Below are 56,036 nucleotides of genomic sequence, written 5' to 3'. Positions count from 1 at the left end.
ACACGCAGTAGCCACTCCCCGCGCCGCGTCTGCAAATCCCCCATAAATCCTCCTGCTTGATAAAAACCTCAGCATGACGAAAAAAGGAAAGGGCGTTTAGATGGGAGGGCTAGGCGCTTACAAAATATTGAGGTTTTGTTTTAACAATAAAGCTTAAATCAGGTTGGGTTTATCAAGCACCCCTGAGCTGCCAGGCACAAGCTCCCCTCTTTGATCGCGACTTGTGCCTGTGGACGGCTTACATAATGGGGGCACATTTTGCTATTTAAGTAGCAACTAGACCTCTTTGGTATTTTTTCAAAATACCCATAAATCTACAATTTCAATCACGGCCCATTTATCTAAGTAGCATCATTGAATGTTTATCTCTCTTTGCCAATCAATTTCAATTCAAAAGCAAGAATCAGAGTTAATAGGAACTCATTGCTGATTAAAGTCTCCCTGCAATTGTTTAAAAGCTGGAGTAAACACCTCCGATCACTCGCTGGTTTGTTTAGTTAGCAGCCGCTCTCCAGTTAACGACTATGGGAAAATAAAATGAAGCAATTAAGTGGGAAAATCGCGCTGATTACTGGGGCGACTTCAGGTATTGGCTATGCAACTGCCAAAGTTTTTGCGCAAGAAGGTGCCAGACTGGTACTAAGCGGAAGACGGCAATTTGAGCTTGAGCAACTGATATCTGACATCAACAATGCAGGCGGGGATGCTATTGGACTAGCTGGCGATATTAAGGATGAGCAACTGGCCGCTGAGTTGGTCGAAATCGCCATGAGCAATTTTGGTGGTCTGGACATTGCATTCAATAATGCAGGCATAACAGGTGAATCAATTCCTCTGCCCGATATATCCATTGATCAATGGCACGAGGTACTGAATACCAATTTAAGCAGCGGATTTTTGGGGGCTAAATATCAGCTACCTGCCATGATCAAGCGCGGGGGTGGCTCGATCATTTTTACCTCTACATTTGTCGGGCACACTGTGGGTTTCCCAGGGATGGCTGCCTATGCTGCCAGCAAAGCAGGCTTGATCGGGATGGCGCAGGTTATCGCGGCAGAGTTCGGCCAGCATCGCATTCGAGCCAATGCATTGCTACCAGGCGGAACAGATACCCCGATGGGGCGAGCTGCCACTCATACCCCAAAGGCAAGAGCATTTGTCGAAAGCTTGTATGCACTTAAACGATTAGCGAGGCCGGAGGAAATCGCCCAAGCAGCACTATTCTTAGCATCCGATGCTTCATCGTTTGTTACAGGAACCGCCATGCTTACTGATGGAGGTGTTTCTATTAACCGAACCTAAACCAGGATTAGGTTGATCACCCCACGCCGAACTACCCACAAATAGAAACGAAGCCCAACAATACGCTTAAGAATGTTGGGCTTCGCATGCTCAGCAGCAAGCTACAAGATTCATCTATGTTCAAATTATTATGCTGCACGACATATATTAATAATTAAGTTTTAATAATTAAGTTGGTTTAAATAATTATAACTTTGCTGAATGCTATCAAATGGCGATATGGCTGCGTCGTGCTCAACAAAATAATGCTGCACCCCTGCTTGGGAGGATAAAGCGAGCTGCTGCCTCCAATCAATCAGCCCTGGCCCTACTTCGCTCAGCAGTGGAAACACCTGTTCAAAAGGCACTGGCGCGGCAAAACTCTGTGGCGGCCAGCTTTTTAACTGCTTTAGGTGCACCAGGGGAAAACGCCCTTGATGACGCTGAAAATAATCTTGAGGGCTCTGCCCAGCAAGTGTGATCCAGCATAAATCCAGCTCCATCTTAGCTAAATCTGCATCGCACTCTTGCAGTAAGATGTCGTAAGGAAGCACCCCATTTTGCGCGACAAACTCAAAATGGTGATTGTGGTAGCAAAACTGAATTCCAGCCCGCTGGCACGCCTCCCCCGCCCGATTAAACACATCAGCAATTCGCCTCCAGCCATCAGGCTGCCCACCTACTGCGGCATCAATCCAAAGATTAACAAGATACTGGTGCCCCAGCAGCTGCGCGTCTTCAATCACCCCAGAAAGTGATGGCCCCAAATCTTGATAAGCAATATGCGCGGCTGGGGCAGTTAAACCCAGCCCTTCTAAAATAGAGCGAATTTCGCTGGGCTTATGCCCAAAATAACCCGCGAATTCCAACTCTTTAAAACCAATCGCTGCCACCTTCTCCAGCGTAGACCACAAGTCTTTTTGCATTTCTGCACGCAAGGTGTAGAGCTGCACACCAATCCGCTCTAATTTATGGGCCATTGATACACCTTTAAAAAACAAGTAGATGACTCACCAAACAATTACACACGATATATAGACGCTTAGGTTTTAATTAATCCAAGGCAATAAAAAACAAACGACTTAGGACGGCCAATCCTATCAACTTAAGGGAAATTTGTTGATCGTTAAATCTTAAGCGATCAACTTTGATCGATCTATTGCAAGTATTGAAACATTGTAGGGCGGCTGAAACCCGCGTTTTTTTCAGCATTACTCGCGGGTTGCACCCGCCCTACGAATGGCAGATTGCTTAAGTTGATAGGATTGGGGTGCAAGCTGCTCCCCCTAAAACTCAACCGTTTCACAACCATTAAACATCGCAAATTGCTGCAACTTGGCCCTAAATGGCGTGGCAAAGGCGTCCGGCAGCTCACCCTCCAGATGAAAGTTGATCACTTCTAAGCGTTTTTCTGCTCTGTGGGCTTTGCAATCGATGCGGCCAACAAAGCGCTCGCCAAACAAAACCGGTAGGCAAAAATAGCCGTATTGGCGCTTGGCGGCGGGCACATAGCATTCCAGTTTGTAATCAAAGCCAAATAATTGTTGCAGACGTTTGCGGTGGATCACGGCGTTATCAAATGGTGATAGCAGATGCACGGCGGGGCTAGTGCTTGGAGCTTGAGCCAGTGCGGCCGTTGCTGCGTAGGCATTGGGGATGCCACAGCCAGCCAGCGGGCTAATTTCGCCGCTAACAATTTGCGCGGCCAGTAACTCGCGTAGGGTGCTTTTAAGGGCTTTATCACCCTGCAAATGGCTAACTTGCTCTAAGGTGACTAGGCCGTGCGCGCGCAGATTGCTGCGCAGCAAATAGGTGGCGTAATCGGCTAAATCTGGCGCTTGGGTGTTTAAATCTGGCGGCAGGATGCGCTCTTTCAGGTCGTAAACTTTTTCCATGCCGATACGCTGGCTGACCATGAGATCGCCCTGAAAAAATAGCTTTTCTAGTGCGCGTTTGCCTGGCCCCCAGTTCCACCACGTGCCGCCCTTGGTTTTGTTGCCTTCTAAATCACGTACCCGCAGCGGGCCTTCATCCCACACTTTTAGCAAAATATCCTGCATCAGCACTGGGCTAATTTCGCTATGCCAAGATCGCGTACTATCTCTGGCCTCCGCCATGCGGCGCTGTGCAAAGCGATAATCACGCATAGGCAGATAGGATGCGGCATGAAACCAGTATTCAAAAATTTGCCGCTCGGCCAGCAGCTGGTTTAAATACGGCGGTTGATAACTGGGCACTCTGGACCACAGCACATGATGGTGCGCGCGCTCTATTCTAGACATAGTATCAATCTGCACATAGCCAAGATGCTCAATTGCCGCCAGCGTACCTTGAATACCCTCCCCAAAACAGGCTGCGCCAAGTAAGCCTTGCTGTGCTAAAGCTAGGCGTTGTAATTGGAGATTTGTGGGAGTACGCATGGCTAGCCCAAAATAGAACGATCGTTCAATAATAGCGCAGAGCAAGGGAGAGTAAAAGAACTACAAACGTTGATGAGAAGATGCGTTTAGCCATCACAACACCACTCGTACCGCTCAGTTAACGCCATAACTGAGCGGTTTACGATTATCAATGTGCTATTAGCCAGCGGTGTATTGTTGAATAAATTTCTGCACGGGGGCTGGCCGCAAAAGGGCGTCTCCCTTACTGCTAAATATTTGCGCTACTTTGTTACGAATAAGCCCCGCTTCCAGCGTGCGATTTTTGCTATCTATCATCAGCCATGCCGTGCCACTTTTTGTATCTGCGGGGGCTTTGCCCAGCACGTATAAAACGCCATCAGATTGTAGAACGCTCGCCGAGCTCATCAGGGATAAAAACACGGGATGCTCACTATTAAGTATGTTTTTAAGCTCTGCACTAATGGGGCTTACCGCAGTAAACAGCCCAATATCCTGAGGAAGTTGGCCTTGATACTGCTCTAGCTGCTGCCAACTACTATCGCTATTCAGTGCTTTTTGCGCCAACAACACCCCTTTTGCTTTAACGGAGCTGGCGATCTGATTAGCATCTATGCCCAAAGGCTGCAGCACGTCATTTGCTTGGCCTGCAATCTGCTCAATCGCCCCATCGCTTTGTTTTTTGATTTCTGCACTCACCATGCCCGCAGCCGAAGAAGCGGCCTGTTGAGCGATTTGGCTGGCTTGATCACAGCCGCTCAGTGCAAGCAGCAGACTGGCAAGGAGTGGTGTGATTATTTTTTGCTTGATTTGAACGGGCATCACTTCGATCATCCACGGAATTAATCAGAGTAAGAGTAGCGCTTGAAACGTAAGTTTCTGTTTTGAATAAATATTTATGACATTGCCACTCTTTATTATATTTTTAAGCGGCCACAAATATTGGCGGCAAGAACATGCAAGTAAAAAACGCCTACTTCTTACTAAAAAACATACACAAAACCACTTAGTTCAGGTAATTAGCTCATACCTTGCTATGTGAAAATTATTTCAATCAACGTAAGATGCGTTGACATTCACCCTAGCTCATTACAAAGGCTTCCCCTTGCAAATCAAATCTCTCCTGATCTGCTTCACGCTGATCGCCCTCGCCGCCTGCGGCAAAAAAGAAGAAAGTGTGAATGCGGCAGAATCTGCAGACAGTGCCCAAGTTAGCTCCGTAGCAAACACTAAACAAAAAACGGAAGAAAGCGCAGCGCAACTCGGCTCATTGGCAAATAGCCAGACCGATAGCGAACGCAAATTTATTCGCCATGCAGATGCTAAATTCCAAGTAAAAGATGTATATCAATCAGCACTAGCCATTGAAGATATTACCGCTCAGATGGGTGGTTTTGTTGAGCGCAACAGCATTCAGTCGCGAAAGGAGCGGATAGAACATGAGAAAATTGGTGATGATAAGCTCCTGCAGCTTACGCAATACGTACTTGATGGTGAGCTGGTTTTGCGAGTTCCCAGCGCCAAAACGCAGGAATTTCTGCGCCTAATTGCAGCACAGATTACTTTTCTGGACGAGCGTACCTTTACCGCAAAAGATGCACAGTTCGATTTGCTCAGGCAAAAAATGGGGATACATTTAAATCAGCAAACCCAGCAAAAGCTTGGCGAAGCGGCAGAGCAAAGCAAAAACCAGCGTACAAAAGCAGAAATCATTGTGGCGCAAAACGACAGCAAAATGGCCCGTGATGAGGCCATTGTGCGTGAAAAAGAATTCAACGATCAGGTGGCTTTCAGCAGTATCAGCTTGCATCTTTATCAGTTGCCACAGCTTAGTAAAACCGAGCTTCCGGATATCGAATCAGCTTTCGCGCAAAGCCGTCCTAGCTTTTTTACTCGGCTGTGGGCAAGCATTCAGACGGGCTGGCAAGGGGGGCTAAATAGTATTGTTTTCCTGAGCCAAGCTTGGCCGTTGTGGCTGCTGCTACTGGCATTACTTATCGGGCTTAAACGCTATCGCGCCATTCGCCGGGCCCGCGCAGCCAAAGAGCCTATTTCTTCTTAAGCCATTTAAATAAACAGCAGGGAAATCAATTAAATAAGAATTTCCCTGCAAAAATAGCTTTAATAATAATTGAATAAACATTAAACGTATTTGATCGCCATATCCCCCTGTTTACTCTCTGCAATTCCAATCCTATCAACTTAAGGTAAATTTGTTGATCGTTAAATCTTAAGCGATCAACTTAGAGTTGATCTATTGCAAGGAAACATCGTAGGGCGGGTGCAACTCGCGTTTTTTAGCATGGCTGCGGACTACACCCGCCCTACGAATCGCAGATTGCTTAAGTTGATAGAATTATCTGCAATTCTCTACCTTAATAGCCCATTCATTTACTTACACCAATACTCAAAAAAAAATATGGTTATTCCAAAAAATACTTACTAATTCACCACTCTATATTAGTTAATAGTTTGACACACGGGCAAAGCCAAACTAGCTTGAGTTATGCTTTTTCACTTACTTAAGTAACAATCAATAAAGAGAAGCCAATGCAAGCGGCCTGGTTTGATGATCTCACTCGCTTAGTCCTAAGCCGCACCGGCATTGTTGTGCGTGAGCAGGACAACCTATGCAAAGAGATTGAATCCATCAGCCGCAAGCAGCTAGGACTTAGCCCCGTGGAGTTGCTGGCTGAACTGCAACACAGCAAAACAGCATCCAGCCGTGCTTGGCGTGAAGTACTGGCCTTCCTTACAGTGGGTGAATCGTATTTTTTCCGCGATGAGGGGCAGTTTAAGCTACTGAGTGAGCACATTCTGCCCGAGCTACTGGCACAAAATGGCAATAGGCTACGAATCTGGAGTGCGGCCTGCTCCTCTGGCGAAGAGGCTTATTCCATTGCTATTCTCATCAGCCAATTACTGCCTACCTTGGCCATAGGCCAGCGGCCGGATATTCAGATAATCGCCAGCGATGTAAACCAGTTGGTGCTAGAGAAAGCCAAGCAGGGCATTTATAGCGAATGGTCTTTCCGTAGAGTGGATCCAGCCATAAGAAGCATGTATTTTACAAAACAGATAGATGGCTGGAAGATTAATCAAAACATACAGCAGATGGTGCAGTTTTATTATGGCAACTTACAAGAAGACTTATTTCCGGCACCAAGCACCCCATTTCATGATTTTGATTTAATTATTTGCCGCAATGTATTTATTTATTTTCAAGCTGAAACCGTTAGCCAAATCAGCAGTAAATTTGTTGCCTGCTTAAAGGCCCCTGGCTACTTAATAACAGGCCATGGTGAGCTGGGCCTACAGGGTGCTAAAGGGCTAGATATAATAAGTATTGATAATTTGCTGGTTTATAAAAAAAATATATTAATGCCACCCACTCCTGTGCTGCAGCAAATCAATCTAAAACCTCAGGCTCTACCCCCCGCGCTACCGCAAAAAAAACAAGCGCAGCTAAAACCTAATGCACCCGTGCCCGTTTTTAATGATTTATTACAGCAAGCTAAAAAACATGCAAACAACGGCCAATATGAGCTGGCAACAAAAAATAGCCATGAAGCCATCAAGCTGAATCCCGACTCCCCGCAGCCGCATTTTGTACTGGCGCAAATTGCCGAAGTGCTCGGCAATCGGGCAGAAAGTAAAACCATACTCAAAAAAGCTTTATATCTAGACCACACGTTTCTCCCTGCTTATGTTGAATTATTTAATATTTATATGCATGAAGATAATAAAAAAATGGCAGAAAAAATGCTCGCCAGTGCATTAGATATTGTGCGTTTATTACCAGGCCATACACCGGTGACCCTGTATGACGAAACCAGTGCCAGCGAATTACTGCTGATATTAGAACAATTTCAAACCAGTTTATAAATGGCGGCGGCAATGAAAGAATCAGCGAATTTATATTTTGTATTCAGCCTCAAAGATTCGCTGTACGCCATTGACGCGCTGGCGGTGAATATGACTTTCAGTTTGCCCGCCATTCGCCATATGGAAAACGCACCTGCCTATATTGCTGGGGTTATTAATTTACGCGGCAGTATTATTCCGGTCATCGATTTAAATATATTGCTAGGCAGAACACCCCAAGCAAGAAACTTATCTGATGCCGTGCTGGTAATGCAAAACGAGCAAACCCTGCTTGGTATGATTGTGAATGAAGTACTGGATGTCATCAGTATTTCCAGCGAGCAGATTGATCTTCCACCGCAGCACGAGGAGCAACAATCGGCCTCTTTTGTGTTGGGAATGGCGCGGGTGGATGAGCAAATTATCAGTATTTTGGACCACCGCCGCCTGATTGCCCGTGAGCTCAACCTTCAAGAATGCAGCGACCCTACACCGGATACCACAAGCGCTAGCGATAGAGTTATTTTACAAAAACGCGCAGCTGAGCTGATCCGCAAAATAGAGGCCGGTAGCGAAGCAGATAGCCTACAGCTGGCCGTGGTTATATTAGGGCAAGAATACTTTGGTATGGATATTCGGAATGTAAATGAATTCACTAAAATTAAAAATATTATCCCACTACCCAATTGCCCGCAGCATGTATTGGGCAATATGAATTTACGGGGCAGTATTCTTACTATTATTGATATCCGCAATACACTAGGAATGCATTCTGAAAACTTTACTCATCAGGCAAAAATAGTGGTGAGTTCTGCAGACGACATTCTGGCGGGGATTGCCGTGGATGATATCGACGATATTGTTCAAATTAGCCAATCCGAAGTAGTGCCTCTGCCCGCATCAGCCCATCCCGATGTTTTACGTTATGTCATGGGAACCGTTCATTACAACCAAAAAGCCATGACAATTTTGAACTTGCCCGAAATTCTAAAAAACAAAGATTTAGTGGTAAACGAACGCTAGGAGAACATCATGTTTGAAGGGATTAAGCTGAAGTACAGCATTTTGCTGGGCTATATTATGCCGCTGCTACTGCTGATTGTAGTGGGCATTGTGGTTTACAAAAATATCAAGGTGGCGGAGGAGCAATCCACTTTGGCGGAAACGGCCACCGAGATTGTCGCCAAAGCCAATACCCTAGAGTTTCATATCTTAGGCATGCAGGCAGCAGCACGTGGCATGCTGCTGCTTAAAAACGAGAAAGACCATGCTAAGTATCAAGAGCACGCCGCTGATTACACCCAAACCCTCGATTACTTAGAAACTGCAGTACACGACCCTAAGCAGCGCGAACTCTTAGCCAAAATAAAAGAATTTGGCCGAGCACTTAAAGATATCACTGGCAGTGAAGTCAGCCAGATACAGGAAGGTGCACCAGAAGCTGCGATGGCAATGTTTCGCTCAGGCAAGGCCGCAGGAGTGGGGCATGACTTACAAGCGACACTGGATGAATTTCAAAAAAAGGAATTTGAAATAAAAGACGAGCGACAAAAATTAGCGGCAGATGCTTTCTCCTCGCTGATTTCTGCCCTGATTTACGGCATTATTCTCGCCATTATCAGTGCCGTGTTGCTTGGCCTCTTTGTGGCTTCACGCATCACTCGCACCATCAACATGGCCGTCAGCGCCGCCGCCAGCACCTCTAGTGAAATTGCCGCCACCATCGCCCAACACGAGCGCACGGCCAACCAACAAGCAGCGATGACCAATGAAATGACCTCCACGCTAGAAGAGCTATCCGTGTCATCGCGTCAGTCTTCAGATCAATCGACCAATGCCGCCGATATGGCAAAAAATGCCAGCAATATGACCGAAGACGGCAGCGAGGCGATACGCCAAGTGGTTGAAGCCATGAATGGCCTAAAAGTAAAAATTGGCGCAATTGCCGAGCAAATACTGTCCCTTTCTGAGCAAACGGGGCAAATTGGCACCATTACTGAGCTGGTCAAGGATCTTTCTAATCAGATCAATATGCTGGCTTTAAATGCCGCTGTAGAGGCAGCAAGGGCGGGCGAGCATGGCAAGGGGTTTTCTGTCGTTGCCGCTGAAGTGCGCAAACTATCGGTAGAAAGTAAGAAATCTGCAGAGCAGGCCAAAGGCATTGTGTCAGGCATCCAAAAAGCATCTGACACCACCATTATGCGCACCGAGGAAGGCACACGGAATATTGAAAGCGTGATGAGCATCGTTGCCAAGGTGAATGATCTGTTTGAATCAATTTCCAGCTTATCCAACCAAGTTTACCAAAGCAGCCAGCAAGGGGCGCTGAACGCAAAACAACAAACCGCCGCAATTGCCGAAGTGGTTGGAGCCGCCAACACCATGAACGCCGGCGCCAAAGAAACCGCCGCCGGCATCACCCAGACCAAGATCGGAATACAAAACCTGAACGAGGCCAATAACAAGCTAAAAGCGATTGTTTGATGGAGTGCCATTCCAAACCCAAACCTTGAACCACGGCGTTGAGGAGAACACGGAGTTACACGGAGAAATGCAAATTTGGATTTTCTCCGTGATCCTCCGTGTTCTCTGTGGTTCAAGATTTGGGTTTTAACAAGGGCACGCTAAGCCTTGTACGTGGTAAAGATCGGAGGCCCTATGATTGAAGATAGCGAGATGCGTGATTTATTTCGCATTGAGAGCAGTGAACACCTGCAGGCGATTGAAGATGGCTTACTAAAAATTGAGAAAAACCCTGACAACCTAGCCTTATTAGAAGAGCTATTTCGCGAGGCGCATAGCCTGAAAGGTGCTTCGCGCATGCTGGAGCTGTACGATATAGAGCGGATTTTCCATCGTTTTGAAGATATCTTAGGTAAAGCTCGAACCGGCACATTGCGCATAGCGGTTGAAACCATAGATGGCATGTGCAAATCACTGGATGCCATCCGTAAATTAGTCGATGAAGCGGTTAATGGCGGCATTGCCGATGTGGATGTCACCGAAGTACTGGCTTCACTGCAAATACCCGACGACACAGCGCCCCCTTCTTCGCAGCCCATTACACCCGCACCCATCAAAGCCTGCGAACCTATTCCACCAGAGCTCATCACCGCCGTGGACAATCAGCTTACTGCTGCTCCAGCAGACGAGACCGCATCGCCAGCCGAAGTGCTCCCCATACAGCAAGTAGATGAGCTATTTGATGTCAGCAAAGCCATTCTCAGCAGTAAAGCCAATACCGAGCAGTTTGTAATTGAAACCATCCGTGTGGAAACCCGTAAGCTAGATATGCTGATGACCCATGCCGGTGAGCTGACAGTGGCCAAAATCCGCATCGCTAGGCGGCATACAGAGCTAGAAGAGCTGCAGGAAAAATGGGAGCAAATCTACTTAAGCATGAAGAGCTCCGAACCAAAAAAACCGCATTTACTCACAATGCTGGATCAGTACTCGGGCCATTTAGAAAACCTAGTCAGTGCCGCTTGCGAAGACAGCGCAAGGCTAAATTTTGTAAGCGGCGAGTTAGAAGAAGGCATACGCACCATACGGCTACTGCCGCTTTCCACCATTTTTAATTTATTCGGGCTCATGGTCAGAAAGCTCGCCCGTGAGCGGGACAAAGAAGTAGAGCTGCATATTGAAGGCGGCGATATCACCGCAGATAAACGTATTTTGGAGGAAATGAAAGACCCACTGATGCATATTCTCAGAAACGCAATTGATCATGGCTTAGAGCTACCTGCTGAGCGCATCGCCAAAGGCAAACCCGCTGCAGGCCACATTCGGCTGAAAGCTTATCAATCATCTGCCAATATTGTGATCGAGATCGAAGACGATGGCCGCGGCTTAGATTTGCAAGCCATCAGAAACTCGGCCGCCAAAACGCATTTATGGCGCAACGAAGAGCTGGCCGCCATGAATGATGAGCAGGTTATGGGGCTGATTTTTATGCCGGGTTTCTCTACCAGCAGCTTTGTTTCCGATGTGTCTGGGCGGGGCGTTGGCATGGATGTGGTGCGTGCCAATGTAGAAAAACTCAAAGGCTTGGTTAGCGTCTCCTCTGTGCCTGGCCGCTCGTGCACGATTAATATCAGGCTGCCATTAACACTATCCACTTCACGTGTGCTAATCGTGCTGGCTAATGCCATAAAATATGCCGTGCCGGTTGAATATGTTTTGAAATCCTATCCCTTAGCTAAAAAAGAGCTGTTCACCGTTGAAGGACATCTGGCCACCATGTTTGAAGGTAAAGCGGTGGCCGTAGCCAAATTGCTGGACTTACTCCGTTTCAAACGCAATGATTTTGTGCCGCTAGCGCCTGAAGGGCAAAAAGCCGAAGAGTCATCCCCCTGCATTATTATGGAAGCGGGTGGTGAGCGCTTTGGCCTGATCGTCGATGAATTACTTGATGAACAAGAAATCGTTTTGAAATCACAAAGCGCCCTGCTAAAACATATCAGCGATTTATCCGGCGTCACCATTTTAGGCACGGGTGAAGTATGCATGGTGCTCAACCCGCCTGATTTTGTGACTAAATTAAAACATCAAGCCAACCAAACCGTCGCTACCAGCAAGCAAGAAACCGAACATAAAAAACAACTGATATTACTGGTTGAAGACAGCCTAACCACCCGTGCCCAAATGAAGCGGATTTTGGAATCAGGCAATTATGAGGTAGTTATGGCCGTTGATGGTGTAGACGCTTACAGCAAGCTGGATACGCGTCCCTTTGATGCCATTGTGAGCGATATCAATATGCCCAATATGGATGGCTTAACGCTGGTGCAAAAAGTAAGAAGCCATAAAAAGCATACCGAGCTGCCTATTGTGCTAGTGACCATGCTTTCCACTGAAGAAGATAAAAAACGCGGCATGGAAGCCGGTGCCAATGCCTATATATCTAAAGCCGCTTTCGAGCAAAAACTATTGCTCGATACCCTCAAAAGACTGGTGTGAAATGCAGGCAGCCAAAACGCGCGTATTGTTAGTCGATGACTCCCCCATCGCCATCCGTATTCTGATAAAAATACTGGCGCAGGCCGCAGATATTGAAGTCATCGGCAGCGCCAGCGATGGCAAGCAAGCTTTAAAAATGATAGCCAGCCTTAACCCCGCCGTAGTCTGCACCGATTTTCATATGCCAGGAATGGATGGCTTAGAGCTGATACAAAACATCATGACGCATCATCCTCGCCCTATCCTAGTCATCAGCGTATCGGCGCAGCCAGGCTCAGCTAATGTGTTTAAACTACTCGAAGCCGGAGCTTTAGATATTGTCACCAAGCCTAAGCTAGAGCAGGAAGGCATCTATGGTGAAATAGCCCGCGAACTCATCAGCAAAATCCGCATTCTGGCTGGCGTTCATGTTTTTCGGCGCAAAGCGCCAGGCCAGCTCCTGCCCACCGCTAGCACCTCGGCGCAAAACGATAATCGCCTATTAATTATTGGCTCATCCACCGGCGGCCCGCAGGCCTTGCTCACTATTTTGTCGCAACTGCCTGCAGATTTTCCCCTGCCCATCGTTTGCATTCAGCATATCAGCGATGGCTTTTTGCATAACCTGATCTCGTGGCTGGGGGAAAAATGCGCCTTAAACTGCCAGATTGCGCAGGCAGGAACCGCCCCAGTGGCGGGCAATGTTTATTTTCCACAGGAAAGAATGCAGCTAGAGTTTGATGCTTATGGTCATTTTTTAATCCGCAGCAACACCCCTAATAAGGGGCATTGCCCCTCAGTCAGCACTACAATGCAATCAGCAGCTGAGCAGTTTGGTGACAAACAGATCGCAGTTTTACTGACAGGAATGGGCGATGATGGGGCGGATGGTATGTTAGCAATTAGTAAGGCTGGGGGAACCACCATTGCCCAGAGTGAAAGCAGCTGCGTAGTTTTTGGCATGCCTAAACAAGCAATCGCGCTAGGAGCGGCCAAACGGATACTGGCCTTAGATGATATTGCCCCGCACTTAACCGGCCTGTGCTGCCGTGAAGCTAGGAGCACCGCAAAATGAGCGCATTGGATAACGGCCCAGTCACTTCAGTGTTAATTGTTGAAGACAGCGCCATTCAAGCCACCATGCTGAAACGGATTTTGCTGGCGGAAGGCTACCAAGTCTTGCTGGCAAAAAATGGCAGTGAAGGATTAGAAATAACACGCAATCAGCAGCCAGATATTGTAATCAGCGATATCAACATGCCCAATATGAATGGCTTTGAGCTATGCCATCAAATAAAACAAAACCCCATCCTACAAGATATTCCAGTTATTTTGCTTACTTCATTAACTGATGTAAAAGACGTGATTAAAGGGCTAGATTGCCAAGCTGATAATTTCATGACCAAGCCTTATGACACTGGCGATTTACTGCTACGAATTAAATACATGTTGCTTAGTCGGGATATGTATAAAAACTATGAAGAAGCTGAAGGTGTACCGGTATTTTTCTCTGGCGAAAAATACTCAATAAAATCAGATAAGCAACATATTCTAAGCTTATTGCTGTCTATTTATGAAACAGCAGTACAGAACAATAATAAACTTTTAGAAATGCAGGAGCATATCCGCGCAGCAAACGAGATACTGGAGCAAAAAGTCGCGACAAGAACCATTGAATTATCTAAAAAAGTAGCAGAACAACAAGAAGCGGAAAAAAAAATACTCAGGCTTAATATGGAATTAGAGAGCCGAGTAGAAGAGCGTACTGCACAGTTAAAACTAAGCTATGACGATTTAGAAAAAGCCCGTGATGCGGCAGAACAGGCCACCAAGGCTAAAAGTGAATTTCTTGCCTCAATGAGCCATGAAATACGCACCCCAATGAATGCAATTATCGGCCTTTCGCATTTGGCGCAAAAAACAGATTTAACTGAAAAACAAAGAGACTATATTAACAAAGTGCAAGGTGCTGGCAAGCATTTACTAGGCATTATCAATGATATTTTAGATTTTTCTAAAATAGAAGCTGGAAAATTAGACATAGAAAACGTTGATTTCTCATTAGAAAAAGTCATGGATAATGTTGCAAACCTGATTAGTGAAAAAGCCGTTGCCCGAGGTTTAGAATTAGTTTTTGATATTGACCGTGATTTGCCAAAAAACTTAATTGGCGACCCCACCCGCCTTGGCCAGGCGCTCATCAATTATGCCAATAATGCGGTTAAATTTACCGAACAGGGTGTTATCAAAGTTATTATTAAAGTAAAAGAAAAAACAGAGCATGATGTCTTTGTTTACTTTGCGGTAAAAGACACTGGCATTGGGCTAAGCAAGGAGCAAATCGGTAAATTATTTCAGTCTTTTCAACAGGCTGATTCCAGCACCACGCGCAAATATGGCGGCACTGGATTAGGGCTAGTTATTGCCAAAAAATTAGCCGAATTAATGCAAGGTGATGTAGGTGTAGAAAGCGAGCCAGGCAAAGGCAGTACATTCTGGTTTACTGCCCGCTTAGGTATTGCAAAAAACACCACCGCCTTTTTAACCCCAAAGCCTGATTTGCGTGGCCGCAATATCTTGGTGGTTGATGATATAGAAAGCGCCCGTGAGGTCATGCACGATTTATTAGCCAGCATGTCATTTAAAGCCACCGCGGTCGATTCAGGCCAAGCCGCATTAGCCGCCATCCGCCAGCAAAATGCGCAACACACACCCTTTGATGTGGTGCTTGTCGACTGGAAAATGCCAGAAATGGACGGTCTTACAACGGCGCAGCACATTTTTGCCATGAATTTATCCCCACCGCCCAAAGTCGTGATGGTGACGGCTTATGACGGTGGCGATCTGCAACCCCAAGCTCAGGCCATTGGTATTAAAAATATTTTAGTTAAGCCGGTGCAGGCTTCGCAATTATTTGACATGGTGATTCGGGTATTAAGCGATAGCGCAGAAAAAATGGATTGCTATCAGCCTGCAGCAGAAAAACACCCGCAGGATCTGTTTAAAGGGAAACGTATTTTACTAGTAGAAGATAATGAGTTAAATCAGCAGGTTGCCAGTGAAATATTATCTGCTGCCGGCATCGTGGTGGCGATTGCCGATCACGGCGAAATGGCTTTAACTATGGCGCAGGCAGCTATTTACGATGTCATTCTGATGGATATGCAAATGCCCGTTATGGATGGCATCACTGCAACCCGCGAAATCAGAAAAATTGAGCGGCTAAGCCGTATTCCCATTCTGGCCATGACCGCAAATGCCATGCAAAGCGACCGAGATAATTGCACCGCAGCGGGGATGAATGATTTCATCACCAAGCCCATAGACCCTGACACACTTTGGCAGGTATTACAAAAATGGTGCACCCCTGCCACCGCAGGCCCAGCTGCAGCTCCGCCCCCCGTTGCTGCCTTGCCCAAACCTATTCCAACCAAGCTGCCATCCCATATTGAAGGCCTGAATGTTGAAGAAGGTTTACGCCTGTGCATGGGGAAACAAGATCTTTATTTGTCTATTCTGCGCAAATACACCATTGCACAAAAATCAACCGCCGAAGAAATAAGCGAGGCACTTAAACAAGATGACTGGGCCACTGCCGAGCGCTTAGCGCATACCTTAAAAAGCACATCAAGCTATGCAGGTGCTGATTTTGTGCAGGAGCTTGCCGCCATGCTAGAAAACGCCCTCAAAAACCATACCAATAGACAAGATATAGATAATCTAATCAACACGCTGGGCGTTATTTTGGCGATGTTAATTCAAGAGCTAGAAGTACAACTCGAGATTTAAACCGCAGGCTACCTTGCTTGGCTGGATATCCATCATCATTATTTGGCGGCCAGATTCCGCGGGCCGCCATTACCTTACTTCACCAACACCTGCCCCATCATGCCTTGCCCTTCGTGCTCCAAAATATGGCAGTGAAACATGCGCAAACCTTTGTGCTGCTGCGTCACTAAGATACGGGCGCTTTGCTGGGGTAGCAGATTAAAAGTATCTATCAAAGCACGCCACGGCGCGGGGCTGGTTTTGCCTTTGAGCGTACTATCTATCATTTCAAACTGCATGCCGTGCAGATGAAATGGGTGATCCATATGCGAATCGTTAAAGATCTCCCATAACTCGGTATCCCCTAATCGGCTGACAAGATCGACCCGCTGCATATCGTAGCTTTTGCCATTTACCAAAAACTGCATGGCATGCTGGCCGCCTTCCATGCTCATGGTTTCGCTAAAAACCACCCGCTTTTTAGCCACGGGAATGCGCTTGGGTGGCAAGCTGCGTAAGCGCTCTGGCAGTTTGACGCTGCTGCCTTGGGTGAATTGAATGGTGGCCAGCGTAATGTCTTGCTCAGGCGCAACTGCACCCATTTTATGCCGCTCGTAAGCCATGGCCATTAAACTGATTTCACCTTCCACCCCTGCCACAAGCCATTCTGCACGCGACCCTGGTGCTAGCAATAGCTCATCTAGCTGCTGGGCTTTTTCCAACAAACCGCCATCTGAACCCAGTAGAATGATTTTTCTGCTAGGTATAGCTAGGCGCAGATAACGAGCGCTGCAGGCATTCCAAATGCGCCAACGCTGCGCCTCGCCCACTTTAATCAATGGCTGGCGTTGGCCATTGACCAGCACAAACTGCCCTTCTCGGCCATTCATCCAGTCATTCATGCTGTTGTCTGGAATGCTGCCATCGGCAGCGAGTTTTAGATCAGAGATCACCAAATGCTGCTCGGGCAGATGCGCCAGCACATCGTTTTTAGCCCGCACAATAAATAGCCCAGCTAAGCCACGATAAACTTGCTCCGCCGTATCGCCATGCGGGTGCGGGTGATACCAATACGTGCCTGCGCAGCCCTTAGGCAGCGTAAACCGATACAGCCGTTCGCCCCCTACCGGCACCGCATCTTGCGGGTTGCCATCTTGATCAGATGGCACCGGCAAGCCGTGCCAGTGCACCGTGGTGGGCTGAGCTAACTTATTAATAAAGCGAATCTCTACGCTATCGCCCTCAAAAGCCTCAATCAGCGGGCCAGGGATATGCTGGTTATACGCCCATATCGTGGTCTTTTTACCTGGCAGCAGCTCTACTTCATAAGGCTCTGCCGTGAGTGTTGCGGCCACCACACCCTTTTTGGAGCTGAGATTAGGCAAGCGATATAAAGCAGCATGGGGCTGGCCAGCTGGCAGCGCATCGGCGGCCAGCAGCGGTAGATTATCTGCCGCTATTTTCAAAGGCATACTCGGCATTTGGCTATGCGCGCCATGCTGCATGGCAGCCCAAATAGGCTTTGATATCAACGCAAAGCCTGCTGATACAAGGCTTGCGTGTAAAAAATGTCTGCGATCCATATCAACAGCCTCTATTCAATCGAAAAAAGTTTAGGTTCTGCCGACTGGCCCAGCTCATAAATCTTTAAGCTACCTTTGATTTCTGGCCCCATTCCAGGCGAATTTTGCGGCATGCCAGGCGCGCTAATACCGGCAATTTGCGGTTTTTCTTTGAGTAATTTATGAATCGCCGGCACCGGCACATGGCCTTCTACCGTGTATTGGCCGATGCGTGTGGTATGGCAGCTGGCCAACTGTGCCGAGCCATATTGCTTTTTAAGGCTAGACATATCCGTGCTATTAACTGCTTTTACTTTAAAACCATTTTTTTCAAGATACTTCACGTACTCCTCGCAGCAGCCACAATGAGGATCTTTATAAAGGGTGGCATTGATCGCCGCGAAGGCCGGTTGGGAAAGTAGCAACACTAAAAATAATTTTTTCATGATTAAATCTCTTATAAAACAGCAAGCTACAGACGTGCAGCAGCCCGTTTTAAATAAGCACAAGGCGTTGCTTCCAAATCAAACAGCCATTTAGAACGCAACCGTTCAGGCGAGGGTGACCCCAATCCTATCAACTTAAGAGCACTGTTAATCGTTAAACCTTAAACGATCAACGTAGATCTATCTATTGCACGCATTGAAGCATCGTAGGGCGGGTGCAACCCGCGTTTTTTTCAACATCACTCGCGGGTTTCACCCGCCCTACGAATGGCATATCGCTTAAGTTGATAGGATTGAGGGCGACCCGCCCTACAAAACATCTCGTGTATAAGGAAGAAACTAGGACGAAGCAACCGCACCGAAAGTAGGTGGCTTATAAGGAGATTCAAGAGGAGGGTCAGGCAAAAAATAGACGAGCGCAGCGCTGAAAGCTGGCTGGGTAAGCGTAAAAGCAGCCGTAGAAACCGCATTTGGCAAGGCTGGATAATGGCTAATACATGTTTGCAAGCAGTCTGCCATATCCAGCATGGCAGAGTCCATCTGACACGTTTCATGAGACTCAGCCATGTGGCAAGGCGTGCTAGCGGCAGACGCAAGCCAGCCTGCCGTATTCAACGACAGTACTGACACTAGCAATAAGAAAAGCCACACTTTTTTCATCCCTTGATTGTAGCACTGCAAGCAAAAACGGGGCATTTGAAAAATTACACATAACTTAAAAGTGGTTTTACACTCACTTAATCACTGATATTTTGAATGTACAGATAGCCACTATCGCTCCCTCAATCATTTAGGCAATGCTTGTATGCTTCTCTATGGCAGTACCGACTCTGGCCATTCTTATAAAATCCGCTCATTCCTTTTGCTTACGGCCACCCCGCATCGCTATCAATGGATTGATCTCAGCCTAGCTCGGCAGCAACGGCCCGCCGCGTTTATTGCGGCCAGCCCCTTTGGCGAAGTGCCTGTTTTAGTGCATCAAGGTAAGGTGCTCTGCCAATCCAATGCGATTCTAAGTTGCCTTGCCCAGCAAAGTGGCCAGTTCACGGGGGGCAAAGAGCAACAAGCGGCGCTGGAATGGCTAGCTTGGGAGGCCAACCGCATCGGCTTTAGCGTGCCCAACTACCGCTTTGCCCTACACTGGTCACCCCAAGCCCCCGAGGTTATGGCCTATTTACATGCACGGCTACTGGCCGATCTGGCAACGCTAGAAGACCAACTAGCTGGCAGAGATTTTTTACTGGCATCAGAGCCAAGCATTGCAGATATTAGCTGCTCGGCCTATTTATTTTGGCTTGATCAAATCAGTATTGTAGAAACAGACTGGCCCAATATTAAGCGCTGGCTTAGCGCAATACGCCAACTCCCACACTGGCAGAGCCCTAATATTGCAATGCAAGGCATTTAATAATAAACAGCGGTGTGGATAATACATAAAGGCCATCATTTAATTAAATGATGGCCTTTTTAATACCGCTTTGCGGCAATACGCCAAACCGCAAATTATTTAACTAACTTGTGGCGGCGAGTAGCAAGCAAGCCCAATAAACCTAAGCCCATTAAGGCATATGTTTCTGGCTCTGGAACAGGCACAGCTGGCACAATACTAAAAGAGCCAGCACCAATATAACCATTTTTTGTGCTGGTCTTAAATTGTAGAAAATGCGTGCCAGTTAGATTCGCCAAAGTCAGGCTATTTTCATAGTTTTTTTGATTGGTGAATGAATCAAGCTTTACACCGTCTAACCATATACTCACAGATGCAAGCGCTGTTGGCTTATGGGCGGTATTGTATGCGTTTTGCACAACAGACCAAGTCAAATAACCTTGATTTAATACTGGCCCAAAATTAATAGAAAAATCAAAATTATTTGCTTTTGTTACTTTAAAACCATCCGTTGCAACGCCTTCTTCAAAAGTGACATCCGTAGCAGGTGCAGAAAAAGCTGTTGTGCACGCCATAAACATGGCACCTACCATAAGTGTTTTTAATATATTCATTTATTACTACCCCTAGAATTTTTTATAAAGTGACAAACAATATTTCACTTCTGCTTACACAAGCATTTACAACAAAGCACAAGCGAACAATCCATATATTAGTTAATCAAACTCTACAAAACAAACAGGCATCTCTTATTTAGCAAATATTTTTTACTATCGCATTTAAGTAAATCATTATTATTTAAATACTAGATAACTAGATAATTAATTAACTTTTTAATTATCCATTAATAATACCTAATACTACCTTTCCTAAATTACGACTTTCTGTAATGTATTGGTGGGCTTCGGCCACTTTTTCCCAATCAAAAACACAATCAATTGTTATTTTTAAATCGCCAATGGCGATTAAAGGTAGCAATTTCTCACGCAGCGCCGCTGCTAATTCCGCCTTTATGGTCAAAGGCTGTGCCCTAAGGGTGGAGCCGGTAATACGCTGGCGCTTCATCAGCAGTAAGCCAAGATTTGCTTCAGCACTCATGCCGCGTAATAAGCCAATCAACACAATCTGCCCATCCATATTCAAGCAAGCTTGATTTTTAGCGAGATAATCACCACCTACTCCATCCAAAATCAAATCCACACCACCGGCTTCTTTGACGATGACGGCAAAATCATCCCGTTGGTAATCCACCACTAGATCAGCCCCAAGCTGGCGGCAGAATTCACCTTTCAAAGCACCGCCTGCCGTGGTGGCAACCCAAGCGCCCAAATGCTTAGCCAACTGAATGCCTGCCGCCCCTACGCCACTGGCCCCTGCATGAATCAGCACCCGCTGGCCTGCTTTTAGGCCACCAATTTTGACCAAATTAAACCATGCGGTCATCCATGCTTCAGGCAGGCTGGCTGCATCAGTAAAAGACAGCCCTGCAGGTATTTTCATGGCAAGGCTAGTTTCTAAAAGGCAATATTCTGCATAAGCGCCCCCGCCCACTAAGCCAAATACCTGGTCCCCTAGGGCAAAATCATCAACGCCCTCACCCACAGCACTCACCACACCCGCTGCTTCTAAACCCAAGATAGGTGAATCACCTGCTGGGGGCGGGTAACGCCCTGCAGCTTGGGCTAAATCTGCCCGATTAATCCCCGCAGCATAAACTTGAATCAATAACTGCCCAGCCTGCACTTGGGGCTGCTCAGCTTGGCCTAAAGAAAGTAATGATTTGGTCTGGATCACTGCACGCATAGATAGCCACCTAAATGATGTAAACAAAATATTGAATCAGCCCATACTGTCACAATGCATTACACAAGCCAAAGAAAAAAGCCCTATATTTGCTGTCAAAAAACTTACTCCATCAGGTTTTAAGCGCTTTGCTGGCAACAGTTTTCCTGATTATGTCTCTTACTCAAACCAAGCCATCTAAGTACTTGTGCAAAAGTTTTATGGCAAGGCGTCGAAGCCGCAGGCAGTACAGTTAGTACGACAAGGCAAGACAACGATGCAAGAAAACTTTTGCCTATCTACTTATTGCATGTAGGCCAATATGCTGCGCCCTGTTCAGCTAGGGCGCAGCAAGCAGTGCTTGCCCCTACATTTTGTTTGTAGACGCCGCTGTAAAAAGCAAATTGAAGAGCAGAAACATCATCAGCTAGATTGATTTTTCATCCCCAAACGGCACAAAAAAAGCTTCGCCAATATTTACAAGTTGCTTCATTTACATTGCTGCCCAGTGTAAGCACATGCTAAAAACTGTCCTCTTCTAAAAAAATCACTCTGCATACAGCGGTGATCAAGGCCTAAAGCCTTTCGATTTGCACTGACGATATCGCGGCGCTTAGCCACTGATTTTTATCGAAACGGGTCGTAAAACATCATTACGTCCTCAGCCAGTGCAATCTCCATATGCGATTTTTTAATCGTTAGGGCGCGTTAAGTTTTACTGCATACATGCAGCAAAACCAGCCTAAGTAAGGCAACCCTCAATTCTTAAGTTGTCACTCTCATCATTGCGAGCGGTTTTGACCGCTCTACAAGAAGGAGTATGCACATGTCTGTGTACCTAAAACGTGGTGGATTCGTCGTCTTTTTGGCGGCAATTTTCGCCATCATTCAATCGCATCCAGCTTGGCTAAAAACTTATCAGAGCGATCTAATTTACCTAGGGCAGCAGCATCTGCGCTTAGTTGCTTATTCGATGTTTCTTGCTCTGATTGTTGGGCTACCTGCGGGGGTCATCCTCAGCCGCAGCTGGGCCAAGCGCTTTGCCGAGCCAATTCTGCAAATCTTTAACGTCGGCAATACCCTGCCCCCACTTGCCGTACTGGCACTGGCCATGGTGCTGGTTGGCATTGGCGATCAGCCCGCCGTTATCGCCCTTTTCTTAGCCTCGCTGCTGCCCATTGTTCGTAACACGTATACCGGCCTGTGTGGCGTATCACCTGCCTTACTGGAAGCCGCCCGTGGCCTAGGTATGACGCCAAGACAAAGCCTGTATTTTGTTGAGCTACCTAATGCCGCCCCCGTTATTTTGGTTGGAGTACGTATGGCAATGGTGATCAATGTGGGTACTGTGCCACTCACCTTCTTGATTGGAGCCAGTAGTTATGGCGAGCTGATTTTCCCCGGCATTTTCTTAAATAATCAGACCCAGCTTCTGGTTGGCGCAGGGGCAACCGCCATTGTGGCCTTGGCGCTTGATCAAGCCATTGCGGGCCTTGGACGCGTCTTTGCCAAACGAGCTGCAAACTAAAAGGAAACTGCCATGAAACGACTTATCATCAGCATCGGCCTTATTCTAGCGGCTAATTTTGCCAGCGCAGCACCGATTCGCTTAGGTAGCAAAGACTTTACCGAGCAGCATTTACTCTCTGCAATGACGCGCCTCTACCTTACTGAAAAGGGCTTTGAAGTCACCACCACCACCGATCTGCCCAGCATCATTATGCGTGGCGCACTGGTGAATAAGCAGCTGGATATGGTTTGGGATTACACCGGTACCGCGCTGATTGTGTATCACAAGCTTAGCGAAGTGAACCCAGAGCAAAGCTATGCCAAGGTAAAAGAGCTGGACGTTAAAAATGGCTTGATCTGGCTAAAACCAGCCGCTTTAAACAATACCTACGCTTTTGCGATGCAGCGTAAACGTGCAGAAGAGCTAGGCATCACCAATATGTCGGAGATGGTTCAAGCGTTTAATCAGCATAAAGAATGGAAACTGGGGCTAGATATTGAGTTTGCCGGCCGCCCTGATGGCTTAAAGCCAATGCAGGAAAAATACCAACTTAAGTTAGACCGTCCGCAAATGAAGCAAATGAATTCCGGTCTTGTTTACAACGCCATTCGTGATGGCTTTACAGAAGTAGGGCTGGTTTACTCAACAGATGGCCGAGTAAAAGGGTTTGATCTGCTGGTTGTGGCAGACGATCTGCATTTTTTCCCCAGCTACGCCGCCACACCTGTCGTTGAAAAAAGCGTGCTGGACGCCCACCCCGGCCTTGAAGAAGCAATGAATACGCTTTCTGCCCTGCTCAATAACGAAACCATCATCACCTTGAACGCAAAAGTTGATATTGAACACCAGCGTGTTGACGACGTAGCAAGCCAGTTCCTGATGGATCAGGGCCTGATCAAAGGAAAATAATATGGAAATCTTTCATTACGCTTGGGAAAACAGCAGCTTTATTCTAGGGCTTACTCGCGAACACATGATGCTGGTCTCGATCGCCGTTGGCCTTGCCATCGTACTAGGCGTGCCCATTGGTGTGTTGATTGTGCGGCTGCCCGCGCTCGCCCCTTGGGTGCTGGGCCTTGCCACCGTGATTTTAACCACCCCATCGATTGCGCTATTTGGCCTAATGATCCCGCTTTTCTCGCTGATTAATCAAGGGATTGGCTATGTTCCGGCTATTTCGGCGGTGTTTTTATACTCACTACTGCCCATTATCCGCAATACCCATACCGCCTTGCAGCAGATCGATCCAGGCATTCGCGAATCATGCAAAGGCCTAGGCATGAGCTTTTTTCAGCGCCTGTGCTGGGTAGAGCTACCGCTGGCCGTGCCCCTGATTTTTGGCGGAATTCGCACCGCCGTGGTGATGAATATTGGGGTGATGGCGATTGCCAGCACCATCGGCGCAGGCGGCCTTGGCCTGTTGATTTTGCATGGCATTAGTCAGAGTGACATCCGCCAACTTATCGTCGGCGCAGTGATGATCAGCCTACTCGCCATTGTGATGGATCTCATCCTTAACTGCATCCAGCACTACCTCACTCCTAAAGGTATCCGCTCATGATTAAGCTCGAAAACCTCAGCAAGACTTTCACCCAAAAAAATGGCCAGAGCATGCAAGCGGTCAATGATGTGAACCTGCATGTAGAAGAAGGCAAAATTTGCGTGCTGCTCGGGCCGTCAGGCTGCGGCAAAACCACCACGCTAAAAATGGTTAACCGCCTGATTACACCCACTTCTGGCCGCATCCTCATTAATGGGCAAGATACCCAAGAAATGGACGTGGTCGCGCTGCGCCGCCAAATTGGTTATGTGATTCAGCAGATTGGTCTGTTCCCGAACATGACCATCGAAGAAAACATCTGCATCGTGCCGCGTCTTTTAGGCTGGGATAAAAAGAAAAGCCGTGAGCGTGCGCGTGAACTCATGGATATGGTGGCACTCGATCCTAAGCGCTTTTTAAGCCGCTATCCGCGCGAAATGTCTGGCGGACAGCAGCAGCGTATTGGGGTGATTCGTGCCTTAGCCGCCGATGCACCGGTCTTATTAATGGACGAACCTTTTGGCGCGGTCGATCCCATTAACCGTGAATCCATCCAAAACGAATTTCTGCTAATGCAGCGTAAACTCAATAAAACCGTGCTGATGGTTAGCCACGATATCGATGAAGCCATCAAATTGGGTGACAGCATCGCCATCTTTAGGCAGGGTAAAATTGTGCAGCACACCAGCCCAGATCAGCTGCTGGCAGCCCCTAAGGATGAGTTTGTTGGCTCCTTTGTAGGGCAGGATCGCACTTTAAAACGCCTGCTGCTGATTAACGCTGGCCAAGTGTGTGATGGGCAAACCACCATCACAGCCAAACCAAGCACCGAGCTGAAAGAAGCATTTAATTTGATGGATGATAATGATCAGCGTTTTCTGACCATTGTGGACGAGGCTGGTAAGCCATTAGGTTATGTGACGCGTAAAGAGGCGCGTAATGCAGAAGGAGTATGTGCGGATAAGGTGCATGCTTTTGAAGCAACGGCTCAAGCCAGCGATAATTTACGTGTGATCTTATCTAAGCTCTATGAACACAATCTAGTTTGGATGCCGATTGTGGACGACGAAAACAGCTATCAAGGTGAAATCTCGCAAGACGATATCGCCCGCCACCTCAGCAGCCCAGCAATCGCCTAGCCTATAGCGGCCTGCTAGGCTTACGTCACAACAGCCAAAGCCTGATAGGCTGCTAACCACAAAACCCCCAAGCCGTCGCTTAATCCTTACGGCACTGGGGTTTTTTTAAAATAAATACAATTGGTAAGCATTATCATTCATGATAAGGTAGAGGCATTGTGAATGCCTAAAGAAGTTTGCCCTCATGAGCCAAGAAGCCACACCTAAAAAAACCCCACGTAGATTGCAAGTCCTAAACAGTGTGCAACTGACCCCTCATCTGCAACGCCTCACCTTGGGCGGCCCAGAATTAGAACACTTTCCTAGTGGCAGCAATGGGGCACATATCAAGCTGCTGTTACCGCAGCAAGGGCAAGCACTCACGCTACCTACGGCAGGGCCTAAAGGTTTGATCTGGCCAGCGGCGCAAGATAGGCCTTTAGTGCGCACCTATAGTATTCGGCAATTTAATGAAGAACGTAAAGAGCTCACCGTTGATTTTGTGATTCATGATGAATATGGCCCCGCCTCTTTTTGGGCCAAGCACGCACAGATTGGCGATGAAGTAGGCCTTGGTGGCCCTGGTGGCCCTGCACTCTTTAATCCAGATGCCGAGTATTTTTTACTGGCAGGTGATTTATCCGCCCTGCCGCTAATTGCTGCAGTGCTAGAAATGCTGCCAAACAGCGCTATTGGCCATGCCTTTATCGAAATTCCATCTGAACAAGACCAGCAAATGCTGCAGCATCCGGCAGGCATCAAGTTGACTTGGTTAATCAGCCCCACGCCTAGCTTGCGACTTCCCCAAGCCGTTTTAGCTTTGCCTTGGCCAGAGCAAATGGTGTCCGCCACCGTGGCAGGCGAAGCAAATGCCGTGGTATCGATCCGTAATTACCTACGCCTAGAAAAAAAACTAGCCGTCAGTCATTGCTATGCCGTGCCCTACTGGAAAAACCTACACAGCGAAGAGGCCTATCACGAAGAGCGCCATCGCACCATGGATGAAGTGCTTACCCCCGCTTAAGCCCCTCCCTTATTTGCAAGCGCAGCATTGGCCCACTCTTAACAAGCGATGACCTCACTATGAATAAAAAATATCTTTTGGCTGGCACTGGATTAGTACTGGCTATCTTGGCTGCATTCAGCTTCAGCCCAAAACAAGCGGTAGAGAGCCAAGCCGTGGCCCCAGTAGCTATGCACACCGTTACCGATGCAATGGGGCGCAAAGTAAGCCTGCCGCTTAAGCCACAAAGAATTATTGCTTTAGGAGAGTTTGATTTAGACGCGCTGCTCGCCCTTGGCATTGAGCCCGTAGGCACTAGCAATGGTCGAGGCCAACAAACAGCACCCAATTATTTGCAAACCCTTGCTGCCAAGGTACCCAGCGTAGGTGCATTTGCCCAGCCCACCATGGATAAAGTGATTGCGGCCCAGCCAGACCTCATCATCACCAGCACCATTAATGATGAACAAATTTTGAACCAGCTGCAAAAAATCGCCCCAACCGTGGTTTCAATCAAAAATGGCACCGAATGGAAAGCTGCCTTTAGCCAATTTGCCAGCTATTTAAACCGCGATGCGGAAGCCAAGGCCTTTTTAAAGCAATACCAAGAGCGTGCGGATCAACTTCAAGGCAAGCTAGCCGCCCATCAAAATGAAACGGTTAGCATTGTGCGCTGGAATCCTAAAGGCCCTGGCTATATGTTCAAGGACGCTTTTGCGAGCTTAGTGATCCGCGATTTACAACTCGCCCGGCCCAAAAGCCAAATGCAGCCAGGTGTAGCGCACTCTCACCCATTAAGCCTTGAAGCCTTGGATCAGATTGATGCCGATTGGTTATTTTTAGGCACGCTTTCTCCTGAAGGCGAAGCCGCTAATATGCTCAAAACGGTTAAAAATTCCCCTGCGTTTGCTCAGCTCAATGCGGTTAAACAAAACCATGTTGTGGTAATTGACGGCTCCTTATGGACCAGCGCGGGTGGCCCGCTTGCTGCGCTGGCTATTTTGAACGACGTAGAAAAATCTTTGCTTAGCCCCAAAGCATCTCTTGCCAAGCTTTAGCCACTTGAGCAATCCCCTCAAGCCATCAAAGGCCATAGGCATTCGCTAAGGAAACGCTGATTTATTCAGTTTCGCCATTCCCGCACAGACGGTAATCCAGTATTTACGCTGGATTACCGATCAAAACATTCGGGGATGACAATTTAATCAGAGGCTTGCTCAGCCGTGAGTCATAACCCAACATTTGGGTTTAAAGAGAATAAAAACACCAAGAAAACGGCTGAATTTAATACTCACTTTTCTCTGTGAAACTTCGTGCTCTCTGTGTTCTCTGTGTTCTCTGTGGTTCAAGATTTGGGTTTTAGTGTACGTAACATCAGAAGGAAGTTTTTTGTGTTGGTTTCTGCCCCCACTCTTGCGCAGCTACTGCGCTGGATGCTCTTATTAACGGCTTTACTACTTTGCCTTGCTTTTTTATCTTTACTGATTGGTTCAGGCCATTTAGGCATGAAAGAAAGCTTGGCCTATTTAACTGGCGATAGCCAAGCCCGTGCTAATGAACAATTAAGCATGGTAATTCAAAGCTTGCGCGCGCCGCGCACCTTAGCCGCCATTATGGTGGGGGCCTGTTTAGGCAGTGCAGGGGTACTATTGCAAACCGCAACCCGCAATCCACTGGCAGAAAGTGGCTTACTTGGCGTGAATGCTGGGGCCGCACTGGGCGTGGTCATTGGGATTAGCTTTGCCAATGCGCAAGACGGCTACGCCTATTTGCTCTGGGCTTTTGGCGGGGCGCTCTTCGGCAATGGCTTAGTGCTGTTGGTGGCCAGCCGTGCCAGTGCACTAAAGCTGGTACTGGCAGGCGTGGCCATCAGCGCTACCTTTCAAGGCTTAAGCTCGTATTTATTGCTGAGCAATATTTCGTCTTTCGATCAATACCGCTTCTGGATATTAGGTTCACTCTCTGGAGTGAGCCTTAGCATGACTCTGCAATTACTGCCGATCAGTGTCTTTGCGCTGCTGCTGGCTTTAATTATGGCAAGGCCCTTATCCGCACTCTTACTTGGCGATGATAGCGCCCGTGCGCTAGGCCACAATCCCACCTTAACCCGCAGCATTATCGCCCTTACGGTAACACTGATGAGCGGCGTAGCCGTTGCCTTAGCGGGGCCGCTGGTGTTTTTAGGCATTGTTGCCCCCTATGCGGCACGCAATATTGTAGGGCCACGGATTGCTAGCCAAATCTTACTTGCAGCGCTGATTGGTGCTTTGGTCTTACTCAGCGCCGACATCTTGGCACGCTTAGTAATTCGCCCCTTTGACTCCCCTGTTGGGGTGATCTTAGCTTTTATCGGCGCACCATTTTTAATCTTGCTAGTGCGTTCTAACAAAGTCAGCACAATATGATCAATACGCCTCAAACCCATCACGACAGCACGGTGGTTCGCTACCAAGGTTTTTCCTTGCTGCTATCGCACAGCGCCATTTTTAGCACCATCGTCATCAGCTTAATTTTGCTACTCGCCGTGATCGCCTCTTTGGCACTTGGCTCTACTTTTATTCCGCTGAATGCGGCCCTGCCCGCTATTTTTGGCCAAGGCAGTCATAGCACGCTGTTGCTAGTGCAAGAAATCCGCTTACCGCGTATTTTTGCTGGCTTGATTACCGGAGCCGCCCTTGGCACAGCAGGCTGCTTAATCCAAACCATGGCGCGTAATCGCTTAGCTTCCCCTGATTTATTAGGCATTAACAATGGTGCAACGCTGGCGATTATTCTAGGGCTGATTGTTGGCAATATCTTAGGCAGCTGGTGGCTTGCCCTGATAGGAGCGGCAGGCTGTGCGCTGCTGATTTTTATGCTAGCTGGCCGATGGGGCCGCCAAGGTTATCGCGTATTGGTAATTGGCCTTGCCATTGCCGTGATGCTGCGCTCAGTGATTGAGCTGCTTATGTCTACCGTTAGCTTACAACACGCCAGCACGCTATATACATGGAGCCTTGGTAGCCTAGTTGGCAGAGGCTATAGCGCATCGCTGCCAGCAGCTTTGGGCCTAACGCTGCTCTTGCCTACCGCACTCTTGCTCAGCCGCCGCCTTGCCCTATTACGCTTTGAAGAAGGCTTAGCCGCCAGCCTTGGCTTGAATGTGAGCAAAACACAGCTCTTTATTATGCTGCTCACCATTGGCCTAGCGGGTTTGGGTGTCACCATTGGCGGCCCTATTGGCTTTATTGCCTTGGCCGCGCCCATCATCGCCAGCCGCTTTGCCGATCCCGCCCATATTCCTATTTTTAGATCTGCCCTGATCGGCGCAATCGTGATTATCTGTGCCGATACACTAGGACGCATCACCAGTAGCCACGCTGAAGTGCCAGTAGGGGTGATTACCAGCATCTTGGGTGGGCCGTTTTTACTATGGGTTTTGTTGTCAAAACAATAAAAAAGAGAATTTAAGATGCGTCTGATGGTTGAAAATATTCAGGTGAGCTATGAGCAGCACGTAGCCGTAGATGGTGTAAGTTTAAGCGTAGCCGCAGGTCAGCTGGCGGTGATTGTTGGGCCTAATGGCTGCGGAAAATCCACATTACTACGCAGTATTGCCCGCTTACAAAAACCACAAAGCGGCCAAATTTTGGTGGATGGGCAAAATGTTTGGCAACTCTCCCCACGCAAAGCGGCACACGCCATTGCCCTGCTACCACAAAGCCCAATTGCCCCTGAGGGCATCAGCGTGACTGATTTAGTACGCTATGGCCGCCACCCTCATCAAGGCTTATTACGCCAGTGGTCAGCTCGTGATGAAGAAGTAGTTAACGCCGCCCTACTAAGTACCGACATCCATGATCTAGCCCAGCGTCGCCTAGAGCATTTATCTGGTGGACAACGTCAGCGCTGCTGGCTAGCCATGATTTTAGCGCAAGAAGCACCGCTGGTACTGCTGGATGAGCCGATTAGCATGTTGGATTTGGGCCACCAAGTAGAAGTGCTATCACTGGTAAAAGCGCTCACCCAAACAGGGGTAACGGTGGTCATGGTGCTGCATGATTTAATCGCCGCAGCCCGCTACGCTGATGTGTTAGTTGCGATGAAAAACGGCAAAATTATTGCCAATGGCCCACCGCGCGAGATCGTCAGCACCGAGCTGGTGCACACACTTTACGGTGTACACGCTGATATTTTGCAAGCGCCCAGCGATGGCAGTCCCGTCATTGTGCCAACGGCACGTGCCAGCCCACCAGCCAATGCAAGCAAAAAGAAAGTTTCAGAACAGAGTGCGCACTAAAAAAACAAGCTAAGGCGGGAGATTCAGCCGCTTTAGCAATCAATCCAAAGTAACTAAAATGTAACAAATTCTTTAAAAACAGCAAACTAGAGCATAAACCAGCCTAAAAAATGACAAATTTGCACGTTTTTAACAAAAAACCAAACAAAGTGTTGACAGCCTTAGAAAATACAGCAACAATCCATTCACTAATTTGATTGAGCATAACCTTGTAAAGCGAATATTTTTGATTCGCAATGTGTTTGTAGCAGTACTATCCAGCAAGCCTACTCAGCTTTTCTGCAAGTTCTCCCCGAACCAGGTGCTCTTCTTTTGGTGCTTAGCCATTCAACTTTGAATGGCCAATTACTAGGAGCCATCATGGCACAATTTGATTTTATCGTAGAAGCTCGTCCGTCCACCCGTCACACCGGTATGGAAGGTTGGTATCAAATCGTCGTTTGTCACGGCAAGCAAAAAAAACCAGTTACAGACTGGCAAGCTGCCCCACAAGCTAACGACAATAAATTGCACAGCGTTTTAAATAGCGCCGCAGCTTTAGCCAAACAACAGATCCAAGTGCAATTTCATTAATTATTTGAATAGCACCATCTAATGGGAATGCCAAAAAGTCTATCTTTCTAAATAAGACAAGGCGCGTGTTAAAAAATCGACGCTACATATGTTTAATATGTAAGGAATTTTTTAATACACAACGCAATATTATGGCGAAAAATAGATTTTTATAGACTCCCTAATCGTAAAAAAGCCCACCGCTGCGTGGGCTTTTGTTTATCTGCAATATCTAATCACACGCGCATGGTAGAATCTCACCTTAATTGTTTTTCTGCCTACCCATGCCCTATCTAGCGCTCGACACCTCTACCGAACATCTCTCCCTAGCCATTAGCACCCAGCAAGGCATCGTTACCCGTAACTGGCCTGCGGGGCAAAAGCATGCCGAGATGATTCTTCCTTGCTTAGCTGCGCTGCTTGAAGAGTGCCAACTTACAATGGAAGATATTCAAGGCATCGCCTTTGGCAATGGCCCTGGCTCATTCACTGGCTTACGCATTGCCGCGGGTATCACCCAGGGCTTAGCCTTTGCACGTGGCATTCCGGTGTTAGGCGTTTCAACCCTAGCCGCCCTTGCGGCTGGCTGCGATGCAGATCAAGTCTATGCCTGCCTTGATGCACGAATGAACCAAGTCTACTGCGCTGCCTATCGCAAACAAGATGGCGTATGGCTAGAGGAGATCGCTCCCTGTTTATGCGATCCAGACGCCATCCCCGTACCGAGTGGGGATAACTGGCTGGCAGCAGGTAGCGGCTTTGCGATGTATGGCGATGCACTTAAAAACAGCCTAGGAACACGCATCAGCAGCATCGATGCCACGCGTTTTCCCCTTGCCAAAGACATCCTAGCCTTAGCCCTGCCTGACTTTGTAGCGGGCAAAGGCTTGGCTGCGCATGAAGCGGAGCTAGTGTATTTACGCAACAAAGTCGCGCTCAAAACCCATGAGCGGATAAGCAAATGAAACAAGTACGCCAATTAGATGAGCGTGATATCCAAGCGCTGATGCAGCTAGACGCAGCCACCAATTCGCATCCTTGGGTAGATAGCCATTGGCAACACTCGCTAAAAGCCGATATTTGCCTAGGTATAGAGGATGAAAACGGGCTCGCCGCCTTTGCCGTTGCCATGAAAATGGTCGATGAGGCCGAGCTACTTTTAATCGCCGTTAGGCCAGCTTTGCAAGGTCAAGGGCTCGGACAAAACATCTTTAACGCCCTTGTCAAAAAACTACATGGCGCGGGTGCACAAAGTTTATTTCTAGAAGTGCGACAATCCAACCACCGCGCGCGGGATTTTTACGAAAATGCCGGTTTTGCAGAAACTGGCATTCGCCCCGCTTATTACCCCGCAGCCAGCGGCTCTGGCCGTGAAGATGCTTTGATTTTTGCCATGATGATGGATACGCATTGATGAATCGTCGGGCGCTGATACTAGATGAATTAGGCTTAAGCCCTGTATGGGTACGTAAGGAGATCTTGGCCGAACTACAAGCCAAGCCCGTTGAGCCTGTGCATGTTGCCGTAGCATCAAATTCACCTGCGCCTCGGCCACAAGGCTTTTCACCCGTGGCGGTAGCGGCCCATCAAGCCCTTGCCCCGCTGGTTAGTAGCCCAGCTAAGTTCACCCCGCCACCAGCCCAAATCTTGCCTGCCAATGACCCCGTTGAGGACGAACGCTCTCTACGTATTGCCCGCATGAATTGGGAAGAGCTCAATGCCGCCGTTAGCACTTGTACCGCTTGCCCACTTTGCGAGGCAAGGCAAAAAACCGGCGGGCAAACGGTATTTGGCAGCGGCCCAATGCAAGCCAATATTATGGTGATTGGTGAAGCACCTGACGCGGATGAAGAAACCCAACAAACGCCATTTTTGGGCGATGCAGGCAAGCTGCTCAACAATATGCTGGCCACGATTGGTGAAGATGAGCAGGTATATAAAGCCAATATTCTAAAATGCCGCCCCCCCAATAAGCGCAACCCACAAGCTGCCGAAGTATTACAATGTGCCCCCTTTTTAAAGCGCCAAATCGAGCTTATTCAACCCAAAACGCTGCTACTGACTGGGCGCTTTGCCATGAAAACGCTGCTTGAATCAGATGAGCCAGTCAGCGTATTACGTGAAAAGCTACAGCAATACAAGCAGATTCCGCTAGTAGTCAGCTACAACCCAAGCTACCTTCTACGTAACTTACCCGACAAATCACGCGCATGGCATGACATATTACGATTAAAGGCCGCACTAAAAAATAGCCGTCACTAAACCGATTATCTTGTCGCACCACAACAAAATAAAATGGAATTCGCCTGCCTTAAAAATTAAGGTCTAGACTGAATCAATCATCACTATCTAGACCGCCATGCAAAATTCATATCACTTGGGGCGACAACCCATTTTAAACCGCCAACAAGAGTTGGTTGCTTACGAATTACTCTTTAGAAACAGCAGTCAACGCAATGAAGCTATTGTTCCTGACGATTTTTTAGCCACCCTTGATGTAATTCAGCATGCATTTAGTACCCTAGGCACCAGCAGCGTACTGGGTGATAAACTCGGCTTTATTAATGTGAGTGCTGATTTACTATTATCAGATGTTCTAGAGTTACTCCCCCCGCAGCAAGTTGTGTTAGAAATATTAGAAACAGTCGAGATTACCCCGCTTATTGTTGAGCGCTGCATTGCCCTTAAAAAGAAGGGCTTTAAACTGGCTCTCGACGATGTAATTCATTTAGATGATGCTCAACGCGCCCTATTGCCGCAGATCAGTTTTGTAAAGCTAGAAGTGCTAGGGATGGCAAAAGCACAAATGAATGTGCTGATTAACGAGCTACGTGCCTATCCTTTACAAATTTTGGCAGAAAAAGTCGACAATCCAGATCAACATCTTTTATGTATGAAATTAGGCTTTGATCTTTTCCAAGGCTATTACTTTGCCAAGCCAACCATTTTATCTGGCAGCAAACCACAGCCTTCTCAAATGGCCTTATTACGTTTACTAGGGTTAATTAATAGCAACGCCGACAATAGCGATATTGAGATGGCTTTCAAGCACTCTCCCGACTTAACCATTAATTTACTTAAGCTAGTTAATTCAGTAGGATCTAGCTCCCCCAAAAAAATAGACAGTATTGCTGCCGCCATTACGGTATTAGGGCGCCGCCAAATGGGGAGATGGATTCATTTACTAGCCTATGTACAACAATCGGGTAAAGCCATAGGCAGTAATCCACTCGTGCAAACAGCCGCAATTCGTGGCAAATTTATGGAGCTACTGTCTTTAAAGCAAAAGCCCCATGACCACAGTTTGGCCGATCAAGCATTTATGGTAGGGATGTTTTCTTTAATCGATGTTTTTTTTAATGCGCCATTGCAAGAATTATTAGAGCCGCTCAATTTAGCCGATGATGTAAAAGATGCGCTAATGGGCAAAAAAAACGCACTGGGCCTTCTTCTTAGCCAAGCTTTATTGGCAGAAGACAGCAACCCAATTAGCAATGCGAATCCACCCTGTGATTTTGAAGCGCTCTTAGCCGCAATGAGCTGGGCCAATGAATTAGGCTGACTTAATTTAAACAAAAAAAACACCGCCCATATCCACTATGCCGGTGCTTTTTTACGCCATCAATTATTGGCTGACGCTTAATATTTTTACTTTCACCTCATGGCCGCCTGGTGCAGGCCAATCAATGCTTTGTCCTACGGATAAACCCAAGAGGGCACTGCCCACTGGCGCGGTAACGGAAACCTTGCCTGTTGAGCCATCAATTTCGTGAGGAAAACATAAAGTCAGCTCAAACTCTTTATTGCTCGGCGTCATTAAAAACCGCGCCGTAGAATGCATCGTCACCACATTATCTGGCATATCGGCTTGCTCTAGCACGGTGGCACGGCCTAATTCTGCCTCTAATGCCGCTGCATCAGGAAAAGCATCCGCTGGTAGTTTATCCAACAAAGCATAAAGACGATCGCAATCTAAAGTCGACACGGTAATCGGGGGCAATGCACTCATCATCAGATCTCCAAACCTATCTGCCATGCAGAAATTAATTCAATAAAGAATAAGACTTGGAAAATAAAAACTAGTTCCCCTTAATGCATAAATCCCCACTTTTCGGCGGGGATTTATAAGTAAGCAATTTATTTAAGCTCTTAGTTGCGACGTCTAAATAAAGGCACGGGCTGATCCGTGCCGGTTTGATAAGACTCAGCTAAAGCATCTAGGCCTAATAAAGCATCCTCAATATTTTTATCGCTATTTACCACAAAAGCGTTAAATCCACAGCGCTTTAAATAAACAATCGTGTCTTTAAATACATCGCCAAAAGCACGTAATTCGCCCGTAAAGCCATAACGCTCGCGTAATAAGCGCCCAATAGAAAAACCACGGCCATCTGTAAATGCAGGGAATTCAACCGCAATCAAAGCAAGGCTAGCCGCTTCATTGCCTAGGCTTTCTGGCTCATCATCTGGAGCAAACCACACGCCAAACTCACCACGCGTTTGTAACTCTAATTTTTGCGCAAGATACTGAGCCAAAGGAACAATAATTAAGCCACTGCTTGGCAATACCGCAAAGCTACCGTCTTCTGCATTTCTAAGCAGCTCTGCTTCGCAATCAATAATCGCGTGATCTTTAATAATACGCGTCATTACGCCGCCTCCTTCGCATAAACACGGGTCTTAAAGGGCAGCATACCAATGCGATCAAATACATCAATAAAACGCTCTTCACCCAAGCGGTTTTCTACAAATACATCCATAATTTTTTCAATCACGTCAGGCATTTGCTCTTGAGCAAATGAAGGCCCCACCACTTTGGCTAACGTAGCACCATTACCTTGTCGACCACCTAAAGAAACCTGATACCACTCAGAGCCATTTTTATCCACCCCTAAAATGCCGATATTGCCAATATGGTGATGGCCGCAGGCATTCATACAGCCAGACATATTTAAATCAATTTCACCTAAATCATAGAGGTAATCAAGATTATCAAAGCGCTCTTGAATGGCAATTGCAATAGGAATAGATTTAGCATTGGCTAAAGAGCAAAAATCACCGCCTGGGCAGCAAATCACATCCGTCATCAAACCGATATTGGGTGTGGCAAAACCAATTTCCTTAGCTTTTTCCCATAGTGCAAATAAATCAGATTGTTTGACATCCGATAAAATTAAATTTTGCTCGTGAGAAACGCGCAATTCACCCAAAGCATAGCAATCGGCTAAATCGGCGACAGCAGCTAATTGCTCACTCGATGCGTCCCCCGGGGCTGCGCCGTGCTTTTTAAGGCTTAAAGTAACGGCAGCATAACCCGCTTGCTTATGCTTAAACACATTGCGCTCTACCCAACGGCTAAAGGCTTTGTTATCTAATTGCTGCTGAATAAAGTCGAGATCGTCACCAGCAAAAAAAACATAATCAGGCGTGGTAAAAAAGCCCTGCATCCGCGTCATTTCGGCTGGAGTTAAAGTCTGTGGCCCGTCTTTTAAAAACGCCCATTCAGTGGCTACTTTGCTGGCAAATACTTCTGGCGTAAGCGCCTTAACCAAAATCTTAATCCGCGCCTTATATTTATTATCGCGGCGGCCATAGCGGTTATAGACGCGCAATACGGCTTCTAAATAAGTCAGCAAATGAATACAGGGTAAAAACTCACAAATTACGCTGCCAATAATAGGCGTTCTGCCCAAGCCACCACCCACAATCACTTTAAAGCCTAATTCACCCGCAGCATTTTGCACTACATTCAGGCCAATATCGTGCACCCAAATCGCGGCTCGATCTTCCACTGCACCATTGACGGCAATTTTAAATTTGCGTGGCAAATGCGCGAATTCAGGATGGAAAGTAGACCATTGGCGAATAATCTCGCACCACGGGCGCGGGTCAAGCAGCTCATCATGGGCGACACCCGCAAACTGATCGGTGGTGGTATTACGAATACAGTTGCCCGAGGTTTGAATAGCGTGCATTTGCACCGTTGCTAATTCAGCCAAAATATCGGGGATTTCTTCTAATTTAGGCCAGTTATATTGCAAATTTTGGCGAGTAGTAAAGTGTGCGTAATCTTTATCGTATTTACGCGCAATTTCTGCTAGCTTCCGTAATTGGGTACTAGTCAGATGCCCGTAGGGAATCGCCACACGGAGCATAGGGGCATGGCGTTGGATATACAGGCCATTTTGCAGACGCAGCGGGCGGAATTCTTCCTCGCTCAACTCCCCCGCTAAATAGCGACGAGTTTGATCACGGTACTGAACCACACGCTGGTCTACGATGCGTTGATCGTAGTCGTCGTAGATATACATCTGAATCATCCAGAAAAAGGGATAGTGCTATCCGTCGCTGCCAATAAACAGGCAACAAAAAGGGTAGATAATCTCGCCACTTGCAGAGATTTCTACCCCTGTACTTGCTCAGCCTGACGAGTAAGCCAATTTATTGTTCCGACTATACCAGTGGCACTTTGTAAACTAAATGACTATTTATGAATAAGGTTAGGCCGCAATGTGTATATAAAGCGCGGCCTTGCTGCTTTTAATCTTGCTTTTAGATTAACGCTATCGCTATACGCAAAAGCAACACCTTCAGTGCATTAAATTTAGTGAATCTTGCCCCGCAGGCAAATAAAAATTATGCCTTAATAAACAAGCTATTTAACGGCCGATACCCTAGGCTTATTCCCCTATCCTGCTGTTTATTTTTGGCCCACCTCACCCTGCCCATCGTGATTTATTTACACGGCTCTTGCACGAGGGGTATCCTCGCATTTCAACCGAACTTTGAATCCTCAGCATGACACTCCAAAGCACCCAAATTAATCGCCTCGACTACACCGCACCGGCCTTTTTAATCGACCGCGTTGATCTCACTTTTGAGCTTGAAGAAAGCCAAACACGGGTCCAATCTAGACTGGTACTGAAGCGTAACCCCGAAGCTGTTGCAGGCCTACCACTGTCTCTAGTCGGTGAAGAGCTATCGCTTGAATCGATCAAGCTAGACGGCGCGCTGCTCAAGACCGATGCCTATAGTGTATCGGCCACCGGCCTTGTGATCGCTACCATGCCAGACGAAGCTATTTTAGAAATCGTCACCATTATTAATCCGCTGAGTAATACCAGCCTCAATGGCTTGTATGTATCCAGTGGTAATTTTGTAAGTCAATGCGAGGCCGAAGGCTTCCGTAAGATTACTTATTATTTAGATCGCCCTGATGTAATGGCTAAATTTACCACCACCATCATTGCCGATAAGACGCGCTACCCTATTTTGCTCTCTAACGGCAATCGCGTAGACAGCGGCCAGTTAGAGAAGAATCGCCATTGGGTAAAATGGGTTGATCCATTTAAAAAGCCCGCCTATTTATTTGCGCTAGTCGCCGGTAAATTTGTCATGCTGGCTGATCAGCACACCACGCCTAGCGGCCGCCGTGTGGCTTTAGAGATTTTTGTAGAGCCGGGCAATCTAGATAAATGCCATCACGCCATGGCGGCGATTAAAAAAGCCATGCGTTGGGATGAAGAGCGCTTTGGTCTGGAATACGATTTAGACACTTATATGATCGTAGCCACCAGCGATTTTAATATGGGCGCGATGGAAAACAAGGGCTTGAATATTTTCAACACTAAATACGTGTTGGCCAAGCCAGAAACCGCCACAGACGTTGATTTTGACGGCATTGATGCCGTGGTTGCGCACGAATACTTCCATAACTGGACGGGTAACCGTGTGACCTGCCGCGATTGGTTCCAGCTCAGCTTAAAAGAAGGGCTAACGGTTTATCGCGATCAAGAATTCTCTAGCGATATCGGCAGCCGCTCGGTTGAGCGTATCAACAATGTAAAAGCACTGCGCGAAATGCAGTTTGCCGAAGATGCAGGCCCACAGGCACACTCGGTGCGCCCTGAAGCTTACTCAGAAATCAACAATTTCTATACCATGACCATTTACGAGAAAGGCTCGGAAGTGGTGCGCATGTATGCCACCCTACTCGGCCGCGAAGGTTTCCGTAAGGGCATGGATCTGTACTTTAAGCGCCACGATGGCCAAGCCGTCACCTGCGATGATTTCCGCGCCGCGATGGCAGATGCCAATGGCGTAGATTTCACACAATTTGAAGAGTGGTATAAGCAAGCGGGCACACCAGCGCTGGCTATCAGCAGCCATTACGATGCAGCCGCGCAAACCTATACTTTAAATGTAAAACAAAGCTGCCCAGCGACACCAGGCCAAGCTGAAAAACGCCCTTTCCATATTCCACTGGCGGTTGGCTTGCTGAATAAGCAAGGCAAAGATCTGCCGCTGCAACTGGCTGGCGAAGCCACTGCACAAGGCACAACCCGTGTCTTAGCACTCACACAAGCGGAGCAGAGCTTTAGCTTTATTAATATCACCGCCGAGCCTACACCATCCTTGCTGCGTGATTTCTCTGCACCAGTGAAGGTCAGCTACGCCTATACCGATGAAGAGCTGGTGTTTCTGATGGCCAACGACAGCGATGCTTTTAATCGCTGGGAAGCAGCCAACACCTTTGCCACGCGGCTCTTGATAGCGCTTTACGCCGCTGGCGATGAAAAGCCTTTGGCACCAGCCAGTTTTATCAATGCCCTGCGTAAACTAACTAGCGAAAAAATTGACGCGGCCCTTATCGCGCTGATGCTAGAGCTACCGCGCGAAAATTACTTGATTGAGCTGATCGATCAAGTAGACCCCTGCCATCTGCACTTTGTGCATCGCAGTGTTAAAGCGCAAATCGCCCGCGAATTGCGCCCAGAGCTGCTGGCTATTTACCAAAAGCTAAATGATGGCGCAATTTACCATTATGAAAACGCCAGCAAACGCAGTCTAAAAAACATCTGCCTCGATTACTTAGCCGAGCTGGATGAGCCCTTAGTCAGCGAAATGCTCAGCAAGCAATATCGCTTGTCAGACAATATGACTGATCGCCTAGCCGCGCTAAAAGCGCTGGTTAACCGTGATGGTGGCGATGCCCAGCTGGCCGACTTTGCCGTGCAATGGCATGACGACGCGCTGGTGATGGATAAATGGTTTGCCCTGCAATCCACCAGCCGCCGCCCAGGTGCGCTGAGCCGCGTGCAAGCGCTGATGGATCACCCCGCGTTTTCAATCAAAAACCCAAATAAAGTGCGCGCACTGATTATGGGTTTCTGCCTACAAAACGCTCAGCACTTCCACGCCGCAGACGGCTATGGCTATGCTTTTGCCGCTGACCGGATTATCGAGCTAGATAAAATCAACCCGCAAGTTGCGGCTCGCTTGGCATCTAGCTTTAACCGCTGGAAAAAAATGGAGCCACAACGCCAGCAAATGATGCAGGCCGAGTTGCAACGCATTGCCCAGCAAGATGATTTATCCAGCGACCTGGCCGAGATTGTAAATAAATCTTTAAGCTGATCACCACCTTCATCAAATACCTCCGGCCAAACCGGAGGTATTTTTTTGCTCAAAAGAGCAAAATGAGATCAAATCCTTTAAAGGGAGCCTGAGTTATTTATAAAGCGGGTTTATGGCCTAGCGTTACTTTGCATACAAATAAACAGGAATACGTTTTTTTAAAATCTCATCGCGATCGTCGCCAATTGCCTTCCAAATGCAAGCGGCCACTTTGGGATGCTCAGCATAAAACGGTTTACTAAAAATCAAGAAATAATCTTTTGTGATAATACTCGGCTCTAAGCGGCGTATTTTTAATTGTTTATTACGTTTTAAATAAGCCTCAGCCACATGATTTTGAGTTGCATAGGCATCAATACGACCCGCATTTAATTTAGCGAAATTATTTTCAGAGGCAGCCGCTTCTTCATATGGAATATTGAATTCCTCTAAGCTTTTGATCACCGACCACCCTGTATTTACTCCTACTTTGCCCTGCAAACCCAACAATTTTTTACCATCCCAAGCCAATTTAGAGCTTTGGTTGACAAAAAAAGCATAACTAAGGGTATTTAAACGTTGAGCATGATCCGGCAAACCATCACGCATAGGGTACACGGCAAAAGCTGTACGCTCCTCTGTATACGAGAACATCATTGAGCCCTGAATCTCATTGCTTTTTAAATTATTAAATAGCCGCAAAGTCGGGTAGCGTTCAATCTCTGGCACAACCCCGCATTGGCTAGCCGCAGAGCGCACTTGCTCAATAGCAATCCCAGGTAAATCCTGCACTTGCAAGCTATCCCCCATAATACTTGGAGGGGATGACTGCACACTAATCCCTATGTGCAGCTCTACCCCTGCATGTGCCGCTAGCACCGGCAAGCCAAGCCAGATAGCCAATCCAAGAGGGTGTGTCGTATTCATTTGGGAACCTCGAAAAACTCGAAAAATTCAGCCCTTCTGAGTCAAGCTTACAAAAAATCACCGGCATTGAATAAACCCATACCAAATACTCGCAGTTCCTTACAAAATTCAGCCATTTTAAATGGATGCGCACCATAGCTTCAATTGGGAACGGCGGCCCGCCTTGCAGGCTGACGGGGCGCAGCGCTGCGTGCTCAAGTACCTTGGCCAAAGCGTCAAAATAGACATGTTGGGCGATCAATTGCAGCGGATCACCCAAAACATCGATCTTGTTATGATGCGCTGCATCGGCAAATAGGCTGGTTTTGATCGCGGAACAAGGCATTTGGATTAGCTTACTAACTTATTAATAAGTTGATCGTACACCCTCCGCTTGTGGGGTTTTCGAGGTTCCCATCTCTCTACCTTAGCAGTAGATAGTCTAAATTCCTGCCCCCATCGCATCGGGCTAAACATAATTTGAAGCACTCAACTACGCCCCCCGTAGAGCACAACTGAGTGAGCCATTGCGGCGAGATGGCTTGATTAACACCTCTAGGGAGCCTAGAAAAACTCATCTTTCGTTACAATACTGCGTTGTGATTTAAAAAAATCATTACATATCAATCACATGCCGCGTCAATCTTTTTAAAACGCGGCTTGTCTTATTTATAATAATAAATTTTTCGAGGCATTCTCTTAGTAGCTGCTGACGTTTTACTTATAACTGCCCTGAGCTATTCATGCCAGTGCTTGGCTTCGGTTTAAACGGACAGATGCATGACTTGCCGCTGTAGGGTTGCGCCGCTTTTACCGCGTTTTGATTTACCTGCGTAGTCTGATGCAATCAACTCAGCAGCGGCAAGCTCAGACAAGCCCTGCTCCACCAGCCACTCGCCCACCATTTTGGCCAATCTATCTAGCGCAATGCGGTGGGTAGCATCGGTGTTGGCATAGAGCCAATCGCTAAACGCCATAAAGCGCGCAAACGGTGCATCGCCCAGCAGCACAGGCAGAGTGTTAGCAAAGCGGCCAGAATTGGCGACTAAATCCCAGTAGCGCGAAAAGCGTACTAAACGCTGCATGCTGGCAAAATCAATCAAATCATTGGCCAAAATGGTGTAAGGCGGGTAAGGGTCGTACACCATGCCAAAGTCACGGGTATGGCGAATAATCGGCGTACCGCGCAGGCGTTTCAAAATACCAAATTGTATTTCATGTGGGTGCAGGGCATAGAGCTGATCAAAACCACGGCCAAAGCTGGCCATATCTTCGCCAGGCAAACCGGCAATTAAATCAACGTGTAAGTGAGCATGTGAATGCGCTGTCAGCCAAGAAATATTTTCAGCGGCTTTCTGGTTGTTTTGCTTACGGCTAACCAAGCTCTGCACTTCAGGGTTAAAGCTTTGAATACCGATTTCAAACTGCAAAGCGCCAGCCGGAAACTGGCTAATGCCCACCTTTAAGGCCTCAGGCAGATGATCGGGCACCACTTCAAAGTGTGCAAACACGGGATCATCGGGGTGAGCGGCAATCTTGTCTAAAAAGAATTGCATGATTTTTAAGCTGGATTTGATATTCAGATTAAAGGTGCGGTCCACAAACTTAAATAAACGCGCGCCGCGCTGGTAAAGCGTTTCCATCTCGGCCAAAAACACATCCAGATCAAAGGGCCAGGCGGTTTTATCTAGTGCCGACAAACAGAACTCACACTTAAATGGGCAGCCGCGTGAGGCCTCCACATACAGCGTACGATGGGCAATATCTTCATCGGTATACAAGGAATAAGGCAGCTGCAGATCAGCCAGTGGCGGCTGCACCCCCGCTTGCACTTTCATCAAAGGCTGCGGGCCATTCAGAATCTGCAAGCAAAGCTGCGGCAGCGTCACCTCGCCCCAGCCGGTAATCACAAAATCGGCCAGCTTTACGATCTCTTGCTCAGCCGTTTCATAAGAAACCTCCGGCCCACCAAGGATAAGCTTAATCTGCGGTGCAACGCGTTTAAGCATCGCCACCACTCGGCAAGTTTCTTCCACATTCCAGATATACACGCCAAACCCAATGATTTTGGGCTGCTTTGCCAGCAGTTGCTCAACGATCTCGGTGGTCTTCATCCCGATGACAAACTCCGCCAGCTGGGTATCCACTTGCAAATCCCCCATATTAGCCAGCAAATAGCGTAAGCCCAAAGAGGCATGGGTGTAACGGGCGTTAAGCGTGGAAAGAATAATCGACATGGTATAAATCTGGCAGAAGGCAAAGAGAGGTATTTTACGGGCTTATCGCAGAACTGGGGCAAAAGGCGGGCTTGAGCGTAATCCTACCCATTTGGCTTAAGTTGATATAATTGGGGCTGCTCCCGCCATACAAATGCAAAAACAGAGTGCGCTTCAAAAGATTTATTGATATAGGCGTTGCTGCGCAAGAGACATAATCAGCTACTATTTACCTAAAAAAACCAGATCATTCAATCTGGTTTTTTTATTAGCAGATTAAATAAATGACTTAATCCTTTAATGCTTTAATATCTGCAAAGGCACTTTCAACATATCGTCTCCATGACTAGCAAAATACCAAATAATGCTAATTAAAGCGCCAACCGTTATTAAATACCATATTGTAGAAAATATTTGCCCGTATCGATCTAAGGGCAGTAAATTACTTTGATGCCGTCCACGCCATTCAAAAACAATTTCTACGCTACCAATTAAAAGCAAAAATCCTAGCAAAGCCAAACCAAGGGTGTAGCTAATAAATATGCCCAAGGCAGCGCCTATTACACAAGCCACTAAACCAAGCACGCTATTCATTGAAAAACTGATGCTTTTTAAAATATGCCCCCCATCAAGTGGCAAGATGGGTAATAAATTAAATAAATTAAGCAATGCATTAAATGTGGCTAGACCAGCAAAAAACATCGAATCCGTTAGCCAATAGATGATTAAGGAGGCGATTGATAGCAAGAGACCAAAAGTCGGCCCCATAATTGAAATCACCACATCCTGCCAACGGGTATTTATTTTTTCATCTGATAGCGCCAATCCGCCCATAAAGGGAATTAAATAAATCCCTTTGGTTTTGATTCCAAAATATTTCATCGCTCTAATGTGGCCATATTCATGAAAAACCAAACAGGCAATGAGCGCTATGGCAAATTGAAAAGAAAATAACCATGAATACGCAGCAACGCTCGCTCCGGCTAAAGCTACTTTTACTAATTTGGCACTTTTAAGGAGTTTAAGCGCCAAAGCACCAAGGCCCAGCAAGCTCAGCTTATTGGTTTTCACTGACGGAACAACAGGCGCTTGCTGCTCAATATCCCTAGTATTACGCTGGCCTTGTAGCGCCTCTTGCTCATCGACGAGTAGGCGATATTTTAAGCTAAAAGGCTGCCATTGCAGATCAGTTTCAAGGCAAACGCGGGTGGTTACAGCGGTGCCATCTGCGCTTATGGCCGAAAGCTCAAACTGCAAAGTGCTTAATCCTTCACGCTCAGCCGAGGCATTTTTTTCGGCGACTAAGGTATTGTCCCAAAACAACTGCTGCCAGCCCGCTGGCGTGCCTTCCAGCCTGAGCGCTTTGCCCAAGCAATTAATATTTAACAATTCCACGACATATCCAGTTCAATAAGAGTCATCAACAAGGCATAAGGCTTGAGCGAATGCGGGCATTTTACGGGTTTTTGAGCATGTAGGGGCAAGCCAAACCAGGCCAAGCCTGAAGCTTGTAGGCCTCTGCAGTATCAGACGAACTGTCCTAGCGGTAGCCCTAATGAAATGGTGGTGCCCGTAAACGCAGTAGCATGCTCATGTGCATGTTTAGACAACAAACGAAGCAGCACCACTTTGCCTAGCTCCTTACTGGACAATGCACCAGCATCTTGGCTGCCAATCAGTGCCACGTCTAAAACGGTTGGCCAGCCTGCTTTGGCGTAAAACATAGCCAATGGCGGATCACAAGTGAACAATCCAATGTCTATCAGACTGTTTTCAATCCAACGCGTGGCGGCATTTACCACTAAACGGCTAAGCCCTTGCCTTTGATAAGTGGGGTCGGTTGCGACACAGCTCAATGCGGCCATGCAAAAGGTTTGCCCTGCATGGTTAAGCGTTAAATGCAGTACGGCGGCATAACTAAGCAGCCGATTATCACGGTATACAAAGCAAGAAAGCGCATCGAACACGGGGTTATGCTCATCTGGCACAACCTCATCCATAGAGGGCGGGGACTGATCTGGCCATACTCGATGCATCAGCATGGCAATGTCCCGCCGTACCTGCTCAGACGTCTGTTGGTAAGGCACGATACTGACTAGGTCAGAAATTAAAACACTCACAGAATTTAAACGCCCTGATAGTAAATAAGCATTGAGCTAGGGATAAATACCCGCCGCCACTTTTAAGTTATAAATATTAACTACTTTTTGAGATGAATACGATTTTTCAATTAAACACTAAAGCTTATTTAATACCTCATTCGTAAAATAAGGCTCGTCTTCTACCCAAAAAATATAATCTAAACCTAAGTAATTCTGAGAAAAATCCAGAATATCACCCACAGTATTTTTTTTACCCGTCTTAGGATTAATCTGGCGAAGATTGCCGTCCTGTACCGCCATTCCCTTCACTAAATTATTAGGATAATCCTTAAAAAAACCATACGTCTGCGCCATATGGCTTTTGCGATAGGGCATTAAATCTGGCCCACCCACACCCATTTTCAATGATTTAGCTAATGTAAATAGGCCGCGCATATAGCCTTTATCATCATCGGGCAGCCATTCATCAGGCAAAAAATTCAAATAAACCATAGCAGTAGATTGCTTAAATGCCCCTGCCAACACGCGCATATTATTGCCAATAGCATCCACATATGCCTTTGGGCTAAAATCTTTAGGAAACGTAGTGGTGCCATCGGCATTTTCGTGGCCTACATCAATCGAGCTCTCGCTAAAGTTAATCCCCGCAATCTTGCCATCAAATTCATGACCTAATTGCTTGATTAATTTTTGATAGCGCTCCTGCACAGTGGGCTCCCATATTTTGGCAGACCAACCGTATTCATCATCAGTCACGGGTTTATTGGGATCGCGCTCAGGTGCACTTAACATGCTTTGCTTGAGCACGCCGCCCTTAAAAATAGGATCTTGCAAAAGATAATTAGGCACATTTGGACGAGGTGAAAAAGATTTTTCTTGCAGTTGGATCCAAAGCTTTTTATTCATTGAATTCAAATAGGCGATATCCGCTTTAATGGCGCTAAAATCGTAATGATCTTTAGTCGGCTCCAGATCCCGCCATTTATAAACAATTTGTGCCCCACTAAAGCGTGGATCAAGCAGGCCCTTATCCGCCTTAATATTAGTCCCACCTGCTTCACGATGATTAATATAAATATAGTGCTGTAAAGGCGGGGCAGCGGCAAAAGCTGCTGAGCTAAATAAACTGCAAACTAACAGAATGCTGGACAGTCGGCTAAGCATAATCGGCCTATTTAAAATGGAAATATGGCTAGCCAAGTTACCCTGAAACCACCACAACTAACACGCAGAATATTTACACTCCCACATCCTTTAACACAATGCTATGCCGCGCCTTATTTTTAGAGACTGAGGTTATGCAGTAAAAACCAATTTAACCATCTAGATGATAACCTCGAGAAGTCCATCTTTCGTCATAACACTGCGTTGCGTTTTAAAAAAAATATTCTTACATATAAAATACATGCAGCGTCAATTTTTTAAAAATGCGCCTTGTCTTATTTAGAAATACCTACCGATACCTCTTGCTCAATCTCATTATAAATATCGTAGTTTATTCGGCATTGCTCGCGGGTTTCACCCGCCCTACATATTCCAAGAGCCCATTGAGCAAGAGACTATAATCAGGAAATTAATTGGCATCTGTTTACATTTAACATAAAAGCTTCATCTACTTCTGCCCTTTCAATATACCCTACAAGGGTATATTATCTTTTCATAGAAAAGAGGAAGCGCTATGACTTTGCAAATTGAACTTCAGCTCGGCGGGATGAGCTGTACGGCGTGTGCGGCGCGGATAGAGAAGGTGCTGAATAAGCAGGCTGGCGTAGTTGCGGCGGTTAATTTTGCAACTGAAACTGCACAAATCAGTAGCAGCAACCCCGCCATTACCGCAGAAGCACTGATTGCAATCATTGTAGGTACAGGCTTTTCGGCAGAGTTGGCAGATACATCCCCTTTGCCAGAACAAAACGAGTTGATCCCCCTGCTGATCGCCGCCCTGCTCAGCCTGCCGCTGATGGCCAGCATGTTTAGCATGGATCACGCCCAGCTACTGCCGCGCTGGCTACAAATGCTACTGGCCACGCCGGTGCAGTTTGTTTTGGGCTGGCGTTTTTATCGCGGCGCTTACTTTGCCTTAAAAAACGGCGGAGCCAATATGGATGTGCTGGTGGCATTGGGCACCAGCATGGCGTTTGCTTTAAGTGCCATTGTTACCCTGCTAGGCCTGCATGAGCAGCACGTTTATTTTGAAGCCAGCGCGATGATTATTACGCTGGTGTTGGCAGGAAAATGGCTAGAAAGCCGCGCCAAAAAGAAGACATCGGGGGCGATTAGTGAGCTGTTAAAGCTGCAGCCTAAAACCGCAAGGGTAGAAACGGCAGATGGACTGATTGACGTAGCCATCGACCAGCTCAAACTCGGTGATATGGTGATTGTGCGCCACGGTGAAGTAATTCCCGTCGATGGCATAGTCATCGAGGGCCAAGCTGCGGTCGATGAAAGCATGCTGACCGGCGAAAGCCTGCCCGTCGAAAAAACCATTGGCAGCAAAGTGTTTGCCGCCACTAAAAACAGCAGCGGCATGCTAAAAATACGCGCTAGCAGCGTGGGCAGCAAAACGCAACTGGCCGAAATTGTGCGTCTGGTGGCCAGTGCACAGGGCTCAAAAGCGCCAATTCAGCGGCTGGCTGATCAAATTTCTGGCGTATTTGTGCCGATTGTAGCGGGCATCGCCCTGCTCACCTTTGCCCTTAGTTTTTGGTACTGGGGCAGTGCGGCAACAGGGCTGATTCACGCCGTTGCCGTCTTAGTCATCGCTTGCCCCTGCGCCTTGGGCCTTGCCACACCCACGGCCATCTCGGTCGGCATTGGCCGTGCCGCGCAGCAGGGAATTTTATTTAGGAACGCTACAGCGCTAGAGCATGCAGGCAAGATTGAGATGCTGGTGGTGGATAAAACCGGCACGCTGACCACAGGGCAGGCCAAGGTGGTAGAGATCATCAGCTTGCAAAGCGATATCTCCAAAGAAGCTTTGCTACAACTTGCGGCGAGCTTGGAGCAAGGCTCGGAACACCCACTGGCTCATGCCATCTTGGCCGCCAACACCTTGCCGCTTTTGCCTATCAGTGACTTTGTCGCTGTGCCGGGGCAAGGCGTAATGGGCAAACTTGGCGACGGCAGTGAAATCAAGGCAGGCATTCCAAGCTGGGCAGGCGAAATGCCAGAGAAAAGCACTCAGCCACACACTTTAGTGAGCGTCGCCAAGAATGGTGTTTTGCTGGGGCAATTGGCACTGGCCGATACACTCAGAGCCAGCTCGGTAGAGGCCGTCAAACGCTTGCAGGCAATGGGTATTGAAGTGGTGATGCTGACCGGCGATCAGCCTGCCACAGCCGCCGCCATTGCCAAGGCCAGCGGCATCCGCCAGCACCAAGCTTTGATGCGCCCGCAAGACAAGGCCGCGTTTATTCAACAACAAAGCAAAGTCGTCGCCATGGTGGGAGATGGCATAAACGACGCCCCCGCACTCGCCGCAGCCAAAGTCAGCTTTGCGATGGGGGCAGGCAGCGATGTGGCCATTGAAGCAGCCGATATCACCCTGCTGCATAACGATTTGTTAGCGGTGAGCGACACCATTGCATTATCTCGCGCCACCCTCAAAAAAATCCGCCAGAATCTATTCTTCGCGTTTTTCTATAACACCTTGGGCATCCCGCTAGCAGCGATCGGTCTGCTCAACCCTGTTATAGCAGGAGCCGCGATGGCGCTGAGCTCGGTTTCGGTAGTGAGTAATTCGCTATTGCTGAGGCGGTGGAAAAGTGAAGGCGGTTCAGAGAGCAAACCCAGATCTTAAAACACGGAGGACACAGAGGGCACGGAGAAAAACAACTCAGGTAAGGATGGCAAACCGCCGTGCCCACGCGACGAGCAGGGCATAGATGTGTGAGCATAAAAACCTTAGGTTTTCTCTGTGGAACTCTGTGTCCTCCATGCTCTCTGTGGTTCAATATTTGGGTTTTACTAAGCACCATGGCGGGTTACGGCCGAAATAAATCAGCGTCTTTAATGAACACCAAGTGCGACCTAACCCGCCCTACATTTTTTACACATTGCAAGGAGCAACAAATGGAACACAGCACACTTAAAATTGAAGGCATGACTTGCATGGGTTGTGTGCGTACCTTAACTGGCGTACTGGGCGCCCTACCTGGCGTGAGCCATGTGGCGATTGATTTAGAAAGCGGCATCGCTAAAATCGATCACAACGCGGCCCTTACTTCAACTGACGCCTTGAGTGATGCAATTGAAGGAGCGGGCTTTGAGCTTATCTGATTGCTGCCCCCCAGATGAAGGGCCCAAAGTGGTTCAGCCGGGAAAGCAAAAACTACTATCTCGACTCAACCGCATCGAAGGCCAAGTGCGTGGCGTCATTAAAATGATCGATGAGGATAGATATTGCGTGGATGTACTCACGCAAATCTCAGCCATAAAATCCGCCATGGATTCAGTCGCCATGCAGCTCTTAGAAAACCATGCACACGGCTGTGTGGCAAAGGCGATTCAAGAAGGGGAAGGAGATGCGGCGATTGATGAGCTGATGATGGTGGTTAAAAAGCTCAGTGGTAAAACGCTGGGGTAACACAAGCCAATACACCGAAGAGAAAGCGCCCCTTACCCCCAAAAACCAAACCCAAATCTTAAAACACGGAGATCACAGAGAACACAGAGTTTCACGGAGAAAACCTTAACAACTACTATGTTTTTCTCTGTGGCCCTCTGTGTTCTCCTTTTCCTCTGTGGTTCAAGGTTTGGGTTTAGTGTGGGGTAGGACTTCCTTTCCAAACTTACAACGTCAACCCACCCGTCACTTCAATCGCTGCGCCGTTGATATAGCTGGCTTCATCGCTGGCTAAAAACGCATACACATTGGCGATTTCTTCTGGCTGGGCCATGCGCTTCATTGGCACGCGCTCTTCCATGGCCTGAATCACTTTTTCCGGCATGGCTTTTAGGATAGGCGTTGCTACAAAGCCAGGGCACACCGCATTGGCGCGAATCCCCTTCTTACCCAATTCCTTTGCCCAGGTTTTTACAAAACCAATCACCCCAAATTTTGCCGCCGCGTAGTTGGTCTGGCCAAAATTGCCATATACACCCACCACAGATGAAGCATTTAAAATCACACCACTGCCCTGCTCTACCATGGTATCGACCACGGCGCGGGCGCAGTTATAAACGCCTTTTAGATTGATATCAATCACGCGGTCAAACTGATCTTCGGTCATTTTGATCAGCTGGGCGTCCTGCACAATGCCGGCGTTATTCACCAGCACATCAATACGGCCAAACTGCGCTTTAACCGCAGCTACCATTTCGGCAATTTGGGTTTTATTGGTGACATCCACCACATAACCCACAGCAACCGCGCCGCTTACCACCAAGCCAGATACCACGCTATCGATGCCGCTTTGATTCACATCACACACCACCACTTTAGCGCCTTCTGCTGCAAACTTAACGGCGGTGGCTTGGCCAATCCCACTGGCGGAACCTGTGATAATCGCTACTTTGTCTTTGAGTCTCATATGCACACCTTATCGATCAATTGGAAACAGCTGCAGCTAGCAAGCACGACAAGCTCAGCATAGACGTAACTTGTGCAATGCAACAAGTCAAAATCAGCGTACTTTATAAAAATTACAGCACTAGACTGGCTAATGTCATTACATACAGGGGAGAAGAGTTAAGCTTAGTCAGGGAAGAGAGGTAAAACAGATTTGCCATGGAGAGCATGGCCCCCAGCAGACAAGGTATCTGCTGGGAAAATGGCCAATACGCTTATTCTGCAGGTTTGTCGGTGTAATGCTCGCTCAATAAAGAGCGGCAATCCACGATGCGTAAATCATTATCACGCGCAAAGGTCATGATAAAGTCAAAAACGCGTGGATCAACTTTTTCAAGCTGTTTATCAACGGCTACGCAGCGCACGTTTTCGTGCATCATTGGGCGTACAAAAGGGGCGTAAGAAAGCTTTTGGTCAGCGCCAAAGGTACATAAAATACCTGATAAGCGCTCTGCCCAATCGCTGGGTCGGAATTCACGGCCATTACTGGTAATGCCCTGAATAATGATTTCGTATGGATTACAGATCATTTGAAGAACAGCGTGGCGGATTGAATATCTTTCAGATTATACCATCCAAGGGCAAACTGCCGCCTTAGAAATTCTTAATCTATTCTCCGTACAAGTTACTACGTAAACGCCGAACACACTGACAAAGCTTGCCAGCCACCTGCAAACGGTTGAATAATGGTTGTTTTTTCTCAAAGTGGCTAGATCCATTTTAAGAATGATCGTTTTTTGCTGGACTCAAAAAATCATAATGCGCGGCCGAAAAACTGTAAGTATTTTTTGCAGCAGCCATCAGCACCGCTTAAATATTGCAGATGGCGCACGGATACGTTGTATTAGTAGAATTCGATCACGCTCTTAACTTGGCAGCCCGTACGGACTGTGCCCTATGCGCCATTATCTGCAATTCACCGACTTCACCCGCGAAGAATACGAATACCTATTCAAACGCGCCGCCATTCTTAAAGCAAAACTAGCCGCGGGCGAGCTATACCAGCCGCTGATCGGCAAAGTTTTGGCCATGATTTTTGAAAAATCATCCACTCGAACCCGCGTTTCTTTTGAAGCTGGCATGGCCCAATTTGGGGGGCATGCTATGTTTTTGCAATCTAAAGACACTCAACTTGGACGGGGCGAGCCCATTGAAGATGTGGCAAAGGTGATCAGCCGCATGACCAATATCGTCATGGTGCGCACTTTTGAGCAAAGCATTGTTGAACGTTTTGCTCAAAACTCCATCGTGCCGGTCATTAACGGCCTCACTAATGAATATCATCCTTGCCAAATTTTGGCCGATATCTTTACTTATATCGAAAAAAATGGCTCGATCGAAGGCAAAACCGTAGCTTGGATTGGCGATAGTAATAATATCTCCCGTACTTGGCTGCAAGCGGCAAAAATCTTCAACTTTAAGCTCAAGCAAGCCTGCCCACGCGGTTATGAGATGACGGTTTTAGACGGACAAAAATATGGTATCGAGCATTTCGAAACATTTTACGACCCGTATCAAGCCGCACGCGATGCCGATATCGTGACTACCGACGTTTGCACCTCAATGGGGTTTGAACGCGAAACACTACAACGCCGAAAAGACTTTTTACACTACCGCGTAAGCGAAAAAGTCATGTTACAAGCCAAGGCAAACGCAATGTTTATGCACTGCCTACCCGCCCACCGTGGCGAAGAAGTAGACCCAGAAGTGATCGATGGCCCGCAATCGGTAGTATGGGATGAAGCAGAAAATCGCATGCATACGCAAAAAGCAGTGATTGAATATCTATTACTCGGTAAAGTAGAGGGCTAAATGCTCAAAAATCGTAGAAATAGCTTCTTTTAACGCTATTACTTGCCCTGTAAGTACTTGTGCAAAAGTTTTATGGCAAGGCGTCGAAGCCGCAGGCAGTACAGTTAGTACGACAAGGCAAGACAACGATGCAAGAAAACTTTTGGCTATCTACTTAACACAAGATTACACTTTATTTTTGCGTTATCTCTAGTGCGAGCTAGGAAAAATAAACTTAGCAAACACCTTAATCACTTTTGTATGAGTACTTAAATGTTTGGCATTACCGATTTAACGAGCTACCTTCTAGGCACTGTTTTTATTATTTTATTACCTGGCCCAAATTCCATTTTTGCTCTATCCGTAGCAGCCAAGCAAGGTGTGCGCGCGGGTTATGCAGCAGCAGCGGGCATTGTGACCGGTGATCTAATTTTAATGCTGCTAGCCAGCGTAGGCGTTGCCTCTTTAATGCGTACTCACCCTGAAGCGTTTAACTGGGTTCGTTATGTAGGTGCCGCGTATTTAGCATGGATGGGCATAAAAATGCTACTGGCTAAATCGCAAACAGCGAGTGATACCCCAGTAAATATACCGTCTAGCCATATTTATAAGCAGGCGTTATCTATTTCTCTGGTTAATGTGAAAGCCATCTTGTTTTTTATGGCATTCTTCCCCCAGTTTGTGGATCCAACTTATGATCGGGTTCCGCTGACTTTTGCAATACTTGGCATGATCGTTCAAGCCGTAAGTTTGGCTTATCTGACCTTTTTAATCTTTGCTGGTGCTGGCCTTTCTAGGCGACTAGCAGGCAAACAGTGGTTGAGCCGTTGGCTCGCTCGCCTAACTGGTGTACTTTTCATCAGCTTTGGTCTGCGGCTAGCTCTCACTCACTAATCCATTGCCTTTCCTCCCCCTTGGAGTTCCTACATGTCTGATGTAAAAAAAGCAGTACTTGCCTACTCCGGTGGCCTCGATACCTCGGTTATTTTAAAGTGGTTGCAAGATACCTATCAATGTGAAGTGGTGACCTTTACCGCAGACTTGGGCCAGGGAGAAGAGCTAGAACCTGCCCGCCAAAAAGCAGTTCAATTTGGCATTAAACCAGAAAATATTTTTATTGATGATTTGCGCGAAGAATTCGTGCGTGATTTTGTATTCCCGATGTTTCGTGCCAATACAGTGTACGAAGGCGAATACTTACTCGGCACCTCAATTGCCCGCCCACTGATTGCCAAACGTCAGATCGAAATCGCCAACTTAACTGGCGCTGATGCCGTTAGCCACGGAGCAACCGGCAAGGGCAACGATCAAGTGCGCTTCGAGCTAGGCTATTACGCGCTGCGCCCAGATATCAAAGTGATTGCGCCTTGGCGTGAATGGGATCTAAACAGCCGCGAAAAACTGCTGGCCTATGCCGAAAAACATGGCATGGATATTGCCAAGAAAAAGAACGGCGGCAGCCCTTACTCCATGGATGCCAATCTGCTGCATATTTCTTACGAAGGCCAAGTCCTGGAAAACCCGGCCGCCGAGCCAGAAGAAGATATGTGGCTATGGTCGGTTAGCCCAGAGCAAGCACCAGATACGGCAGAATACGTCGAGCTTGAATACGAAAACGGCGATATCGTCGGCATCAATGGCGTAAAAATGAGCCCTGCCACCGTGCTGGCTGCATTAAATAAAGTGGGTGGCAAGCATGGCATTGGCCGTCTAGATCTGGTCGAAAACCGCTTTGTTGGCATGAAAAGCCGTGGCTGCTACGAAACCCCGGGCGGCACAATTATGCTCAAGGCGCACCGTGCCATTGAATCCATCTGCCTAGACCGCGAAGTGGCTCACTTAAAAGATGAGCTCATGCCAAAATACGCCAGCCTGATTTATAACGGCTACTGGTGGGCACCAGAGCGCCTAATGCTGCAAACCATGATCGATGCCAGCCAAGCCCATGTTAATGGTTGGGTAAGACTTAAGCTCTATAAAGGCAATGTCATTGTGGTGGGCCGTGATTCCAAAGAATCACTATTTGATGCCAATATTGCCACCTTTGAAGACGATGGCGGTGCTTATAATCAAGCAGATGCCGCAGGCTTTATTAAACTGAATGCATTACGTATGCGAATTGCCGCAAAGTTACGTAATTAAGTTCACAAGTACGGCCTAACCGTCAATAAAAACACAAAGCCGGCAGCTGCCGGCTTTGTGCGTAAAAGGAAACAAGCATGCTTGAGGCGCTAAAAAACATATCAGAGGAAACATTCACCACATTATCGGTGTCTATCCTTTGTACCGGCCTCATTATCTATATGGGCTTTATTATCTACCGCTTGGCCGCAGATTCTAAAGCCGGCCGATATGGCTCGCTGGTTTTATTTTTCACCCTAGGCTTTGGCGTATTCGGCTTTATTGTTAAAACAGTACTGACTGAAATCATTCAAAAATAATGGAGTTATAATGTCTCAATTTGATAATGTATCTGTTCTGAAGCAGGGCAATGTTTACTTTGACCTGATTATGTCTCTTGCTCAACCTCCTTGCTCAAACCACCTAAAAGGCCTAAGGTGAACGAACGTTCTTTTGTGGAGTGGTCGTCATGGCAATCAACCCAATCCAGATGCAAAAGGGGCTGT

The 56,036-nt window shown here is 47.3% G+C and carries 49 protein-coding genes and 1 pseudogene; 31 read left to right on the top strand and 19 right to left on the bottom strand.

From position 1 onward, the window contains the following. The first annotated feature begins 537 nt into the window (after nucleotides 1–537). The gene (locus tag R6242_RS16630) at nucleotides 538–1,302 is read left to right on the top strand and encodes an SDR family oxidoreductase (RefSeq protein WP_318428881.1); all 765 of its coding nucleotides are present in this window, start codon (nucleotides 538–540) and stop codon (nucleotides 1,300–1,302) included. Nucleotides 1,303–1,463: 161 nt separating this feature from the next. Here the strand turns inward: R6242_RS16630 and R6242_RS16625 are convergent, their stop codons facing one another. The 3 genes from R6242_RS16625 to R6242_RS16615 form a co-directional block, all read right to left on the bottom strand. Beyond that, nucleotides 1,464–2,261: a sugar phosphate isomerase/epimerase gene (locus R6242_RS16625; RefSeq protein WP_318428878.1), complete on the bottom strand. Its 798-nt coding sequence runs from the start codon at nucleotides 2,259–2,261 to the stop codon at nucleotides 1,464–1,466. Nucleotides 2,262–2,567: 306 nt separating this feature from the next. Further along, nucleotides 2,568–3,701: a winged helix-turn-helix domain-containing protein gene (locus tag R6242_RS16620; RefSeq protein WP_318428876.1), complete on the bottom strand. Its 1,134-nt coding sequence runs from the start codon at nucleotides 3,699–3,701 to the stop codon at nucleotides 2,568–2,570. 159 nt (nucleotides 3,702–3,860) lie between these two features. Beyond that, nucleotides 3,861–4,505: a hypothetical protein gene (locus R6242_RS16615; RefSeq protein ID WP_293932993.1), complete on the bottom strand. Its 645-nt coding sequence runs from the start codon at nucleotides 4,503–4,505 to the stop codon at nucleotides 3,861–3,863. Nucleotides 4,506–4,785: 280 nt separating this feature from the next. Here R6242_RS16615 and R6242_RS16610 point away from each other — a divergent pair, with 280 nt between their 5' ends. The 7 genes from R6242_RS16610 to R6242_RS16580 all read left to right on the top strand — a co-directional run bounded on the left by R6242_RS16610 (nucleotide 4,786) and on the right by R6242_RS16580 (nucleotide 16,271). Next, nucleotides 4,786–5,742, top strand: a complete 957-nt coding sequence (locus R6242_RS16610; RefSeq protein ID WP_318428873.1) for a DUF4349 domain-containing protein — start codon at nucleotides 4,786–4,788, stop codon at nucleotides 5,740–5,742. A gap of 488 nt (nucleotides 5,743–6,230) precedes the next feature. After that, nucleotides 6,231–7,565, top strand: coding sequence for a CheR family methyltransferase (locus tag R6242_RS16605; RefSeq protein WP_318428871.1), 1,335 nt, complete (start codon nucleotides 6,231–6,233; stop codon nucleotides 7,563–7,565). 12 nt (nucleotides 7,566–7,577) lie between these two features. Next, a complete protein-coding gene (locus R6242_RS16600; protein ID WP_318428869.1) occupies nucleotides 7,578–8,567 on the top strand; it encodes a chemotaxis protein CheW in 990 nt (329 codons plus the stop codon). 9 nt (nucleotides 8,568–8,576) lie between these two features. Beyond that, complete coding sequence (locus tag R6242_RS16595) at nucleotides 8,577–10,028, top strand: methyl-accepting chemotaxis protein (protein ID WP_318428866.1); 1,452 nt, start codon at nucleotides 8,577–8,579, stop codon at nucleotides 10,026–10,028. Nucleotides 10,029–10,202: 174 nt separating this feature from the next. Then, nucleotides 10,203–12,503 (top strand): hybrid sensor histidine kinase/response regulator, encoded by a 2,301-nt coding sequence (locus tag R6242_RS16590; RefSeq protein WP_318428863.1) that lies wholly within the window; start codon nucleotides 10,203–10,205, stop codon nucleotides 12,501–12,503. Nucleotide 12,504: 1 nt separating this feature from the next. After that, nucleotides 12,505–13,557: a chemotaxis-specific protein-glutamate methyltransferase CheB gene (gene cheB, locus R6242_RS16585; protein WP_318428861.1), complete on the top strand. Its 1,053-nt coding sequence runs from the start codon at nucleotides 12,505–12,507 to the stop codon at nucleotides 13,555–13,557. After that, the gene (locus R6242_RS16580) at nucleotides 13,554–16,271 is read left to right on the top strand and encodes a response regulator (protein ID WP_318428859.1); all 2,718 of its coding nucleotides are present in this window, start codon (nucleotides 13,554–13,556) and stop codon (nucleotides 16,269–16,271) included. Before cheB ends, R6242_RS16580 begins: the two co-directional genes overlap by 4 nt. A 74-nt stretch (nucleotides 16,272–16,345) precedes the next feature. Here R6242_RS16580 and R6242_RS16575 read toward each other — a convergent pair whose 3' ends face one another. The 3 genes from R6242_RS16575 to R6242_RS16565 all read right to left on the bottom strand — a co-directional run bounded on the left by R6242_RS16575 (nucleotide 16,346) and on the right by R6242_RS16565 (nucleotide 18,825). Next, on the bottom strand, nucleotides 16,346–17,833 hold the full coding sequence (locus tag R6242_RS16575) for a multicopper oxidase family protein (protein WP_318428856.1): 1,488 nt from the start codon (nucleotides 17,831–17,833) through the stop codon (nucleotides 16,346–16,348). An 11-nt stretch (nucleotides 17,834–17,844) separates the two neighbouring features. Further along, a complete protein-coding gene (locus tag R6242_RS16570) occupies nucleotides 17,845–18,258 on the bottom strand; it encodes a DUF411 domain-containing protein (RefSeq protein WP_318428853.1) in 414 nt (137 codons plus the stop codon). Nucleotides 18,259–18,597: 339 nt separating this feature from the next. Next, on the bottom strand, nucleotides 18,598–18,825 hold the full coding sequence (locus R6242_RS16565; RefSeq protein ID WP_318428851.1) for a hypothetical protein: 228 nt from the start codon (nucleotides 18,823–18,825) through the stop codon (nucleotides 18,598–18,600). A gap of 238 nt (nucleotides 18,826–19,063) precedes the next feature. Here R6242_RS16565 and R6242_RS16560 point away from each other — a divergent pair, with 238 nt between their 5' ends. After that, nucleotides 19,064–19,666: a glutathione S-transferase family protein gene (locus R6242_RS16560; RefSeq protein WP_318428848.1), complete on the top strand. Its 603-nt coding sequence runs from the start codon at nucleotides 19,064–19,066 to the stop codon at nucleotides 19,664–19,666. Nucleotides 19,667–19,761: 95 nt separating this feature from the next. On the opposite strand, the gene R6242_RS16555 is transcribed toward R6242_RS16560, so the two are convergent. Then, nucleotides 19,762–20,259 carry a PEP-CTERM sorting domain-containing protein gene (locus R6242_RS16555; RefSeq protein WP_318428846.1) on the bottom strand — a complete coding sequence of 166 codons (498 nt, stop codon included), beginning with the start codon at nucleotides 20,257–20,259 and terminating at the stop codon, nucleotides 19,762–19,764. Between the two features lie 223 nt (nucleotides 20,260–20,482). Continuing rightward, complete coding sequence (locus tag R6242_RS16550; protein ID WP_318428844.1) at nucleotides 20,483–21,448, bottom strand: NAD(P)H-quinone oxidoreductase; 966 nt, start codon at nucleotides 21,446–21,448, stop codon at nucleotides 20,483–20,485. Between the two features lie 805 nt (nucleotides 21,449–22,253). Here R6242_RS16550 and R6242_RS16545 point away from each other — a divergent pair. From R6242_RS16545 to R6242_RS16480, 14 genes are all read left to right on the top strand, one after another. Next, nucleotides 22,254–22,955: an ABC transporter permease gene (locus tag R6242_RS16545; RefSeq protein WP_318428842.1), complete on the top strand. Its 702-nt coding sequence runs from the start codon at nucleotides 22,254–22,256 to the stop codon at nucleotides 22,953–22,955. Nucleotides 22,956–22,967: 12 nt separating this feature from the next. Further along, entirely contained in the window at nucleotides 22,968–23,846 is an 879-nt protein-coding gene (locus R6242_RS16540; protein WP_318428840.1) for a glycine betaine ABC transporter substrate-binding protein, read from the top strand. A gap of 1 nt (nucleotide 23,847) precedes the next feature. Continuing rightward, nucleotides 23,848–24,498 (top strand): ABC transporter permease, encoded by a 651-nt coding sequence (locus tag R6242_RS16535; protein ID WP_318428838.1) that lies wholly within the window; start codon nucleotides 23,848–23,850, stop codon nucleotides 24,496–24,498. Beyond that, nucleotides 24,495–25,616 carry an ABC transporter ATP-binding protein gene (locus R6242_RS16530; RefSeq protein WP_293933029.1) on the top strand — a complete coding sequence of 374 codons (1,122 nt, stop codon included), beginning with the start codon at nucleotides 24,495–24,497 and terminating at the stop codon, nucleotides 25,614–25,616. Before R6242_RS16535 ends, R6242_RS16530 begins: the two co-directional genes overlap by 4 nt. 184 nt (nucleotides 25,617–25,800) lie before the next feature. Beyond that, nucleotides 25,801–26,619 carry a siderophore-interacting protein gene (locus R6242_RS16525; protein ID WP_318428836.1) on the top strand — a complete coding sequence of 273 codons (819 nt, stop codon included), beginning with the start codon at nucleotides 25,801–25,803 and terminating at the stop codon, nucleotides 26,617–26,619. Nucleotides 26,620–26,678: 59 nt separating this feature from the next. Further along, nucleotides 26,679–27,656, top strand: coding sequence for an ABC transporter substrate-binding protein (locus R6242_RS16520; RefSeq protein WP_318428833.1), 978 nt, complete (start codon nucleotides 26,679–26,681; stop codon nucleotides 27,654–27,656). A gap of 333 nt (nucleotides 27,657–27,989) precedes the next feature. Next, nucleotides 27,990–29,003, top strand: a complete 1,014-nt coding sequence (locus R6242_RS16515) for an iron ABC transporter permease (protein ID WP_318428831.1) — start codon at nucleotides 27,990–27,992, stop codon at nucleotides 29,001–29,003. Continuing rightward, nucleotides 29,000–30,034 (top strand): iron ABC transporter permease, encoded by a 1,035-nt coding sequence (locus tag R6242_RS16510; RefSeq protein WP_318428829.1) that lies wholly within the window; start codon nucleotides 29,000–29,002, stop codon nucleotides 30,032–30,034. The genes R6242_RS16515 and R6242_RS16510 overlap by 4 nt, the downstream gene beginning before the upstream one ends. Before the next feature lie 15 nt (nucleotides 30,035–30,049). After that, nucleotides 30,050–30,877, top strand: coding sequence for an ABC transporter ATP-binding protein (locus R6242_RS16505; protein ID WP_318428827.1), 828 nt, complete (start codon nucleotides 30,050–30,052; stop codon nucleotides 30,875–30,877). A 360-nt stretch (nucleotides 30,878–31,237) separates the two neighbouring features. After that, a complete protein-coding gene (locus R6242_RS16500; RefSeq protein ID WP_293933039.1) occupies nucleotides 31,238–31,450 on the top strand; it encodes a hypothetical protein in 213 nt (70 codons plus the stop codon). 263 nt (nucleotides 31,451–31,713) lie between these two features. After that, on the top strand, nucleotides 31,714–32,394 hold the full coding sequence (tsaB, locus tag R6242_RS16495) for a tRNA (adenosine(37)-N6)-threonylcarbamoyltransferase complex dimerization subunit type 1 TsaB (RefSeq protein ID WP_318428823.1): 681 nt from the start codon (nucleotides 31,714–31,716) through the stop codon (nucleotides 32,392–32,394). Beyond that, nucleotides 32,391–32,843, top strand: a complete 453-nt coding sequence (rimI, locus tag R6242_RS16490; protein WP_318428821.1) for a ribosomal protein S18-alanine N-acetyltransferase — start codon at nucleotides 32,391–32,393, stop codon at nucleotides 32,841–32,843. The genes tsaB and rimI overlap by 4 nt, the downstream gene beginning before the upstream one ends. Further along, on the top strand, nucleotides 32,843–33,691 hold the full coding sequence (locus R6242_RS16485) for a uracil-DNA glycosylase (protein ID WP_318428819.1): 849 nt from the start codon (nucleotides 32,843–32,845) through the stop codon (nucleotides 33,689–33,691). Before rimI ends, R6242_RS16485 begins: the two co-directional genes overlap by 1 nt. Nucleotides 33,692–33,788: 97 nt before the next feature. Continuing rightward, entirely contained in the window at nucleotides 33,789–34,991 is a 1,203-nt protein-coding gene (locus tag R6242_RS16480; protein ID WP_318428816.1) for an EAL and HDOD domain-containing protein, read from the top strand. Nucleotides 34,992–35,054: 63 nt separating this feature from the next. Here the strand turns inward: R6242_RS16480 and rnk are convergent, their stop codons facing one another. The 3 genes from rnk to R6242_RS16465 form a co-directional block, all read right to left on the bottom strand. Beyond that, on the bottom strand, nucleotides 35,055–35,441 hold the full coding sequence (rnk, locus tag R6242_RS16475) for a nucleoside diphosphate kinase regulator (protein WP_293933047.1): 387 nt from the start codon (nucleotides 35,439–35,441) through the stop codon (nucleotides 35,055–35,057). Nucleotides 35,442–35,578: 137 nt separating this feature from the next. Next, nucleotides 35,579–36,079 carry a DUF934 domain-containing protein gene (locus R6242_RS16470; RefSeq protein WP_318428811.1) on the bottom strand — a complete coding sequence of 167 codons (501 nt, stop codon included), beginning with the start codon at nucleotides 36,077–36,079 and terminating at the stop codon, nucleotides 35,579–35,581. Then, nucleotides 36,079–37,740, bottom strand: coding sequence for a nitrite/sulfite reductase (locus R6242_RS16465; RefSeq protein ID WP_318428809.1), 1,662 nt, complete (start codon nucleotides 37,738–37,740; stop codon nucleotides 36,079–36,081). The genes R6242_RS16470 and R6242_RS16465 overlap by 1 nt, the downstream gene beginning before the upstream one ends. A gap of 487 nt (nucleotides 37,741–38,227) precedes the next feature. On the opposite strand from R6242_RS16465, the gene pepN reads away from it, so the two are divergent. Beyond that, entirely contained in the window at nucleotides 38,228–40,846 is a 2,619-nt protein-coding gene (gene pepN, locus R6242_RS16460; RefSeq protein ID WP_318428807.1) for an aminopeptidase N, read from the top strand. Nucleotides 40,847–40,969: 123 nt separating this feature from the next. Here pepN and R6242_RS16455 read toward each other — a convergent pair whose 3' ends face one another. The 6 genes from R6242_RS16455 to R6242_RS16430 all read right to left on the bottom strand — a co-directional run bounded on the left by R6242_RS16455 (nucleotide 40,970) and on the right by R6242_RS16430 (nucleotide 47,213). Continuing rightward, entirely contained in the window at nucleotides 40,970–41,554 is a 585-nt protein-coding gene (locus R6242_RS16455; protein WP_412100396.1) for a hypothetical protein, read from the bottom strand. 106 nt (nucleotides 41,555–41,660) lie between these two features. Next, nucleotides 41,661–42,077, bottom strand: a complete 417-nt coding sequence (locus R6242_RS22320; RefSeq protein ID WP_412100393.1) for a hypothetical protein — start codon at nucleotides 42,075–42,077, stop codon at nucleotides 41,661–41,663. Nucleotides 42,078–42,495: 418 nt separating this feature from the next. Beyond that, nucleotides 42,496–43,968 carry a B12-binding domain-containing radical SAM protein gene (locus R6242_RS16445; protein ID WP_318428805.1) on the bottom strand — a complete coding sequence of 491 codons (1,473 nt, stop codon included), beginning with the start codon at nucleotides 43,966–43,968 and terminating at the stop codon, nucleotides 42,496–42,498. Between the two features lie 276 nt (nucleotides 43,969–44,244). After that, on the bottom strand, nucleotides 44,245–45,342 hold the full coding sequence (locus R6242_RS16440) for a site-2 protease family protein (RefSeq protein WP_318428803.1): 1,098 nt from the start codon (nucleotides 45,340–45,342) through the stop codon (nucleotides 44,245–44,247). A 131-nt stretch (nucleotides 45,343–45,473) separates the two neighbouring features. Continuing rightward, nucleotides 45,474–46,067, bottom strand: coding sequence for a GNAT family N-acetyltransferase (locus R6242_RS16435; RefSeq protein ID WP_318428801.1), 594 nt, complete (start codon nucleotides 46,065–46,067; stop codon nucleotides 45,474–45,476). A 117-nt stretch (nucleotides 46,068–46,184) separates the two neighbouring features. Next, nucleotides 46,185–47,213 (bottom strand): hypothetical protein, encoded by a 1,029-nt coding sequence (locus tag R6242_RS16430; protein ID WP_318428799.1) that lies wholly within the window; start codon nucleotides 47,211–47,213, stop codon nucleotides 46,185–46,187. A 514-nt stretch (nucleotides 47,214–47,727) separates the two neighbouring features. Between R6242_RS16430 and R6242_RS16425 the strand changes: the two genes are divergently transcribed. The 3 genes from R6242_RS16425 to R6242_RS16415 all read left to right on the top strand — a co-directional run bounded on the left by R6242_RS16425 (nucleotide 47,728) and on the right by R6242_RS16415 (nucleotide 50,634). Beyond that, the gene (locus R6242_RS16425; RefSeq protein WP_318428798.1) at nucleotides 47,728–49,848 is read left to right on the top strand and encodes a heavy metal translocating P-type ATPase; all 2,121 of its coding nucleotides are present in this window, start codon (nucleotides 47,728–47,730) and stop codon (nucleotides 49,846–49,848) included. Between the two features lie 272 nt (nucleotides 49,849–50,120). Continuing rightward, nucleotides 50,121–50,327: a heavy metal-associated domain-containing protein gene (locus tag R6242_RS16420; RefSeq protein ID WP_318428796.1), complete on the top strand. Its 207-nt coding sequence runs from the start codon at nucleotides 50,121–50,123 to the stop codon at nucleotides 50,325–50,327. Next, on the top strand, nucleotides 50,293–50,634 hold the full coding sequence (locus R6242_RS16415) for a metal-sensitive transcriptional regulator (RefSeq protein WP_412100417.1): 342 nt from the start codon (nucleotides 50,293–50,295) through the stop codon (nucleotides 50,632–50,634). The genes R6242_RS16420 and R6242_RS16415 overlap by 35 nt, the downstream gene beginning before the upstream one ends. Before the next feature lie 205 nt (nucleotides 50,635–50,839). Here the strand turns inward: R6242_RS16415 and R6242_RS16410 are convergent, their stop codons facing one another. Together R6242_RS16410 and R6242_RS16405 are read right to left on the bottom strand one after the other, a co-directional pair. After that, the gene (locus R6242_RS16410) at nucleotides 50,840–51,580 is read right to left on the bottom strand and encodes a beta-ketoacyl-ACP reductase (protein WP_318428792.1); all 741 of its coding nucleotides are present in this window, start codon (nucleotides 51,578–51,580) and stop codon (nucleotides 50,840–50,842) included. A gap of 280 nt (nucleotides 51,581–51,860) precedes the next feature. Then, nucleotides 51,861–52,148, bottom strand: a pseudogene (locus R6242_RS16405) (DUF3579 domain-containing protein); the annotation flags it as partial. 367 nt (nucleotides 52,149–52,515) lie between these two features. Between R6242_RS16405 and argF the strand changes: the two are divergent. The 4 genes from argF (at nucleotide 52,516) to R6242_RS16385 (ending at nucleotide 55,850) form a co-directional block, all read left to right on the top strand. Continuing rightward, the gene (gene argF / locus R6242_RS16400; RefSeq protein WP_293932302.1) at nucleotides 52,516–53,430 is read left to right on the top strand and encodes an ornithine carbamoyltransferase; all 915 of its coding nucleotides are present in this window, start codon (nucleotides 52,516–52,518) and stop codon (nucleotides 53,428–53,430) included. Nucleotides 53,431–53,682: 252 nt separating this feature from the next. Further along, nucleotides 53,683–54,303, top strand: coding sequence for a leucine efflux protein LeuE (leuE, locus tag R6242_RS16395; protein WP_318428789.1), 621 nt, complete (start codon nucleotides 53,683–53,685; stop codon nucleotides 54,301–54,303). Nucleotides 54,304–54,336: 33 nt separating this feature from the next. Further along, nucleotides 54,337–55,551: an argininosuccinate synthase gene (locus R6242_RS16390; RefSeq protein ID WP_318428787.1), complete on the top strand. Its 1,215-nt coding sequence runs from the start codon at nucleotides 54,337–54,339 to the stop codon at nucleotides 55,549–55,551. A 77-nt stretch (nucleotides 55,552–55,628) separates the two neighbouring features. Then, nucleotides 55,629–55,850, top strand: coding sequence for a DUF2788 domain-containing protein (locus R6242_RS16385; RefSeq protein WP_293932297.1), 222 nt, complete (start codon nucleotides 55,629–55,631; stop codon nucleotides 55,848–55,850). Nucleotides 55,851–56,036: the final 186 nt, after the last annotated feature.

Source organism: Iodobacter sp. CM08, assembly GCF_033446605.1.
In the GTDB taxonomy this organism is placed as follows: domain Bacteria; phylum Pseudomonadota; class Gammaproteobacteria; order Burkholderiales; family Chitinibacteraceae; genus Iodobacter.
This window is presented reverse-complemented; position numbering and strand designations above follow the sequence as displayed.

Coding starts and splice junctions, on each gene's coding strand:
- R6242_RS16630 (WP_318428881.1), top strand. CDS start 538: ATGAAGCAATTAAGTGGGAAAATCGCGCTGATTACTGGGGCGACTTCA.
- R6242_RS16625 (WP_318428878.1), bottom strand. CDS start 2,261: ATGGCCCATAAATTAGAGCGGATTGGTGTGCAGCTCTACACCTTGCGT.
- R6242_RS16620 (WP_318428876.1), bottom strand. CDS start 3,701: ATGCGTACTCCCACAAATCTCCAATTACAACGCCTAGCTTTAGCACAG.
- R6242_RS16605 (WP_318428871.1), top strand. CDS start 6,231: ATGCAAGCGGCCTGGTTTGATGATCTCACTCGCTTAGTCCTAAGCCGC.
- R6242_RS16600 (WP_318428869.1), top strand. CDS start 7,578: ATGAAAGAATCAGCGAATTTATATTTTGTATTCAGCCTCAAAGATTCG.
- R6242_RS16595 (WP_318428866.1), top strand. CDS start 8,577: ATGTTTGAAGGGATTAAGCTGAAGTACAGCATTTTGCTGGGCTATATT.
- R6242_RS16590 (WP_318428863.1), top strand. CDS start 10,203: ATGATTGAAGATAGCGAGATGCGTGATTTATTTCGCATTGAGAGCAGT.
- cheB (WP_318428861.1), top strand. CDS start 12,505: ATGCAGGCAGCCAAAACGCGCGTATTGTTAGTCGATGACTCCCCCATC.
- R6242_RS16580 (WP_318428859.1), top strand. CDS start 13,554: ATGAGCGCATTGGATAACGGCCCAGTCACTTCAGTGTTAATTGTTGAA.
- R6242_RS16575 (WP_318428856.1), bottom strand. CDS start 17,833: ATGGATCGCAGACATTTTTTACACGCAAGCCTTGTATCAGCAGGCTTT.
- R6242_RS16570 (WP_318428853.1), bottom strand. CDS start 18,258: ATGAAAAAATTATTTTTAGTGTTGCTACTTTCCCAACCGGCCTTCGCG.
- R6242_RS16565 (WP_318428851.1), bottom strand. CDS start 18,825: ATGGCTGAGTCTCATGAAACGTGTCAGATGGACTCTGCCATGCTGGAT.
- R6242_RS16560 (WP_318428848.1), top strand. CDS start 19,064: ATGCTTCTCTATGGCAGTACCGACTCTGGCCATTCTTATAAAATCCGC.
- R6242_RS16555 (WP_318428846.1), bottom strand. CDS start 20,259: ATGAATATATTAAAAACACTTATGGTAGGTGCCATGTTTATGGCGTGC.
- R6242_RS16550 (WP_318428844.1), bottom strand. CDS start 21,448: ATGCGTGCAGTGATCCAGACCAAATCATTACTTTCTTTAGGCCAAGCT.
- R6242_RS16545 (WP_318428842.1), top strand. CDS start 22,254: ATGTCTGTGTACCTAAAACGTGGTGGATTCGTCGTCTTTTTGGCGGCA.
- R6242_RS16540 (WP_318428840.1), top strand. CDS start 22,968: ATGAAACGACTTATCATCAGCATCGGCCTTATTCTAGCGGCTAATTTT.
- R6242_RS16535 (WP_318428838.1), top strand. CDS start 23,848: ATGGAAATCTTTCATTACGCTTGGGAAAACAGCAGCTTTATTCTAGGG.
- R6242_RS16530 (WP_293933029.1), top strand. CDS start 24,495: ATGATTAAGCTCGAAAACCTCAGCAAGACTTTCACCCAAAAAAATGGC.
- R6242_RS16525 (WP_318428836.1), top strand. CDS start 25,801: ATGAGCCAAGAAGCCACACCTAAAAAAACCCCACGTAGATTGCAAGTC.
- R6242_RS16520 (WP_318428833.1), top strand. CDS start 26,679: ATGAATAAAAAATATCTTTTGGCTGGCACTGGATTAGTACTGGCTATC.
- R6242_RS16510 (WP_318428829.1), top strand. CDS start 29,000: ATGATCAATACGCCTCAAACCCATCACGACAGCACGGTGGTTCGCTAC.
- R6242_RS16505 (WP_318428827.1), top strand. CDS start 30,050: ATGCGTCTGATGGTTGAAAATATTCAGGTGAGCTATGAGCAGCACGTA.
- R6242_RS16500 (WP_293933039.1), top strand. CDS start 31,238: ATGGCACAATTTGATTTTATCGTAGAAGCTCGTCCGTCCACCCGTCAC.
- tsaB (WP_318428823.1), top strand. CDS start 31,714: ATGCCCTATCTAGCGCTCGACACCTCTACCGAACATCTCTCCCTAGCC.
- rimI (WP_318428821.1), top strand. CDS start 32,391: ATGAAACAAGTACGCCAATTAGATGAGCGTGATATCCAAGCGCTGATG.
- R6242_RS16485 (WP_318428819.1), top strand. CDS start 32,843: ATGAATCGTCGGGCGCTGATACTAGATGAATTAGGCTTAAGCCCTGTA.
- R6242_RS16480 (WP_318428816.1), top strand. CDS start 33,789: ATGCAAAATTCATATCACTTGGGGCGACAACCCATTTTAAACCGCCAA.
- rnk (WP_293933047.1), bottom strand. CDS start 35,441: ATGATGAGTGCATTGCCCCCGATTACCGTGTCGACTTTAGATTGCGAT.
- R6242_RS16470 (WP_318428811.1), bottom strand. CDS start 36,079: ATGACGCGTATTATTAAAGATCACGCGATTATTGATTGCGAAGCAGAG.
- R6242_RS16465 (WP_318428809.1), bottom strand. CDS start 37,740: ATGTATATCTACGACGACTACGATCAACGCATCGTAGACCAGCGTGTG.
- pepN (WP_318428807.1), top strand. CDS start 38,228: ATGACACTCCAAAGCACCCAAATTAATCGCCTCGACTACACCGCACCG.
- R6242_RS22320 (WP_412100393.1), bottom strand. CDS start 42,077: ATGCCTTGTTCCGCGATCAAAACCAGCCTATTTGCCGATGCAGCGCAT.
- R6242_RS16445 (WP_318428805.1), bottom strand. CDS start 43,968: ATGTCGATTATTCTTTCCACGCTTAACGCCCGTTACACCCATGCCTCT.
- R6242_RS16430 (WP_318428799.1), bottom strand. CDS start 47,213: ATGCTTAGCCGACTGTCCAGCATTCTGTTAGTTTGCAGTTTATTTAGC.
- R6242_RS16425 (WP_318428798.1), top strand. CDS start 47,728: ATGACTTTGCAAATTGAACTTCAGCTCGGCGGGATGAGCTGTACGGCG.
- R6242_RS16420 (WP_318428796.1), top strand. CDS start 50,121: ATGGAACACAGCACACTTAAAATTGAAGGCATGACTTGCATGGGTTGT.
- R6242_RS16415 (WP_412100417.1), top strand. CDS start 50,293: ATGCAATTGAAGGAGCGGGCTTTGAGCTTATCTGATTGCTGCCCCCCA.
- R6242_RS16410 (WP_318428792.1), bottom strand. CDS start 51,580: ATGAGACTCAAAGACAAAGTAGCGATTATCACAGGTTCCGCCAGTGGG.
- argF (WP_293932302.1), top strand. CDS start 52,516: ATGCGCCATTATCTGCAATTCACCGACTTCACCCGCGAAGAATACGAA.
- leuE (WP_318428789.1), top strand. CDS start 53,683: ATGTTTGGCATTACCGATTTAACGAGCTACCTTCTAGGCACTGTTTTT.
- R6242_RS16390 (WP_318428787.1), top strand. CDS start 54,337: ATGTCTGATGTAAAAAAAGCAGTACTTGCCTACTCCGGTGGCCTCGAT.
- R6242_RS16385 (WP_293932297.1), top strand. CDS start 55,629: ATGCTTGAGGCGCTAAAAAACATATCAGAGGAAACATTCACCACATTA.